The organism is Micromonospora alfalfae (assembly GCF_022230925.1).
GTDB classification, from domain to species: Bacteria; Actinomycetota; Actinomycetes; order Mycobacteriales; family Micromonosporaceae; genus Micromonospora; species Micromonospora alfalfae.
In genome coordinates this window covers 1-55,618 of record NZ_JAKKFH010000042.1, presented here as the reverse complement: position 1 = coordinate 55,618, position 55,618 = coordinate 1, and the positions used below count along the sequence as shown (strand labels likewise).

49 protein-coding genes, 1 tRNA gene and 1 pseudogene are annotated in these 55,618 nt (G+C 70.9%); 32 read left to right on the top strand and 19 right to left on the bottom strand.

The features are described 5' to 3' along the window. Positions 1–86: 86 nt before the first annotated feature. Complete coding sequence (locus tag MED01_RS29010) at positions 87–1,526, bottom strand: pyridoxal-dependent decarboxylase (protein WP_238671666.1); 1,440 nt, start codon at positions 1,524–1,526, stop codon at positions 87–89. A gap of 247 nt (positions 1,527–1,773) precedes the next feature. Between MED01_RS29010 and MED01_RS29000 the strand changes: the two genes are divergently transcribed. After that, complete coding sequence (locus MED01_RS29000) at positions 1,774–4,050, top strand: rhamnogalacturonan lyase family protein (RefSeq protein WP_274526428.1); 2,277 nt, start codon at positions 1,774–1,776, stop codon at positions 4,048–4,050. Positions 4,051–4,250: 200 nt separating this feature from the next. Here MED01_RS29000 and MED01_RS28995 read toward each other — a convergent pair whose 3' ends face one another. Together MED01_RS28995 and MED01_RS28990 are read right to left on the bottom strand one after the other, a co-directional pair. Then, on the bottom strand, positions 4,251–5,261 hold the full coding sequence (locus MED01_RS28995) for an LLM class flavin-dependent oxidoreductase (RefSeq protein ID WP_238671665.1): 1,011 nt from the start codon (positions 5,259–5,261) through the stop codon (positions 4,251–4,253). 72 nt (positions 5,262–5,333) lie between these two features. Then, positions 5,334–5,813, bottom strand: a complete 480-nt coding sequence (locus MED01_RS28990; RefSeq protein WP_238671664.1) for an Lrp/AsnC family transcriptional regulator — start codon at positions 5,811–5,813, stop codon at positions 5,334–5,336. Positions 5,814–5,896: 83 nt separating this feature from the next. On the opposite strand from MED01_RS28990, the gene MED01_RS28985 reads away from it, so the two are divergent. After that, the gene (locus MED01_RS28985; RefSeq protein WP_238671663.1) at positions 5,897–7,075 is read left to right on the top strand and encodes a trans-sulfuration enzyme family protein; all 1,179 of its coding nucleotides are present in this window, start codon (positions 5,897–5,899) and stop codon (positions 7,073–7,075) included. A gap of 3 nt (positions 7,076–7,078) precedes the next feature. On the opposite strand, the gene MED01_RS28980 is transcribed toward MED01_RS28985, so the two are convergent. The 3 genes from MED01_RS28980 to MED01_RS28970 all read right to left on the bottom strand — a co-directional run bounded on the left by MED01_RS28980 (position 7,079) and on the right by MED01_RS28970 (position 8,684). Next, on the bottom strand, positions 7,079–7,729 hold the full coding sequence (locus MED01_RS28980) for an NAD-dependent epimerase/dehydratase family protein (RefSeq protein ID WP_238671662.1): 651 nt from the start codon (positions 7,727–7,729) through the stop codon (positions 7,079–7,081). Between the two features lie 91 nt (positions 7,730–7,820). Further along, positions 7,821–8,303 carry a hypothetical protein gene (locus tag MED01_RS28975; RefSeq protein WP_238671661.1) on the bottom strand — a complete coding sequence of 161 codons (483 nt, stop codon included), beginning with the start codon at positions 8,301–8,303 and terminating at the stop codon, positions 7,821–7,823. Positions 8,304–8,601: 298 nt separating this feature from the next. After that, positions 8,602–8,684, bottom strand: a tRNA-Leu gene (locus MED01_RS28970). Positions 8,685–8,767: 83 nt separating this feature from the next. Here MED01_RS28970 and MED01_RS28965 point away from each other — a divergent pair. The 11 genes from MED01_RS28965 (at position 8,768) to polA (ending at position 21,220) form a co-directional block, all read left to right on the top strand. Next, positions 8,768–9,388: an ANTAR domain-containing response regulator gene (locus MED01_RS28965; RefSeq protein ID WP_091408093.1), complete on the top strand. Its 621-nt coding sequence runs from the start codon at positions 8,768–8,770 to the stop codon at positions 9,386–9,388. 13 nt (positions 9,389–9,401) lie between these two features. Continuing rightward, a complete protein-coding gene (locus MED01_RS28960) occupies positions 9,402–10,571 on the top strand; it encodes a hypothetical protein (protein ID WP_238671660.1) in 1,170 nt (389 codons plus the stop codon). A gap of 258 nt (positions 10,572–10,829) precedes the next feature. Beyond that, on the top strand, positions 10,830–11,990 hold the full coding sequence (locus MED01_RS28955; protein ID WP_238671659.1) for a branched-chain amino acid ABC transporter substrate-binding protein: 1,161 nt from the start codon (positions 10,830–10,832) through the stop codon (positions 11,988–11,990). Between the two features lie 109 nt (positions 11,991–12,099). After that, a complete protein-coding gene (locus tag MED01_RS28950; RefSeq protein ID WP_124853572.1) occupies positions 12,100–13,050 on the top strand; it encodes a branched-chain amino acid ABC transporter permease in 951 nt (316 codons plus the stop codon). Then, positions 13,047–14,156 carry a branched-chain amino acid ABC transporter permease gene (locus MED01_RS28945; protein ID WP_091407909.1) on the top strand — a complete coding sequence of 370 codons (1,110 nt, stop codon included), beginning with the start codon at positions 13,047–13,049 and terminating at the stop codon, positions 14,154–14,156. The genes MED01_RS28950 and MED01_RS28945 overlap by 4 nt, the downstream gene beginning before the upstream one ends. A gap of 46 nt (positions 14,157–14,202) precedes the next feature. Continuing rightward, positions 14,203–14,994 carry an ABC transporter ATP-binding protein gene (locus MED01_RS28940; RefSeq protein ID WP_238671670.1) on the top strand — a complete coding sequence of 264 codons (792 nt, stop codon included), beginning with the start codon at positions 14,203–14,205 and terminating at the stop codon, positions 14,992–14,994. Continuing rightward, on the top strand, positions 14,984–15,694 hold the full coding sequence (locus MED01_RS28935; protein ID WP_238671658.1) for an ABC transporter ATP-binding protein: 711 nt from the start codon (positions 14,984–14,986) through the stop codon (positions 15,692–15,694). The genes MED01_RS28940 and MED01_RS28935 overlap by 11 nt, the downstream gene beginning before the upstream one ends. Before the next feature lie 37 nt (positions 15,695–15,731). Continuing rightward, positions 15,732–16,643 (top strand): ABC transporter substrate-binding protein, encoded by a 912-nt coding sequence (locus MED01_RS28930; protein ID WP_238671657.1) that lies wholly within the window; start codon positions 15,732–15,734, stop codon positions 16,641–16,643. A gap of 3 nt (positions 16,644–16,646) precedes the next feature. Continuing rightward, entirely contained in the window at positions 16,647–17,624 is a 978-nt protein-coding gene (locus MED01_RS28925) for an amino acid ABC transporter permease (RefSeq protein ID WP_238671656.1), read from the top strand. Then, the gene (locus MED01_RS28920) at positions 17,624–18,430 is read left to right on the top strand and encodes an amino acid ABC transporter ATP-binding protein (protein WP_274526426.1); all 807 of its coding nucleotides are present in this window, start codon (positions 17,624–17,626) and stop codon (positions 18,428–18,430) included. Before MED01_RS28925 ends, MED01_RS28920 begins: the two co-directional genes overlap by 1 nt. Before the next feature lie 90 nt (positions 18,431–18,520). Continuing rightward, positions 18,521–21,220, top strand: a complete 2,700-nt coding sequence (polA, locus tag MED01_RS28915) for a DNA polymerase I (RefSeq protein WP_238671655.1) — start codon at positions 18,521–18,523, stop codon at positions 21,218–21,220. A gap of 168 nt (positions 21,221–21,388) precedes the next feature. Here polA and MED01_RS28910 read toward each other — a convergent pair. The 4 genes and pseudogenes from MED01_RS28910 to MED01_RS28895 form a co-directional block, all read right to left on the bottom strand. Further along, positions 21,389–21,733: pseudogene (locus tag MED01_RS28910) on the bottom strand (DUF3140 domain-containing protein); the annotation flags it as partial. Then, positions 21,720–21,938 (bottom strand): hypervirulence associated TUDOR domain-containing protein, encoded by a 219-nt coding sequence (locus tag MED01_RS28905; protein WP_238671654.1) that lies wholly within the window; start codon positions 21,936–21,938, stop codon positions 21,720–21,722. The gene MED01_RS28905 and the pseudogene MED01_RS28910, both read right to left, overlap by 14 nt. 36 nt (positions 21,939–21,974) lie before the next feature. Then, the gene (locus MED01_RS28900; RefSeq protein WP_238671653.1) at positions 21,975–22,577 is read right to left on the bottom strand and encodes a Uma2 family endonuclease; all 603 of its coding nucleotides are present in this window, start codon (positions 22,575–22,577) and stop codon (positions 21,975–21,977) included. Positions 22,578–22,634: 57 nt separating this feature from the next. After that, a complete protein-coding gene (locus MED01_RS28895) occupies positions 22,635–23,441 on the bottom strand; it encodes a class I SAM-dependent methyltransferase (RefSeq protein ID WP_238671652.1) in 807 nt (268 codons plus the stop codon). Positions 23,442–23,838: 397 nt separating this feature from the next. On the opposite strand from MED01_RS28895, the gene rpsA reads away from it, so the two are divergent. Both rpsA and coaE read left to right on the top strand, forming a co-directional pair. Continuing rightward, positions 23,839–25,350, top strand: a complete 1,512-nt coding sequence (rpsA, locus tag MED01_RS28890) for a 30S ribosomal protein S1 (protein WP_112582670.1) — start codon at positions 23,839–23,841, stop codon at positions 25,348–25,350. A 363-nt stretch (positions 25,351–25,713) separates the two neighbouring features. Further along, positions 25,714–26,895 carry a dephospho-CoA kinase gene (gene coaE / locus MED01_RS28885; protein ID WP_238671668.1) on the top strand — a complete coding sequence of 394 codons (1,182 nt, stop codon included), beginning with the start codon at positions 25,714–25,716 and terminating at the stop codon, positions 26,893–26,895. Positions 26,896–26,899: 4 nt separating this feature from the next. Here coaE and MED01_RS28880 read toward each other — a convergent pair whose 3' ends face one another. After that, complete coding sequence (locus MED01_RS28880; protein WP_238671651.1) at positions 26,900–28,837, bottom strand: hypothetical protein; 1,938 nt, start codon at positions 28,835–28,837, stop codon at positions 26,900–26,902. Positions 28,838–29,043: 206 nt separating this feature from the next. Here MED01_RS28880 and uvrB point away from each other — a divergent pair, with 206 nt between their 5' ends. From uvrB to MED01_RS28860, 4 genes are all read left to right on the top strand, one after another. After that, positions 29,044–31,152, top strand: a complete 2,109-nt coding sequence (gene uvrB / locus MED01_RS28875; RefSeq protein WP_238671650.1) for an excinuclease ABC subunit UvrB — start codon at positions 29,044–29,046, stop codon at positions 31,150–31,152. Between the two features lie 82 nt (positions 31,153–31,234). After that, positions 31,235–32,044, top strand: a complete 810-nt coding sequence (locus MED01_RS28870) for an AraC family transcriptional regulator (RefSeq protein ID WP_238671667.1) — start codon at positions 31,235–31,237, stop codon at positions 32,042–32,044. A gap of 120 nt (positions 32,045–32,164) precedes the next feature. Beyond that, a complete protein-coding gene (locus MED01_RS28865) occupies positions 32,165–32,533 on the top strand; it encodes a VOC family protein (protein WP_238671649.1) in 369 nt (122 codons plus the stop codon). Between the two features lie 196 nt (positions 32,534–32,729). Then, complete coding sequence (locus MED01_RS28860) at positions 32,730–33,587, top strand: helix-turn-helix domain-containing protein (protein ID WP_238671648.1); 858 nt, start codon at positions 32,730–32,732, stop codon at positions 33,585–33,587. Between the two features lie 122 nt (positions 33,588–33,709). Here the strand turns inward: MED01_RS28860 and MED01_RS28855 are convergent, their stop codons facing one another. Further along, a complete protein-coding gene (locus MED01_RS28855; protein ID WP_210785904.1) occupies positions 33,710–34,003 on the bottom strand; it encodes an antibiotic biosynthesis monooxygenase family protein in 294 nt (97 codons plus the stop codon). Between the two features lie 83 nt (positions 34,004–34,086). On the opposite strand from MED01_RS28855, the gene pnuC reads away from it, so the two are divergent. The 3 genes from pnuC to MED01_RS28840 all read left to right on the top strand — a co-directional run bounded on the left by pnuC (position 34,087) and on the right by MED01_RS28840 (position 37,175). Further along, positions 34,087–34,743 (top strand): nicotinamide riboside transporter PnuC, encoded by a 657-nt coding sequence (gene pnuC / locus MED01_RS28850; protein WP_238671647.1) that lies wholly within the window; start codon positions 34,087–34,089, stop codon positions 34,741–34,743. Continuing rightward, positions 34,740–35,864, top strand: a complete 1,125-nt coding sequence (locus tag MED01_RS28845) for an AAA family ATPase (RefSeq protein WP_238671646.1) — start codon at positions 34,740–34,742, stop codon at positions 35,862–35,864. The genes pnuC and MED01_RS28845 overlap by 4 nt, the downstream gene beginning before the upstream one ends. A 312-nt stretch (positions 35,865–36,176) precedes the next feature. After that, positions 36,177–37,175, top strand: a complete 999-nt coding sequence (locus MED01_RS28840) for a TerC family protein (protein WP_238671645.1) — start codon at positions 36,177–36,179, stop codon at positions 37,173–37,175. Positions 37,176–37,265: 90 nt separating this feature from the next. Here MED01_RS28840 and MED01_RS28835 read toward each other — a convergent pair whose 3' ends face one another. Together MED01_RS28835 and MED01_RS28830 are read right to left on the bottom strand one after the other, a co-directional pair. Further along, positions 37,266–38,189 carry a C40 family peptidase gene (locus tag MED01_RS28835; protein ID WP_238671644.1) on the bottom strand — a complete coding sequence of 308 codons (924 nt, stop codon included), beginning with the start codon at positions 38,187–38,189 and terminating at the stop codon, positions 37,266–37,268. A gap of 59 nt (positions 38,190–38,248) precedes the next feature. Then, entirely contained in the window at positions 38,249–39,346 is a 1,098-nt protein-coding gene (locus tag MED01_RS28830) for a mandelate racemase/muconate lactonizing enzyme family protein (RefSeq protein WP_238671643.1), read from the bottom strand. A 44-nt stretch (positions 39,347–39,390) separates the two neighbouring features. Here MED01_RS28830 and MED01_RS28825 point away from each other — a divergent pair, with 44 nt between their 5' ends. Further along, a complete protein-coding gene (locus MED01_RS28825) occupies positions 39,391–40,188 on the top strand; it encodes a tyrosine-protein phosphatase (RefSeq protein ID WP_238671642.1) in 798 nt (265 codons plus the stop codon). On the opposite strand, the gene MED01_RS28820 is transcribed toward MED01_RS28825, so the two are convergent. The 3 genes from MED01_RS28820 to typA all read right to left on the bottom strand — a co-directional run bounded on the left by MED01_RS28820 (position 40,157) and on the right by typA (position 43,767). Further along, complete coding sequence (locus tag MED01_RS28820; protein ID WP_238671641.1) at positions 40,157–40,858, bottom strand: lysoplasmalogenase; 702 nt, start codon at positions 40,856–40,858, stop codon at positions 40,157–40,159. The genes MED01_RS28825 and MED01_RS28820 overlap by 32 nt on opposite strands. Positions 40,859–40,933: 75 nt before the next feature. Further along, positions 40,934–41,785 carry a serine hydrolase gene (locus MED01_RS28815; protein WP_238671640.1) on the bottom strand — a complete coding sequence of 284 codons (852 nt, stop codon included), beginning with the start codon at positions 41,783–41,785 and terminating at the stop codon, positions 40,934–40,936. Positions 41,786–41,898: 113 nt separating this feature from the next. Next, positions 41,899–43,767 carry a translational GTPase TypA gene (gene typA, locus MED01_RS28810; protein WP_091407975.1) on the bottom strand — a complete coding sequence of 623 codons (1,869 nt, stop codon included), beginning with the start codon at positions 43,765–43,767 and terminating at the stop codon, positions 41,899–41,901. Positions 43,768–43,900: 133 nt separating this feature from the next. Between typA and MED01_RS28805 the strand changes: the two genes are divergently transcribed. Together MED01_RS28805 and MED01_RS28800 are read left to right on the top strand one after the other, a co-directional pair. Then, entirely contained in the window at positions 43,901–45,322 is a 1,422-nt protein-coding gene (locus MED01_RS28805) for a DedA family protein (protein ID WP_238671639.1), read from the top strand. Between the two features lie 34 nt (positions 45,323–45,356). Then, positions 45,357–46,232, top strand: a complete 876-nt coding sequence (locus MED01_RS28800) for a lytic transglycosylase domain-containing protein (RefSeq protein WP_238671638.1) — start codon at positions 45,357–45,359, stop codon at positions 46,230–46,232. 48 nt (positions 46,233–46,280) lie between these two features. On the opposite strand, the gene MED01_RS28795 is transcribed toward MED01_RS28800, so the two are convergent. After that, positions 46,281–48,407, bottom strand: a complete 2,127-nt coding sequence (locus MED01_RS28795) for an MMPL family transporter (RefSeq protein WP_238671637.1) — start codon at positions 48,405–48,407, stop codon at positions 46,281–46,283. 123 nt (positions 48,408–48,530) lie between these two features. Here MED01_RS28795 and MED01_RS28790 point away from each other — a divergent pair, with 123 nt between their 5' ends. The 5 genes from MED01_RS28790 (at position 48,531) to MED01_RS28770 (ending at position 53,720) form a co-directional block, all read left to right on the top strand. Next, positions 48,531–49,046, top strand: a complete 516-nt coding sequence (locus MED01_RS28790) for a MarR family winged helix-turn-helix transcriptional regulator (protein WP_238671636.1) — start codon at positions 48,531–48,533, stop codon at positions 49,044–49,046. A 3-nt stretch (positions 49,047–49,049) separates the two neighbouring features. Beyond that, entirely contained in the window at positions 49,050–50,726 is a 1,677-nt protein-coding gene (locus MED01_RS28785; protein ID WP_238671635.1) for a CocE/NonD family hydrolase, read from the top strand. Positions 50,727–50,884: 158 nt separating this feature from the next. Then, positions 50,885–51,760, top strand: a complete 876-nt coding sequence (locus tag MED01_RS28780) for a hypothetical protein (protein ID WP_238671634.1) — start codon at positions 50,885–50,887, stop codon at positions 51,758–51,760. A 107-nt stretch (positions 51,761–51,867) separates the two neighbouring features. Continuing rightward, positions 51,868–52,443 carry an ArsR/SmtB family transcription factor gene (locus tag MED01_RS28775; RefSeq protein WP_238671633.1) on the top strand — a complete coding sequence of 192 codons (576 nt, stop codon included), beginning with the start codon at positions 51,868–51,870 and terminating at the stop codon, positions 52,441–52,443. Then, a complete protein-coding gene (locus MED01_RS28770) occupies positions 52,440–53,720 on the top strand; it encodes an MFS transporter (RefSeq protein ID WP_238671632.1) in 1,281 nt (426 codons plus the stop codon). The genes MED01_RS28775 and MED01_RS28770 overlap by 4 nt, the downstream gene beginning before the upstream one ends. A 48-nt stretch (positions 53,721–53,768) precedes the next feature. On the opposite strand, the gene MED01_RS28765 is transcribed toward MED01_RS28770, so the two are convergent. Then, positions 53,769–53,972 (bottom strand): cold-shock protein, encoded by a 204-nt coding sequence (locus MED01_RS28765; RefSeq protein WP_007462771.1) that lies wholly within the window; start codon positions 53,970–53,972, stop codon positions 53,769–53,771. A 193-nt stretch (positions 53,973–54,165) separates the two neighbouring features. On the opposite strand from MED01_RS28765, the gene MED01_RS28760 reads away from it, so the two are divergent. Both MED01_RS28760 and MED01_RS28755 read left to right on the top strand, forming a co-directional pair. Further along, positions 54,166–54,849 (top strand): class I SAM-dependent methyltransferase, encoded by a 684-nt coding sequence (locus tag MED01_RS28760; RefSeq protein ID WP_308193574.1) that lies wholly within the window; start codon positions 54,166–54,168, stop codon positions 54,847–54,849. 100 nt (positions 54,850–54,949) lie between these two features. Further along, on the top strand, positions 54,950–55,558 hold the full coding sequence (locus tag MED01_RS28755; protein WP_238671630.1) for a DedA family protein: 609 nt from the start codon (positions 54,950–54,952) through the stop codon (positions 55,556–55,558). Positions 55,559–55,618 lie beyond the last annotated feature (60 nt).

Below are 55,618 nucleotides of genomic sequence, written 5' to 3'. Positions count from 1 at the left end.
CGAGGGCGCGAGGGACCCGGGGCGCGAGGGACCGGGAGCGCGGAGAAACGGGGGAACGGGGCGTGGAACGGCGGGGCGGCGGCGGGTCAGGGGGTGAGCAGTGTGGTGGCCGCATCGGAGAGCAGGGTCCAGGCTTCGTCGGTGTGCGCTTCGGTGGTCTGGGGTGATCCGACCGCCAGCCGCAGCGTGTAGCGGCCGTCGACCCGGGTGTGCGTGAGGTGCACCCGCCCGGTGGCGTTCACCGAGGCCAGCAACGCCGCGTTGGTGTCGTCGTCGGCGCGCAGTCGGAAGCAGACCAGTGAGAACGGGTGCGCCGCGGCCAACTCGAACCGGTCGTCGGCGCGGACCCGCTCGGCGAACCGTTCGGCCAGCGCCACCCCGGAGCGGATGTGCGCCCGTAGCCCTTCGGCGCCGTACCAGCGCAGCACGAACCACAGCTTGAGGGACCGGAACCGCCGGCCCAGTGGCACCTGCCAGTCCCGGTAGTCGATCACCGCACCGGATTCGGAGGCCGCGTTGCGCAGGAACTCCGGCAGTACGGTCAGCGCCTCGATCAGTTCGGCCCGGTCGGCCACCCAGAACGCGTCGCAGTCGAAGCCGGTGAGCAGCCACTTGTGCGGGTCGAAGCAGTAGGAGTCGGCGTACTCCAGGCCGGCGTGCGTCCACCGGAGTTCGGGGCAGACGGCGGCGGAGCCCGCGTACGCGGCGTCCACGTGCAGCCAGATCCCGTACTCGGCGCAGATGGCCCCGATCTCCGGCAGCGGGTCGACGGCGGTGGTGGAGGTGGTGCCGATGGTTGCCACCACGATGGCCGGCACGTCACCGGCGGCCAGGTCGGCCTCGATGGCGGCCCGCAGGGCGTCCGGCAGCATCGCCTGGGTGTCCGGGTCCACCTCGATCGACCGGATTCCGTCGCTGCCCAGCCCGGCGATCCGTACCGCCTTCTCGATGGACGAGTGCCCGTGCACGGAGGTGTAGGCGCGGTAACGCCGGTCGATGCCGGTGTGCCGCCAGCGGCCGCCGCTGGCCCGTTGCAGTGCGGTCAGGGTGGCCACGAGCGTCGCCGAGGAGGCCGAGTCCTGGATGACCCCACCGCCGGTGCTGGTCGAGCGGAACCGCGGTGGCAGGTCCAGCAGGTGGGCCAGCCAGTCCATCATCACCGTCTCCAGCTCGGTGCAGGCGGGGCTGGAGGCCCAGAGCATGCCCTGGACGCCGAGCCCGGAGCTGACCAGGTCGCCGAGCACGCTCGGGCCGGAGGTGTTGCCGGGGAAGTAGCCGAAGAAGCCCGGGTGCTGCCAGTGGGTCAGCCCCGGTACGACGATCGAGTCCAGGTCGGCGAGGATCGCCTCGACCGGTTCGCCGCCGGTGGTGGGGGGTTCGCTGGGCAGGGCGGCGGCCACCGTGCCCGGGGGGTCGGCCGGGGCGACCGGGCGTTGCTCCACTGTCGCCCAGTAGTCGGCGATCCAGTCGACGACGGCGTGGCCGGCGCGACGGAATTCGGTGGGGTCCATGTGGTGAGCGCTCATCTGAACGAGTTGATCAGGCATCGATCACCGAGGCAAGGGTGGTACCCGCAGTCAAGCGATGATGGTCGATGTTGCGGACCGGAAAGCGCTTGCCTTACGATGCGCGGTGAGTCGGATCCGTGAGTTCCAGGGCGTTTCACCCCGATCAGATCGCCGTCCACCGCCGTCGCGGTGGGGTCGGTCCACTGTGCTTCCCGGGCAGGGCCGGTGGGTCGTAGCGATCATCACCGGATCCCGGAGGCAGTGCATGCACCCGTCCAGACATCGGCTGATCCTGCTCGCCGCCACGACGGCGGCCACAGTCGTGGCCGGCACCCTCGGCACGGTCGTCGCCTCGGCCGCCGCCGTCGGCTGCCGGATCGACTATCAGATCACCAACCAGTGGCAGGGCGGCTTCGGCGCCAACGTCACAGTCACCAACCTCGGCGACCCGGTCAACGGGTGGGCCGTCACCTGGTCGTACGCCGCGGGCCAGCAGGTCACCCAGGCGTGGAACGCCGCCGTCACCCAGTCCGGCGCCCAGGTGACAGCGCGCAACGTCGACCACAACACCGCCATCGCCACGAACGGCAGCGCCTCGTTCGGCTTCAACGGTTCGTGGACCGGCAGCAACCCGGTGCCGGCCAGCTTCGCGCTCAACGGCACCACCTGCACCGGCGCCCCACCCACCGACGAGCCGACGACCCCACCGCCGACGACCCCACCCCCGACGACCCCACCCCCGACCACCCCACCGCCGACCACCCCACCCCCGACCACGCCTCCGCCGTCGGCCGGGGTGTTGCAGATGGAGAAGCTGGACCGGGGGCTGGTCAGCGTCCGCTCCGGCAGTGGCAACCTGGTCTCCTGGCGGCTGCTCGGCACTGAGACCTCAGGGGTGTCGTTCAACCTCTACCGGGGTTCCACCAAGGTCAACGCCAGTCCGATCACCGGTGCCACCAACTACCTCGACAGCGGCGCGGCGGCCGGCTCGGCGTACACCGTGCGGGCCGTGGTGGGCGGCGCCGAGCAGGCGGCGTCACCGCCGGCGTTGCAGTTCGGCGCGGGTTACCTGGACGTGCCGTTGCAGGTCCCTGCCGGGGGCAGCACCCCGAGTGGCGAGAGCTACTCGTACAGCGCGAGCGACGCCTCGGTCGGTGACCTCAACGGCGACGGCAGCTACGAGATCGTGCTCAAGTGGGAGCCGTCGAACGCCAAGGACAACTCCCAGTCCGGCTACACCGGCAACGTCTACGTCGACGCCTACACACTCACCGGCACCCGGTTGTGGCGGATCGACCTGGGCCGCAACATCCGGGCCGGCGCCCACTACACCCAGTTCCAGGTGTACGACTACGACGGCGACGGCCGCGCCGAGGTGGCCATGAAGACCGCCGACGGCACCCGCTCCGGCACCGGTCAGCTGATCGGCTCGTCGTCGGCGGACTACCGCAACTCCAGCGGCTACGTGCTGTCCGGTCCGGAGTACCTGACCATGTTCAACGGGCAGACCGGTGCGATCGCCTCCACAGTCAACTACGACCCGCCGCGCGGCACCGTGTCGTCCTGGGGTGACTCGTACGGCAACCGGGTGGACCGGTTCCTCGCCGGCACCGCGTACCTGGACGGACAACGCCCCTCGCTGATCATGGCCCGGGGTTACTACACCCGCGCGGTGATCGCGGCCTGGGACTTCCGCAACGGCACGCTGACCAAGCGCTGGACGTTCGACTCGAACTCCTCCGGCAACGGCGCCGCCGCTGGTCAGGGCAACCACCAGCTCTCCGTCGCCGACGTCGACGCCGACGGTCGCCAGGAGATCGTGTACGGGGCCGCCACCATCGACGACAACGGCCGGCTGCTGCACTCGACCGGCAACGGCCACGGCGACGCCATGCACGTCGGGGACCTGGACCCGGGCCGCGCCGGCCTGGAGGTGTTCAAGGTCGACGAGGACGGCAGCAAGCCCAGCTCCTATTTCGCCGACGCCCGGACCGGCCAGGTCCTCTGGTCCACGCCGGCGTCCGGCGACAACGGCCGGGGCGTCTCCGCGGACATCTGGGCGGGCAGCCCTGGCGCGGAGTCGTGGTCGTCAGCGGTCGCCGGACTGGCGAACACCAGGGGGCAGAACGTCGGACGCAAGCCGTCCTCGGCCAACTTCCTCGCCTGGTGGGACGGCGACCCGCTGCGGGAACTGCTCGACGGCACGAAGATCGACAAGTACGGCACCGGTGGTGAGACCCGGCTGCTCGACGGCAGCGGTGTGGCGTCCAACAACGGCACCAAGTCGACGCCGGCGCTCTCCGGCGACTTCCTGGGCGACTGGCGCGAGGAGGTGATCTGGCGGACCACCGACAGTCGGGCGCTGCGCATCTACAGCACACCCACGCCGACCAGCACCCGGATCTACACCCTGATGCACGATCCGCAGTATCGGGTGGCGATCGCGTGGCAGAACACCGCCTACAACCAGCCGCCGCACCCGGGGTTCTTCATCGGCAACGGAATGGGCACCCCACCGACGCCGGACATCTACCTACGTTGATGCAACCCCTGGCGGTCCCGAGCGGGGTCGCCTAGGGTGGCAGGCACCGGGCCGCAGCCGCGGAATCCGCTCAGCTCCGGCCCGGTGCGCCACACCGCGGCATTCCCAACCCGTCCCGACCGGGAATGCCGTACCACCACCGGAACCAACATTAGGCACCGTCCGGGTCGGCGGGGTGACGCTGACGTGAAGATCGTGTTTCACGCGCTCCGGCGCAGACCGCCCGCCACCTGCTCGGCGATCAATTCGTACGACCGCACCCGGTCCTGCACGTCGTACACCAGCGTGGTCAGCATCAGCTCGTCCGCGCCGGTGCGCTCCACCAGCTCGGTCAGCTGCCGACGCACCGTCTCCGGCGAGCCCATCGCCTGACCGTCGCGGCGCGCCACGACGAACTCCCGCTCGATCTCCGAGTACGGGTAGGCCGCCGCCTCGTCGGGCGTGGACAGCGGCTCCGGCCGCCCGGAACGCAACTTCAGGAACGACAGCGCGCTCGGCCCGGCCAGCCACTCGGCCCGCTCGTCGGTCTCCGCGCACACCGCGTTGACCGCCACCATCGCGTACGGCTTGTCCAGCCACTGCGACGGGCGGAAGTTCTGCCGGTACAGGGCCAACGCCGGCAGGGTGTTCTGCGAGCTGAAGTGGTGCGCGAAGGAGAACGGCAGACCGAGCAGGCCGGCGAGCTGGGCGCTGAAACCGCTGGAGCCCAACAGCCACACGGCCGGCTGCTCACCGCGGCCCGGCGTGGCGATGATCTGCCCCGGCTTCTCCCCGCTGAAGTAGTTCATCAGGTCCGTCAGCTCGCGCGGGAAACCCTCCGCCGACAGGCCCTCCATTGTGCGCCGCAACGCCAGCGCGGTCACCTGGTCGGTGCCCGGCGCCCGCCCGATGCCCAGGTCGATCCGACCGGGGTGCAGCGCCTCCAGGGTGCCGAACTGCTCGGCCACCACCAGCGGCGCGTGGTTGGGCAGCATCACCCCGCCCGACCCCAGCCGGATCGTCGAGGTGTTCGCCGCCAGGTGCGCCAGCAGCACCGCGGGGGCGGAGCTGGCGATCGCTGGCATGTTGTGGTGCTCGGCCACCCAGAACCGGTGGTAGCCCAACTCCTCGGTGCGGCGTGCCAACTCGGTGGTGGCCTGCAACGCCGCGCCAGCGGTGGTGCCCTTGGCGACCGGGGCAAGATCAAGAACAGACAACGGTACGGTGATCACACGGTCAGCCAACCCGTCACCGACCGGCTTTGTTCCAGCATGCGGGTTTTCGTCGGCCACCTCACCCGGCGCTCAGCCCATCCCACGCGCCTGTTCGAAGATCAGACTGGTCTGCGTGTGCTGCACGACCGGGTCCACCGCCAGGTGGTCCAGCACGAAGTCCCGCAACGAGTCGCCGGACGCCGCCCGCACATGCAGCACGTAGTCCTCGGCGCCGGCCACGTGGAACACCGACACCACCCCCGGCAGCCGCACCGACCGGGCCCGGAACGCGTCCACCGCCGCCCGCTCGTGCGCTGTCAACCGCACCGACACCAACGCCTGCAACGGCAGGCCTAGCGCCGCCGGATCCACCTCAGCGTGAAAACCACGGATCGCGCCGCGCTCGCGCAGCGCCCGGGTACGCGTCAGACACGTCGACGGCGCCACACCCACCCGCTCGGCGAGCGCATTGTTGGGCAACCGGCCGTCCGCCGCCAGCTCGGTCAGGATCGCGCGGTCCACCTCATCCAGGGCCTGGTACGGCCGCAGATCATTCGGCTCAGGGGGCATTGCGCCATCCTCGCCCGAACGCAACACGGAAACCAACTCATTTTGCAGAATCATCTGCCGAACCGTTGCCCGACAGCCGCCAGATGTTCGACCCTACCGCCATGACAACGATGGACACCCGGGCCGTACACGCCGGTCGCGACGACCTCCGCACCCTCGGCGTGCACGTACCACCCATCGACCTGTCGACCACCAACCCGCTGCCCTCAGTCGACGACGGCGGTGCCGCGTACGAGCAACTCGCCACCGGCGGAACCCTGCCCGCCGACGGCAGCGCCGTCTACCAACGGCTCTGGAACCCCACCGTCGCCCGCTTCGAAACCGCCCTCGCCGAGTTGGAAGGCACCGCCCAGGCCGTCGCCTTCGCCAGCGGAATGGCCGCCCTCACCGCCACCCTGCTCGCCGCCGCCCGCGCCGACCGCAGACACGTCGTCGCTGTCCGACCCCTCTACGGCGGCACCGACCACGTCCTCGCCACCGGCCTGCTCGGCACCACAGTCACCTGGACGCGCCCCGACGAGGTCGCCGCCGCCATCCGCCCCGACACCGCCCTGGTCATCGTCGAGACACCCGCCAACCCCACAGTCGACCTGGTCGACATCGCCGCCCTCGCCGCCGCTGCCGGCGACATCCCACTGCTTGTCGACAACACCGTCGCCACCCCCGTACTGCAACAACCCGCCCGGCACGGCGCCACCCTCGTCCTGCACAGCGCCACCAAGAGCATCGGCGGTCACGGCGACGTCCTCGCCGGTGTCGTCGCCTGCGACGACACCTGGGCCGTACGCCTACGCCAGGTCCGCGCGGTCACCGGCGCGATCCTGCACCCCCTCGGCGGCTACCTGCTGCACCGCGGCCTGCAAACCCTGCCGCTGCGGGTCCGCGCCCAACAGGCCAGCGCCGAGAAACTCGCCGGTTGGCTCGCCGACCACCCCGCCGTACAGCGGGTGCACCACCCCTCGGTGCACGACCCGGCGGCGCTGGTCGGGCGGCAGATGTCCGGACCCGGCAGCCTGCTCGCCTTCGAGGTACGCGGCGGCGCGCCAGCCGCGGCCGCCGTCGCCGGCGCCTGCCGCCTCATCACCCACGCGGTGTCCCTCGGCGGCGTGGACACCCTCATCCAGCACCCCGCCTCACTCACCCACCGGCCGGTCGAGGGCGACGCCAAACCCGCAGCCGCACTGCTGCGCCTCTCGGTCGGCCTCGAAGACCCCGAAGACCTGCGCGCCGACCTGGCCCACGCCCTCGACGTGATCGCCTGAGCCTCAGCGCAGCTCGCGGTTGCCCAGCACCCGCACCGGCGAACCCTGCCGAGCCACCCGCAGCATGGCCCGACCGATCCCGTCGGTGGTGGTGACCTGATTCGGCAGCAACCGACGCAGCACCGGAAACAGCGGACTGGTGACCGCGTAGCCGAACCGGTACCACCGCGTCTTCGACACCGCCCCGTACGTCGGCTGGATGAAACCCGGCCGCGCCGCGTAACCGTTGGGCAGCAGATCCATGATCGCGTTCTCGGCGCGACCCTTGACCCGCGCCCACATCACCCGACCCCGACCCGACGAGTCGGTCCCCTGACCCGAGACGTAGACGAAAGTGAGCTGCGGGCTCACCTGCGCGAACAACCGCGCCGCGGCGAGGGGGTAGTCGTAGCTGACCCGGGTGTACGCGGCCTCGTCCAGACCCAGCGAGGACACCCCCAGGCAGTAGAAACACGCGTCGACACCGGTCAACTCGGCCCGCACCGCTTCCAACTCGCCCACGTCCGCGACGGTCAGCTCCCGCAGCTTCGGATCCTGCCGGCCGGTCGGCCGACGACCGACGGTGAGCACCTCCCGCACATCCTCGGCGAGCAAGCACTCGCGCAACACACCCTGGCCGACCATGCCCGTCGCACCGAAGACAACCACCCGCATCAGATCGCACCCCTGTCGCCGCCACTGCCACCGGCCATCCGGCCGCGCGTCAGTCAGGCTGCCACGGTCGGCGTGATCCGCGCGGTACCGCTCAGGACTTGGGGCCGACGTGCCGGTCCAGTGTGGCGACGGCGTCGCGTCGCGCCACCGACAGCGAGTTGCGTCGGTTCATCCGCCAGGTGACGCCGAGCAGGTCGAGGCTCCACTGGCAGAGCCGCATGATGTCGGCCGACTCGTTGACGAACATGTACCGCGGGTAGACGTAAGCCTTGCCGCGCACCGTCACCCGGTTGGCGAACCGACAGCCGTCGGAGTGGAACAGTCCACGCAGGAAGTCGCCCGGGTGTCGTTCGAGGATCGGTCGCTGCCAGTCGGCCAGGACGATCGGTCGCTCGTGCTTCTTACCTGGGCCGTGCTGCGGCAACAGGCACGGCCAGTGCGCCCCGCTGCTCTCGACCGAGATGCAGCCCTGCTTGGGGATCCGCTGCACACGCGCGGCGAGCACGGCGAGCATGGCGGCCTCGCACGCGCCGGTGAGATCCGGATAGGTGGCCGTGCAAGCGATTCGGAGCACCGGGACCTTTGGTGACATGGCCAGATGGCCGTCACCCAGGTAGAGACCAAGCAGGTAGGCGTAGGCAGCGGGGTCGGTCGGATTCTCGACATCCGACCGGCACCGGAAGCACCGAAGCTCCGTGCCGCGCTTCACCGGTTCCGGTCGATCGACGCACCAGTGCCAGACCGTCGCGTACGGCAGGGAGAGTGTGCGCGCTACTGCGTGGATGTTGTGTCCGCGAGCGCGGAGGGCGCGGGCCTGTGCCCGCATCTGCGGTGGATGCACGCCCACATCGTCGAACACGTGTATGACAAAGTGCCGGGAGCGGGATTCGAACCCGCAAGCCCTTTCGGGCAGAAGTGTTTGAGACTTCCGTGTATGCCGTTCCACCATCCCGGCGGGTGGCGCCTACTGTACCCGACTACTCTCATGCGGGAGCATGGGTGGTAGCCGTGCAGTGATCGATGGTGGGGGTAGGGCTGGTGGCTGAGACGCCGACGGATGCCGAGCGTAGGCGCGTACTGATCGCCGAGGACGAGGCGCTGATCCGGCTGGACCTCGCCGAGATGCTCGTCGAAGAGGGTTACGAGGTGGTGGGGGAGGCCGGTGACGGCGAGACAGCCGTACGCCTCGCCGAGGAGCTGAAGCCCGACCTCGTCATCCTCGACATCAAGATGCCGATCATGGACGGGCTGGCCGCCGCCGAGCGCATCGCCGGTGCCCGGATCGCCCCGGTGATCATTCTGACCGCGTTCAGCCAGCGTGATCTGGTGGAGCGGGCGCGGGCGGCTGGCGCGATGGCGTACCTGGTGAAGCCCTTCCAGAAGAGCGACCTGGTCCCGGCGGTGGAGATCGCGCTGTCGCGTTACTCGGAGGTCGCGGCCCTGGAGGCGGAGGTCGCGAGCCTGACCGACCGGCTGGAGATCCGTAAGTCGGTGGAGCGCGCCAAGGGCGCGTTGATGACCACGTACGGCATGACCGAGCCGCAGGCGTTCAAGTGGATCCAACGCACGGCGATGGACCACCGGATGACCATGAAAGAGGTTGCCGAGCGGATCCTCGCGGAGACCGCCGGTGGCGAGGTGACCCTGCCGGCACCCTGACCGGCATCGATCCATGCGGCGGCGGGTGGGGGCAGTGCTCGGCGTTCTCGCCGTGCTGGTGGCCGCCTGTGAGGTCTCGGCCTGTCCCGACTGTGCGGAGCCGCTACCGGTCCGGCCGGCCTGGCAGTCGGTGGTCCTGCCGGACACGCCGGGTGTGCCGGGTCGACCGGTGCTGCGCGACGCCACCGCCTGTGCCGACCGGTGGTACGTGGTCGGCGGCGTGGTCGATCCGGCCGGGGGGACCCGCCCGGCCGCCTGGAGCAGCACGGACGCCAATTCCTGGGTGCCGCTGCCGACGGAGCCAGTGACGTTCTACGGGCAGCAGCACGTGCTCTCCGCGGCGGCCTGCAGGGAGGGACGGCTGGCGGCGGTCGGGGCGAAGAGCGGGGGCGTGCACGGCAATCCCCGCACCGGCACCTGGAGGCAGGCGTCGGACGGCGCGCTGCACGAGGTGGACGCGCCCTTCGAGCGGTATGCCGGGCCGCGCGCAGTCAACGTGGCCGGGCTGGCGGCGGGGCCGCGGGGCTGGTTGATCGCCGGTAGTCGGATCGACGGTGCGGCGGTCTGGATCTCCCCGGATGCGGCCGGGTTCGCGCTGGTGGAGGGCGCACCAGAGCTGGCCGGTGACGAGCGGGGGCGGACGGCGGCGTACGACGCGGTCGCCGTGCCGTCGGGCTGGCTGATGGTGGGTGCGCTGCTGCCGCCCGGGGGTACCGCGCTGGTGCCGCTGGCCTGGTCCTCGGCGGACGGCCGGAGCTGGCGGCGGTCCGCCCTGCCGGTGGTGGACGGGCGGGGGCAGGCGCAGCGGGTGGCGGTGCTTGGCGACGTGTCGGTGGCGGTCGGGCCGGTGCGGGCTGGATTCGGCAGTTGGCGGCTGACCGCGCAGGGCTGGCGGCCGGCGGGCAGGTTCGGGGCGGCCGGACCGGGTGTGGCGTCGGCGGCGGGGCTGGTGGCCGTCGGGCAGAGGTTGGTGGCGGTGACGAGGGACGGGGACCGTCACGCACTGTGGCTCTCGGTCGATGCGGGCGAGTCGTGGCGGGCGATGACCATGCCGCAGCCGGTACCGGACAGCGGAGACACTGCGGTCGCGGTGACCTCGACGGGAGATCGACTGCTGTTGGTGGCGGACGATGGAAAAACGTCGCGTGCCTGGTGGGCGGGGGTTTCAGACCTCGATCGGTAGCTGACGGAGGCCCACTCGCCGGCCCCGAAGAAACGAAGGTGAAAAAGCTTCACGACCGAAGGTTCTTACAGGGATCGTTTCCAATCCGCCACGGCGTGTAACGGTTCGGTCAACCCGCTCGCTTGGGTCTTACGTCACAGCTCCACGGTGGGATAACGTCCGGCCCCAGACCGGCGACGACGGTCTGGTTCGTCCGCCCCCCGCAAGGGCCAATAGCCAGCGGGTGGTTCGGACCATGGGACGAGGAGGGTTCGGGCCTTGAGGCAAAAGCTCGCGCGCGTTATCGGTGGGGTCGCCATGGTGGCGCTCGTCGCCGGCGGAACCGCATGCTCCAGTGGCGACGATGCGGCAGGCGGGGGCGGTGACGCCTGCGGCAGCAAGATCGCATTCTTCGGCGCGCTGACCGGCAGCTCGGCCGCGCTCGGCATCAACGAGAACAACGGTGTCAAGCTCGCCGTCGACAAGTACAACAAGGAAAACGCCGACTGCAAGGTCGAGCTGGCCTCCCTGGACTCGCAGGGCAGCCCGGACCAGGCGCCTGGTCTGGCACAGAAGGCGATCGACGACACCAAGATCCTTGGCGTTGTCGGCCCGGCCTACTCGGGTGAGTCCGAGGCTGCCGGCCCGCTGTTCAACGAGGCCGGCCTGGTGACCATCACCCCGTCCGCCACCCGGCCGAGCCTGGCCGAGCAGAAGTGGAAGACCTTCTTCCGCGCGGTCGGCAACGACTTCAGCCAGGGCCCGGCGGCCGGCAACTACATGAAGAACGTGATGAAGGCCGACAAGGTCTACGTCATCGACGACCAGTCCGCGTACGGTGCCGGCCTGGCCGACGAGGTCAAGAAGCTGCTCGGCTCGGCGGTTGTCGGCTCGGACAAGGTCCAGGGCGAGGGCAAGCAGACCGAGTTCTCCGGCGTGGTCACCAAGGTCAAGGCCGCCAACGTGAAGGCGATCTTCTACGGCGGTTACTACCAGGAGGCTGGCCTGATCCGTAAGCAGCTCACCGCTGCCGGGGTCACCGCGCCGCTGGTCGCTGGCGACGGCGTCAACGACGGCGCGTACATCACCTCCGCTGGTCAGGCGGCGGCCGAGGGCACCATCCTCACCTGCCCGTGCCAGCCGGCCGCTGAGGCCCGGGGCACCTTCGTGCAGGAGTTCAAGGCGCTCAACGGCACCGACCCGGGCACCTACAGCGACACCGCCTACGACGCGGCGAACATCCTGCTGGCCGGTATCAAGGCTGGCAAGACCACCCGTGAGGGCCTGCTGGAGTTCGTGAAGGGCTACAGCGGCGAGGGTGTCGCGGCGAGCTACAAGTTCACCGAGACCGGCGAGCTGGACCCGGCTCAGGTCAAGGTGTGGGCCTTCAAGGTCACCGGCGGCAAGGTTGTCCCGGACCAGGAGATCCCGAAGTCCTGATGTTGGTCGCTGCTTCGGCGATTGAGTTGTGATCGCGGGTGCGGCCGGGAGCTGCTCGCTCCCGGCCGCACCCCAATTTTCTCTCCAGACGTGATGGAGCGTCCCTCCCTTGGACTTCAATGGACTGTTCTCCAACTTCGGGGAACTCACCACGACCGGCCTGACGCAGGGCGCGATCTACGCCCTTGTCGCGCTCGGCTACACGCTGGTCTACGGCGTGCTGAGACTCATCAACTTCGCTCACTCCGAGGTCTTCATCGCCGGCGCGTTCGCGGCGATCTGGACTTGGAACGGCTTTGGACTCGACCAGAACTCACAGGTCAGCGGGGTTGGATCGATCCTGTTCTACCTGCTGGTGGCGATGATCGTCGCCGCCATCGCTTCGGCGGGCACGGCGACGGTGATCGAGCGGGTGGCGTACCGGCCGTTGCGTAAGCGCAACGCCCCGCCGCTGGCCTTCCTGATCACCGCGATCGGCGCCTCTATCGCGATCTCCGAGGCCTTCGGCATCTGGACCCGCCGACTGCCCGAGGGCGCGCCCAGTCTGGTGAGCAGCAAGCCGCTGTTCCACCTCTTCGGTGTGCCGATCGACTCGGTGCAGCTGCTGACGATTGGCGCGGCGCTGCTGATGATGGTCCTGCTGGACCTCTTCATCAACCGCAGCCGTACCGGCCGGGGCATCCGGGCCGTGGCCCAGGACGCCAACACCGCCGCGCTGATGGGCGTGAACAAGGACCGGATCATCCTGATGGTCTTCATCACCGGTGGTTCCATGGCCGGCGTAGCCGGTCTGCTCTACGACGTGCGGATCCAGACCCTGACCTACAGCGTCGGCTTCCTGCTGGGGCTCAAGGCCTTCACCGCCGCGGTGCTGGGTGGTATCGGCAACCTGCGCGGCGCGCTGATCGGTGGCCTGCTGCTGGGCGTGGTGGAGAACTACGCCGCCGGTCTGTTCGGCAGTCAGTGGAAGGACTTCGCTGCCTTCGCGGTGTTGGTGGTGCTGCTGATGTTCCGGCCTACCGGTCTGCTGGGCGAATCGCTGGGGAGGGCACGGGCATGACGACCGTCCTGGAGAGGGTGCGCTCCGGCCGCGAGGCGGCCGGAGAACGGTGGCGCGGGGCGCCGCGCTGGGTGCGTTGGGCGCTGCTGGTCGCGGTGATCGCGTTCTTCTACGCGCTGCCGAACAGGGAGTTCTACCAGTATCTCGGGCCGATCCCGACCCCTGGTGCGAACTTCACACAGGTGCTGTTCACCGTCTCGATCTACGTGCTGCTGGCCGTCGGGTTGAACATCGTGGTCGGTTTCGCCGGCCTGCTCGACCTGGGCTACTTCGGCTTCTTCGCCGTCGGCGCGTACACCGTCGCGGTGCTGACCTCGCCGAGCAGCAACCTCAAGACGCTCTGGCCGTGGCTGCTCGTGGTGCCGCTGGCGATCGGGCTGACAATGCTCTCGGGTGTGATGCTCGGTACGCCGACGCTGCGTCTGCGCGGTGACTACCTGGCGATCGTGACGCTCGGCTTCGCCGAGATGATCCGGATCGCCGCGGTCAGCTCGGAGTTCCTCAAGGGCCAGCGGGGTTTCAACCAGATCCCGCACCCGCCCGGCAAGTACGCCGACGGCAAGCCGTTCTTCGGCGTGCTGGACGCCCGGCCGTACTACTGGCTGGTGCTCACGCTGATCATCCTGGTGGTGATCGGTGTGCGGAACCTGACGCACAGTCGGGTCGGTCGGGCCTGGATCTCGATCCGGGAGGACGAGGACGCCGCGCAGCTGATGGGTGTGCCGACGTTCAAGTTCAAGCTCTGGGCGTTCGCCTCGGGTGCCGCGATCGCCGGTCTGGCCGGCGCGCTCTTCGCCGGTAAGCAGAACTTCGTCAACTCGCAGAACTTCGAGCTGCTCAACTCGATCATCATCCTGGCGGCGGTGATCTTCGGTGGTTCGGGGAACATCGTCGGCGCGATCGTCGGTGGTGGCCTGGTGGCGTACATGATCGAGCGGTTCCGCGGCATCGAGCTGTTCGGCGTGGAGCTGTACGAGTACCGGTTCCTGATCTTCGGTCTGGTCCTCGTGGTGATGATGATCTTCCGGCCGGAAGGCCTGATTCCGAACCGACGACGGGCGGCGGAGTTCAAAGACCGTCGCAAGGAGGTGATCGTCGGTGAGTGACACCGATCAGACGCCGGCTGTTCCGGCGCAGGCCGGCGCGCCCGCGATGGAGGCGGTCCCCAGCCGGGAGCCGCTGCTGGAGGTCGACGGCGTCACGCTGCGCTTCGGCGGCGTGGTCGCGCTCGACAACGTCAACTTCACCCTCTACAAGGGGGAGATCCTCGGGCTGATCGGCCCGAACGGCGCTGGCAAGACCACCTGCTTCAACGCGATGACCGGCATCTACCAGCCCACCAAGGGTGAGATCCGGTTCCGTGGCGGCAAGATCAGCGGGAAGAAGCGCCACCAGATCACCCAACTGGGTATGGCCCGGACGTTCCAGAACATCCGCCTGTTCCCGGAGATGACCGCCCTGGAGAACGTCCAGGTCGGCGCGGACGCGCACCACAAGACCAGTGTGCTGTCCGCCCTGTTCCGGTTGCCCCGGCACCGGCGCGAGGAGCGCGAGGGTCGGGAGAAGGCCGAGCGGCTGCTGGAGTTCGTCGGCATCCGGCACCGGCTGCACGAGTTCGCCCGCAACCTCTCCTACGGGGAGCAGCGGCGGTTGGAGATCGCCCGGGCGCTGGCCACCGATCCGGTGCTGCTCTGCCTGGACGAGCCGGCCGCTGGCTTCAACCCGGCGGAGAAGGAGGAACTGCTCCAGCTCATCCGGCAGGTCCGGGACACCGGCGTGACAGTGCTGCTGATCGAGCACGACATGCGCCTGGTCATGGGCGTCACTGACCGGATCGTCGTGCTGGAGTTCGGAAAGAAGATCGCCGAGGGGCTGCCCGCCGAGGTGCGGGACAACCCGAAGGTGGTCGCGGCGTACCTGGGGGTGCCGGACGATGTTGCTTGAGATCGACGATGTGAGCCTGCTCTACGGGCGGATCCAGGCGTTGCACGGCATCAGCCTGACCGTGGCCGAGGGTGAGATCGTCGCGCTGATCGGCGCCAACGGCGCCGGGAAGTCGACCACCATGCGGGCGATCTCCGGGATTCGGCCGATCGCCACCGGCAGCATCCGTTTCGACGGTGAGGACATCTCGAAGCTCCGGGCGGACCTGCGGGTCCGGCGGGGGCTCTGCCAGGCGCCCGAGGGCCGGGGGATCTTCCCCGGCATGTCGGTGCTCGAGAATCTGGACATGGGGGCGTACACCCGGCGCGACCGCGCCGGCATCGCCGAGGACCTGGCCCGGGTGCTCGATCTCTTCCCCAGGCTGGCGGAGCGACGTAAGCAGGCCGGAGGTACCCTTTCCGGCGGCGAGCAGCAGATGCTGGCGGTCGGTAGGGCGTTGATGAGCCGGCCCAAGCTGCTGCTGCTCGACGAGCCCTCGATGGGGTTGGCGCCGATGCTGATCCAACAGATCTTCGACATCATCAAGGAGATCAACGAGCAGGGCACCACCGTCCTGCTGGTGGAGCAGAACGCGCAGCAGGCGCTTGCCCGAGCGCACCGGGCGTACGTGCTAGAGACCGGCAAGATCGTCAAGACCGGAACCGGCGCCGAGCTGCTGCACGACCCGGCGGTCAAAGAGGCATACCTCGGCGTGGCCTGAGCGGCCGTCACACCCCTCACGCAAGGAGTGCAGAGACATGTTCAATACCAACGGTGCCCGCCGGGCGGCGCTCGGTGCCGCCAGTGCGGCGCTGATCGCCCTCTCGCTGACGGCGTGTGGGGAGAAGGAGAACAGCGGCTCGCCCGGCGCCGGTCCGACCGTCACGGCGGCGGCCGACTCGGCGTTGGCCGGGAAGGTGCCCGACGCGATCAAGGCCGACGGTGTGATCAAGGTCGGCACCGACTCGACGTACGCCCCGGCGGAGTTCCTCGACGCCGACGGCAAGACGGTGGTCGGCTTCGACGTCGAGCTGTTCAACGCGGTGGCGCAGAAGCTCGGTCTCAAGGCCGAGTACGAGTCGTCGCCCTTCGACGCGATCCTGCCCGGTGTCGACTCGGGCAAGTACGAGATCGGTGTCTCGTCGTTCACGATCAACGCCGAGCGGCTCAAGAGCGTCAACATGGTGAGCTACTTCTCCGCCGGTACCCAGTGGGCGACCAAGGCCGGCAACGCGGCCAAGATCGACATTGAGAACGCCTGCGGCAAGAAGATCGCCGTGCAGACCGGCACCGTGCAGTTCGACGACATCACCGCCCGGTCGAAGAAGTGCACCACCGGCGGCAAGCCGGCGATCACCATCGACCAGTACCAGGCGCAGAGCGACGCCACGGCCGCGGTCTTCAGCGGCAAGAACGACGCCATGCTGGCCGACTCGCCGGTCGGGGCGTACGCGGTGAAGCAGAGCAACGGCGCGCTGGAGCTGGTCGGCGACATCTACGAGTCCGCCCCGTACGGCTACGCCGTCAAGAAGGACCAGACCGCCTTCGCCGAGGTGCTCAAGGAGGCCGTCCAGGCGGTCATCGCTGACGGCTCGTACCAGACCGCGTTGAAGAAGTGGGGCGTCGAGGGCGGCGCCATCACCTCCTCGGCGCTGAACCCCGCCAGCTGACGCATGTCGTCGGAAACGGACACAACCGAACGGGCACGGCCGGAACCCATCCAGGCCGTGCCCGTCCGGCATCCCGGACGTTGGGTCGCGGTCGCCGTGATCGGGGTGCTGGTGGCCATGTTCGTCCACCTGTTGGTGACGAACAAGGCGTTCAACTGGGCGTTCATGGTCGACGAGATGTTCCGGCCGCCGATCATGGAGGGTCTGCGCGGTACCCTCGCGCTGACAGTGCTCGCGATGGTGATCGGGGTCAGTCTCGGCGTTGTCGTCGCCATCATGCGGTTGTCGGAGAACCCGATCCTGCGGGGCGTCTCCTGGGCGTACACCTGGTTCTTCCGGGCGGTGCCCCGGCTGGTGCTGGCGATCCTCTTCGGCAACCTCGGCATCCTCTGGGCCCGGATCGAGTTCGGGCTCCCGTTCGATCGGCAGATCGGCGCGCTCTTCGGAGTCGACGACTTCGAAGCACGCCTGTTCGGCTTCTCCGCGCTGGAGATCCTCACCGGATTCGTCGCCGGCATGCTGGCCCTCGGGCTCTCCGAGGCGGCGTACATGGCCGAGATCGTTCGGGCCGGGATCCAGTCGGTGGATGAGGGGCAGACCGAGGCGGCGCAGGCGCTGGGCCTGAGCCGTACCCAGATCCTGCGCCGCATCGTGCTGCCGCAGGCGATGCGGGTGATCATCCCGCCGACCGGCAACGAGACCATCGCGATGCTCAAGGACACCTCGCTGGTGGCCTTCGTGCCGGTCTCCACCGAGCTGTTCTTCCAGCTCAAGGCCGTGGGTAACCGGACCTTCCAGGTCTTCCCGATGTACGTGGCGGCCTGCCTGTGGTACTTGCTGCTGACCAGCGTCCTGCTCGTCGGGCAGTACTACCTGGAGCGGCACTTCTCCAAGGGGTTCGGCCGGAGCGCCCAGGCGAAGATCAGACTGCGCGGGATCACCGCGGAGGCCGGCGGTAGCACGAGCGAGGCGGGTCGGTGATGACGCAGGTGACGACACCGGCGGAGGCCGAGGGAACTGCGGGCGACGGCGTGATGGTCCGTGCTGAGCAGGTGCACAAGTCGTTCGGGTCGGTGGAGGTGCTCAAGGGCATCGACCTGGAGGTCCGCAGCGGCGAGGTCTGTTGTCTGCTCGGGCCCTCCGGCTCGGGCAAGTCGACGTTCCTGCGCTGCATCAACCACCTGGAGAAGATCAACGCCGGCCGGATCCGGGTGGACGGCGACCTGATCGGCTACCGGGAGCGCGGCGGCAAGCTGCACGAGATGCGGGAAAAGGAGATCGCCACCCAGCGCCGCGCGATCGGCATGGTGTTCCAGCGGTTCAACCTCTTTCCGCACATGACCGCCCTGCAGAACGTCGCCGAGGCGCCGGTGCTGTTGGGCCGGGAGCGCAAGGCCGCCGCCCGGGACCGGGCCGCCGCGCTGCTCCAGCGGGTCGGGCTCGGCGACAAGCTGGGCAACTACCCCGGTCAGCTCTCCGGCGGGCAGCAGCAGCGGGTGGCCATCGCCCGGGCCCTGGCCATGCAACCGAAGCTGATGCTCTTCGACGAGCCCACCAGCGCGCTCGACCCGGAACTGGTCGGCGAGGTGCTCGACGTGATGAAGGACCTGGCCCGCGACGGCATGACGATGATCGTGGTGACCCATGAGATCGGCTTCGCCCGGGAGGTCGGCGACTCGCTGGTCTTCATGGACGACGGTGTGGTGGTGGAGTCCGGCGCGCCGCGCGAGGTGATCGCCAACCCCCGGCACGACCGGACGAAGGCGTTCCTGGCCAAGGTGCTCTGAGCCGGTACCCGGCGCGGCCGATCTGTTCGGCCGCGCCGGGCGTCGTGCCAGTGTCCCGTCCTGTCGTAGCGGCGGGCTAGAGTCGCTGCCGTGACAGCTACGACACCGCGCCTGCTCCTCGTTGACGGACATTCCATGGCATACCGGGCGTTCTTCGCCCTGCCTGTGGAAAACTTCTCCACCACGACGGGGCAGCCGACCAACGCGGTGTACGGCTTCACCTCGATGCTGATCAACGTGCTGCGCGACGAGCAGCCCACCCACATCGTCGTGGCCTTCGACGTCTCCCGCCACTCCTTCCGCACCGACAAATACGCGGAGTACAAGGCCGGCCGCAGCGAGACCCCGACCGACTTCAAGGGCCAGGTCAGCCTGGTCAAGGAGGTCCTGGCCGCGCTGCAGATCCCGGTGGTCGAGAAAGAGGGCTTCGAGGCCGACGACGTCATCGCCACGCTCGCCTCCCAGGCCCGCGACCAGGGCATGTCGGTGCTGATCAGCAGCGGTGACCGCGACGCGTTCCAACTGGTCGACGATCAGATCACCGTCCTCTACCCGCGTAAGGGCGTCTCCGACCTGGCCCGGATGGACCCGGCGGCGATCGAGGCGAAGTACGGCGTTCCGCCACAGCAGTACCGGGACCTCGCCGCGCTGGTCGGCGAGACCAGTGACAACCTGCCCGGCATCCCGGGCGTCGGCCCGAAGACCGCGGCCAAGTGGATCACCACGTACGGCGGGGTGGAGGGCGTGATCGCCCGGGCCGACGAGATCAAGGGCAAGGCCGGCGACAGCCTGCGGGAGCGGCTCGCCGACGTGATCCGCAACTACGAGATCAACTGTCTCGTCTCCGACCTGGAGCTGCCGCTGCGCCCGGAGGACAGCCGCTGGACGGGTTGGGACCGGGAGGCGGTGCACCAGGTCTTCGACACCCTGGAGTTCCGCATCCTGCGCGACCGTCTCTACCAATACCTGGAGGCGGTCGAGCCGGAGGCCGAGTCCGGCTTCGACCTCACCGGCGAGGTGCTCACCGAGCCCGGCGCGCTGGCCGGGTGGCTGACCACGCACGTTCCGAGCGGCACCCCGGTCGGCTTGGCGGTCAAACTCGACACCGGCCCCAACCGCCGGCACACCGCCTCGATCACCGGTCTCGCGCTGGCCACCGCCGGTGGCGCGGCGGCCTGGGTCGACCCGGCAAGGCTCGACCCGACCGACGAGGGCGCCCTGGCTGCCTGGTTGGCCGACGAGCAGCGCCCCAAGGTGCTGCACGACAGCAAGCCGGCCGTGCTGGCCTGCGCCGCGCACGGCTGGCAGCTCGCCGGCATCGTCCGGGACACCCAGATCGCCGCGTACCTGGCCCGCCCCGATCAGCGGTCCTACGACCTGACCGACCTGGCGCTGCGCTACCTGCACCGGGAGCTGCGGGTGGACGTCCCGGAGTCCGGCCAGCTCACGCTCGACGGCCTCGGCGACGAGGGGGTGGTCGAGCAGAACCTGATGCTCCAGGCCCGTGCCACCCTCGACCTGGCCGACGCTATCGACGCCGAGCTGTCCCGCGACGGAGAGCAGTCCGCCCGGCTGATGGCCGGCGTGGAACTGCCGTTGATGCGGGTGCTGGCCACCATGGAGAGCACCGGCATCGCCGCCGACACCCACTATCTCTCGGAGCTGGAGGCCCACTTCGCCGCCGAGGTGAAGGCCGCCGCGCAGGGCGCGTACGAGGCGGTGGGTCGGGAGTTCAACCTCGGCTCGCCCAAGCAGTTGCAGGAGATCCTCTTCACCGAGCTGGGTCTGCCGAAGACCAAGAAGATCAAGACGGGCTACACCACCGACGCCGACGCCCTGCAGTGGCTCTACGCGCAGCAGCCACACGCGGTGCTTGCCCACCTGCTGCGTCACCGGGACGTTGCCAAGCTGAAGTCGACAGTCGACGGGCTGCTGAAGTCGGTCTCCGACGACGGCCGGATCCACACCACCTTCAACCAGACAGTGGCGGCCACCGGTCGGCTCTCCTCCACCGAGCCCAACCTGCAGAACATCCCGATCCGCACCGAGGAGGGCCGTCGGATCCGTCGGGCCTTCGTGGTGGGAGACGGCTACGAGTGTCTGCTCACCGCCGACTACAGCCAGATCGAGATGCGCATCATGGCGCACCTCAGCTCGGACGACGCGCTGATCGACGCGTTCAACTCCGGCGCCGACTTCCACGCCGCCACCGCCTCGTCGGTCTTCGGGGTGCCGCTCGGCGATGTCACCCCCGACCAGCGCCGCAAGATCAAGGCCATGAACTACGGCCTCGCGTACGGCCTGAGCGCCTTCGGCCTGTCCCAACAGCTCAGCATCAGCACCGAAGAGGCACGCGGGCTGATGGAGAACTACTTCGCCGGCTTCGGTGGGGTGCGCGACTACCTCCAGCAGGTGGTCGCCCGGGCCCGCCAGGACGGCTACACCTCCACCATCCTCGGCCGACGCCGTTATCTGCCCGACCTGGTCAGCGACAACCGGCAGCGCCGGGACATCGCGGAGCGGATGGCGCTCAACGCCCCCATCCAGGGCTCCGCCGCCGACATCATCAAGGTGGCGATGCTGCACGTCGACACCGCGCTCCGCGAGGCTGGGCTGGGCTCACGGATGCTGTTGCAGGTGCACGACGAACTGGTCTTCGAGGTCGCGCCCGGTGAGCGGGAGTCGTTGGAGGCCCTGGTCCGCCAGGAGATGGGCGGGGCGTACCCGTTGTCGGTGCCGCTGGAGGTGTCCGTCGGTCTGGGTCGGGACTGGAACAGCGCCGACCACTGATGTGGTTGCGGTGTGGGGGTTCCGGGGCAGCCCGACCCACTCCGTGCGGTCAGGCTTGACCCCTGCGTGGGTCGGGCTGCCCCGGAACCCCTGACCGGGTCGCCCTGGTCGCGGCCGTGACATGTCGAATCAGGGTGGTAGTGCTGGTCCTGCTGGACCAGCCGGTTACTTCAGGGGGTCGTGGCCCCAGTTCATGAGCGACCAACGCCACTTGGTGTCGCGAACGTTGCCAGCGGGGCGCTGCGCCATGTGCCGGCGCACGTAGCCGACGACCTTGCGCATGTGCTTGTAGTCGCCGTCGGACAGGTCACCGCGTTTGCGGCGGAGCAGATTGATGATCTTCCGCCCGGATTCGTGTCCGACGGACTCGCCGCCACCAGCACGACCACCCTTGTGCCAGCCGACCTGCTTCGACTCGTCGGTCTCCAGCCATGTGGACAGCTCACCGGGCTTCATGTTCACCGCTTCGGTGAACTCCCGGTAGGTGTCCCGGCCGTCGTCACCTCTGCTCATGGCGCAGCGCCTCGGGCCGGTGGGCCACGTCGCGGCCCGTGCCGTCACTGCGGACCCGGTACTGCGGGTCGTCGGCGGCCGCGTTCACGGCCCGCCCGCGGATCCGCGTCCGCTCGGTGATCGTCCCTTGCACCACGCCGTACGCGCGGCTGCCGTGGGCCGACCAGGAGACATGGTCGCCCTTGTGAAATCTCGGTTCGGCCATGGCCCTCGGCTACCCGGGGCGGCCAGGCCGAAACGACTACGGCGTGATCTCGGCGACCGGCAGCTTGATGTCGAACGGCTCGGTCAGCTCGATCACGTCGGCGCCGTCGGCGACCAGCTCGTACTGCCGCTCACCGCCCGGCCCCACCCGATCGCCGATCCGGTACGCGTACACGTGCACCGGGTCCTGCTCGATCCGCCAGTAGAACGGGATGCCGGCGGCGGCGTACTCACCCGGCTTCGCGAACCGGTCGATCCGTCGCGTGCCCGGCGAAACGATCTCGACGGCGAGAACGACGTCGGCGGGCCGCAGGATGGAGTGAGCGGACGCCACGTCGGCCCGGTGTAACAGCACGTCGGGCTGTCGGCTCGTGTTGTGGCTGAGCTTGACACCGATGGCCTGGGCAGCGCCGAGGTGCTGCGGCGCGTGGTTGTGCAGCCAGAGCCACAGCAGGCTGGAAATGTTCTGGTGGCCCAGGGTGGGGGAGGGTGTCACCTGGATAACTCCGTCGACGAGTTCGACGCGGGGGGCGTCGTCCGGCAGAGCGAGCAGGTCCTCCAGCGTGTAGTCGGCACGCTGCTGCCGCATCGGGTCCGGACACCAGGGGCCAGGTGATGTCGGGATGGGCTCGGCGCTCATGGGGCCGAGCCTACCGGCGATCGATGGCTCGCACCTCGGACAACGGGTGCGGCGCGCTCACCCGGCGGGCTTCTCGGTGACGAAGATGGCGGTGCCGGGGAAGAGTCGTCCGCGCAGCGGGCTCCACTGCCCCCAGATCCCCTCGTGTCCCTGCGGCCACTCCGGCTCCACCAGGTCCAGCAGCCGGAACCCGGCGCCGACCAGCTCGCGGATCCGGTCGCCGAGGGTGCGGTGCTGCTCGACGTAGGTGGCCACGCCGCTCTCGTCCTGCTCCACGTACGGGGAGCGGTCGAAGTACGAGTGCACTGCCGTCAGGCCGCCCTCGCCGGGGTCGTCGAGGAAGATCCACCGCATCGGGTGGGTCACCGAGAACACCCATCGGCCGCCGGGGCGTAGCACCCGGTGCACCTCGGCGAGCAGCGCCGCCGAGTCGTCCACGAACGGGATCGCGCCGAACGCGGTGCAGGCGACGTCGAACGACCGGTCGGCGAACGGCAGGGCGAGCGCGTCGGCCTGCACCAGCGGTACGCGTACCCCGGTGCGGTCGGCGGCCTCGGCGGCGTGCCGCAACATGCCGGCGGACAGGTCGAAGGCGACCGGCCGGGCACCCTGGGTGGCGAGCCAGCGGGCGGCGGCCGCGGCGCCGGCGCCCACCTCCAGCACCCGCCGCCCCGACACGTCGCCGAGCAACCGGGCGTCGGCCTCGCGCAGGCCCTCGGGGCACCACACGAAGTCCACGTCGCCGAGGAACGCGCCGTGTTCGGCCTGGTAGTCGTCGGCGTCGGTGTCCCACCAGCCGCGGTTGGCGCGCCGGGCCTCGGCGTCACCCACCCGGCGCCGGGTAACCCGGCTGTCGTCATCCACGCGCTCACGCTAGGCCCCTCCCACCCCATCGGGTACGGCGGCGCGTCCACGATCCACGCGACTCCTCGCGGGCGGGCTCGGCCGGCGGGGCCGGAGGGGCCGTTGTGACGCAGGAGACAGCAGGGGTCTTTTCCGGGCGATTGTTCGGCTTTCGCAGGTCATCGCACGAAGAGAAGCCGGGAGGGCTTGCACGCTGTGGTAATGCGCACGGTAGGCTAGACGATGCGCTCGCGGATCGCGTTGCCTCGGCAGGGAGCAGGTGCGCGGTCGACGGAGCCACATCATGATCTCACTAGGCGATCGTTCGGTGTGCCCGGCGACGGATCCGCTGGCGCGAACAGGTCACTGCGACACACCAGCCTGCTGTGACAACCCACCGACCGGAGCAACCGCCCACATGACGAGCAGCATCGAGGCCCCCTCGAGCGCCACCCGGGTCACCCACGACGATCTCGGTTCCGAGGAGGCATTCCTCGCCGCGATCGACGAGACCATCAAGTACTTCAACGACGGCGACATTGTCGAAGGCACCGTCGTCAAGGTCGATCGGGACGAGGTCCTGCTCGACATCGGCTACAAGACCGAGGGTGTCATCCCCTCTCGGGAGTTGTCGATCAAGCACGACGTGGACCCCGCCGAGGTTGTGACGGTTGGCGACCACATCGAGGCCCTGGTCCTCCAGAAGGAGGACAAGGAGGGTCGTCTGATCCTCTCCAAGAAGCGGGCACAGTACGAGCGGGCCTGGGGCACGATCGAGAAGATCAAGGACGAGGACGGCGTCGTCCGCGGTTCGGTCATCGAGGTGGTCAAGGGCGGCCTCATCCTCGACATCGGGCTGCGCGGCTTCCTGCCCGCGTCCCTGGTCGAGATGCGTCGTGTGCGCGACCTGCAGCCGTACGTCGGGCGGGAGCTCGAAGCCAAGATCATCGAGCTGGACAAGAACCGCAACAACGTGGTCCTGTCCCGCCGGGCCTGGCTGGAGCAGACGCAGTCCGAGGTGCGCACCGAGTTCCTCAACAAGCTGCAGAAGGGCCAGGTCCGCAAGGGCGTCGTGTCCTCGATCGTCAACTTCGGCGCCTTCGTGGACCTGGGCGGCGTCGACGGTCTGGTGCACGTCTCCGAGCTGTCCTGGAAGCACATCGACCACCCGTCCGAGGTCGTCGAGGTGGGCCAGGAGGTCGAGGTCGAGGTCCTGGACGTCGACCTGGACCGCGAGCGGGTCTCGCTGTCGCTGAAGGCGACCCAGGAAGACCCGTGGCGGCAGTTCGCCCGCACCCACGCGATCCAGCAGATCGTGCCGGGCAAGGTCACCAAGCTGGTTCCGTTCGGTGCGTTCGTCCGCGTGGACGACGGCATCGAGGGCCTGGTCCACATCTCCGAGCTGGCCGAGCGCCACGTGGAGATCCCGGAGCAGGTCGTCCAGGTTGGCTCCGAGGTCATGGTCAAGGTCATCGACATCGACCTTGAGCGTCGCCGGATCTCGCTGTCGCTCAAGCAGGCCAACGAGGGCTTCGTCGAGGGCGAGGAGCACTTCGACCCGACCCTCTACGGCATGGCCGCGACGTACGACACCGAGGGCAACTACATCTACCCCGAGGGCTTCGACCCGGAGACGGGCGAGTGGCTCGAGGGGTACGACAAGCAGCGCGAGACCTGGGAGAACCAGTACGCCGAGGCTCGTCTGCGCTGGGAGGCCCACACCAAGCAGGTGCAGACCTCTCGGGCCGCCGACGCCGAGGCTGCCGCCAACCCGACCCCGGCCGTTCCGGCCGCTGGCGGTGGCGGTGGCGGTGGCACCACCTCCTCGTCCAGCCCGGCCCCCAGCCGGCAGGCCGAGGAGCCGGCCGGCACGCTGGCCACCGACGAGGCGCTCGCCGCACTGCGGGAGAAGCTCGCCGGCGGTAAGTGACCCGCTGAACGACGACGGGCCCCGTCCCCGCGATCTCCGGATCGCTGGGGGCGGGGCCTTCGCCGTACCCGCGGTCCGCCCTCGGGTGGCGAGGTGCGCCCCGCGTTGAGCCGCGGCGGGTGCGGCGCACCAGGCGGCCGGCCGGTGGCCCGTACGGACGGCCAAGATCGCGCTCGATCCATGTTGCAGTGGCATCCCGGCCACCGCACACCACTACATCCTGGTTCGAGCACGATCATGCCGGCGTGGGCGTGGGCGTGGGCGTGGGCGTGGGCGTGGGCGTGGGTGTGGGTGTGGGCGTGAACGTGCGCGTGAACGTGGGCGGGTTTGGCGGCGGGAACGTCGATCCGGTTGACTGTTCGGGTGCTGAAGGTGGGGTTGACCGGCGGGATCGGGTCAGGCAAGAGCGCGGTGGCCGCGCGGCTCGTCGAGCGGGGCGCGGTGCTGATCGACGCCGACCGGGTGGCCCGGGAGGTGGTGGCACCGGGGACGGACGGGCTGGCCGAGATCGTCGCAGCCTTCTCCGACGCGGTGGTGGACGCCGACGGGGCACTGGACCGTGCCGCACTGGGAGCTGTGGTGTTCGCCGACGAGACCGCCCGCCGTCGGCTGGAGGCGATCACCCACCCCCGGGTCCGGGCCCGCACAGCGGAGCTGACCGCTGCGGCGGCACCCGAAGCGATAGTCGTCAACGACGTACCGCTGCTGGTCGAGGTGGGTCTCGCGCCGACGTACCACCTGGTGGTCGTGGTGCAGACGGCCGTGTCGACGCGACTGGAGCGGCTGGCGCGCGACCGGGGGATGGGTCGTGCGGAGGCCGAGCGGAGGATCGCCGCGCAGGCCGACGACGCCCGCCGCCGGGCGGCCGCGGACGTGGTGCTGACCAACGACGGGAGCCTGACGGCGCTGCACGACGCCGTCGACAGGCTCTGGAAGCAGCGGCTGGTGCCCTACGAGGACAACCTGCGCCAGCGGCGGGTGGTCCCGCCGGACGCGGCCGAGCGGGCCGGGGCCGACGCGAGCTGGCCGCAGCAGTACGCGCGGCTGGCCGCCCGGATCCAGCACGCGCTCGGCTCGGATGCCCTCCGGATCGATCACATTGGTTCGACGGCGGTGCCCGGCCTGGCCGCCCAGAACGTCATCGACGTGCAGGTGGCGGTCGCCAGCCTCGCCGACGCGGACGGGCCGTTGGCCGATCGGCTGGCGAGCGCCGGGTTTCCGCGGGTGCCGGGGCACTGGTGGGACGACCCGCGCCCGGCCGGCCGGGGCCGGTGGGAGAAGCGGCTGCACGGCAGTGCGGACCCGGCCCGCCCGGTTCGTCTGCACGTGCGGGTGGCCGATTCACCGGGTTGGCGGTACGCGTTGCTGATGCGTGATCACCTGCGTGCCGATCCGGATCAGCGGGCCACGTACCTGCTGCTCAAGCGGGATCTGGTCGACGCGGCACCGGAGGCCGGCGATTCCGGCACGGCCCGCAACCCGTGGTTCGACGAGGAGTACCTGCGGGCCGAGCAGTGGGCCGCGCAGACCGGCTGGCACCCCTGAGGCATCAGCGGGCACCCGGCCGAGGGGTCGGAGACCGAGGGGAGGGCGGCCGAGGGTTGGCAGCCAGTCGGGGCACGACGGCGGGCCAGAGATCCAGGTGTGCCCACGCGCCGCCGTCGGTCTGCAACTCGAGCCGGCGCAGCGACCCGTCCCGGTCGAGCCAGTAACGCAGCCGCGCGCCGGCCGGACCCGACTCGATGACGTCCACGGCGCGTCCGGCGGCAACGTCCTCACGTACCCGCACGGCCGCGCCGCGCTGCCCGACCGACCCGGCGGCGATTGCGGCGTCGACCAGCACACTCAGGTCGTCTCGGGCGGACCGGGAGACCCGCCATCCCCCGGCCGGGGGCGGCAGCGGCGGCCGGGCCGGCGCCTCCGCGGTGCCGCCACCGGCATCGGCCGCCGGCAGGTCCGCCCGGGCCAGACCGGCGGCGTCGCGGCGCAGGAGGGTCCGGCGATCTGGTACGCCCAGGTCGGCGACCGAGAGGTACGCGGTGCCCGCGGTCCAGCTCAGCCAGCCGGCGCCCCGCAGGTTCGTGTCCGTGCCCACCGGTGCGGTCAGCGTCACAGTGGCACCGCCGTGGGCGCGGAGCCGGGCCGGCAGCCGGTCGAGCCGACGTTGCTCGGCGTCGGTCAGCGCGCGGGGGAGACCGGGGCGGCCGCCGAGCGCGTCCACCGGTCGTAGTGTCGGCCGGTCCGCGCGGTTGAAGATCATCGTGACCGGACCCGCGCCGGGCAGCCGGGTCACCAGCTTGTGCAGCCGGGCATCCTGATCGAGCCAGTACCGGGTCTGCCCGTCCGGGGCGGGCATCGCGGCGCTGGGTGTGCCGATGGCCGTGCTGGCGGCCGGCGCGCCGGTGGGCAGTGGTGCCTGTATGACGTCCAGTGGGCCGGCCGGCACTGTCTCCCGGGCGATCCAGCGCGCCCCGTCGGACGGCGCCGTCCGGGTCGTGGTGTCCGGCCGGTCGGCGGCAAGATCGAGGAGCAGGTCGAGCACCGGTGCCAGGTGCGCCCCGGGTGCCAGTCGGTGCAGCCGCCACCGGTCCGCCGGGGGCATCAGTGGTGGGGAGGCGGGAGTCGGCACCGCCGCCGGATCGGGCCGGATCACCAGCACCGGACCGCTCTTCTGCAACAGCCCGCGCTCGGCGCCCGCTCCCGGCCCGCCCACGTCGAGGTAGAGCAGTGACCGGGACCAGTCCACCCAGCCCACCAGTTCGATTCGGGCGGCGTCGGTGCCGGCCGTGACCCGTACGCCGGCGCGCAGGTCCCGCAGGTTGGTGACCCGCACGGCGGCCAGCCGCTCGCCTTCCGTCACTGTCAGCGGCCGGGCCGCCTCGGGCGGGTCGGGCGCCCAGCTCAACAGCCCGAGCACCAGCGCCGTCGCGGACGTCACCGCCGTCAGGCCGAGCAACAGCAGCACCGTACGTCGACGACGGCCGGCCCTGGGCGGCCCGGCGGTGTCGCTGGTGTCGACGGTGTCCGGGGTGTCGTCGCGTCCTGTGGTGTCGCGGTTCTCCGCGAGGCTTCGCTCGGCGGCGGCCCGCCGCGTTTCGGCGGTCTTGCGGCCGGCGGTGGCTCGCCGCGCGCCGCCGGCGGACCGGCCGGCTGTGGACCTGTTCCCGGTGTCGTTGGTTCGGCCGGTCGTGGACATGTTCCCGGTGTCGTTGGTTCGGCCGGCCTTGGACATGTTCTTGATGTCGTTGGTTCGGCCGGACGCCGAGGCGCCAACGGTCGAGCCGGTGCGGTGCCGCCCGCTGCCGTTGGCCGGGCCACTGCCGGGGCTGCCGGCCTCCGGTCGGGGCGTCACGGTGCGGGCGGCGTCGGGCGCCGGGGTCGGAGAGGTGTCCACGGAGATGAAACGGGCGGGGAGGCATCGGGGTGACGAGCAGGGGCGCTCGCGGCGGCCGGTCTGCGCCTCGAGCGCGACCACACGGGTGCGCACGCCGGACGAGCCGGGTGCTGCGACCGCAGTGCCGGGGGCGACCGGCCGTGATGTTGGCCTGGCCACCGGCCCGGTCGGCCGCCGCGAGCGGCCTACATGAAGAGGGTAGTCCCGGTGACATGGGCCACACAATGGGAATATTGAAGCCGATCACGTACCTGGCGTGACGGCCGTTCCTGTCGGACCTCCGGCGTACCGTTGACGGCATGGCGCTCGACATTCCCCGGCTGGACAGCCGCTTCCAGGTCGTCAGTGACTTTCAGCCGGCCGGCGACCAACCGGCGGCCATCGATGAGCTTGAGCGTCGGGTGCGACGCGGCGACCGCAACACGGTGCTGCTCGGCGCGACCGGCACCGGCAAGAGCGCCACCACCGCGTGGCTGATCGAGCGGCTGCAACGCCCCACCCTGGTGCTCGCCCCGAACAAGACGCTCTGCGCGCAGTTGGCCAAGGAGTTCAGCGAGCTGCTGCCGCACAACGCCGTCGAATACTTCGTCTCGTACTACGACTACTACCAGCCCGAGGCGTACATCCCGCAGACCGACACGTACATCGAGAAGGACTCCTCGATCAACGAGGAGGTGGAGCGGCTGCGGCACTCGGCGACGATGTCGCTGCTCACCCGCCGCGACGTGATCGTGGTGGCCACCGTCTCGGCGATCTACGGCCTGGGCACCCCGGAGGAGTACCTCAACCGGGCGGTGAAGATGCAGGTCGGGCAGGAGCTCGACCGCGACCAATTGCTGCGCCGGCTGGTCGACATCCAGTACACCCGCAACGACATGGCCTTCCAGCGGGGCACCTTCCGGGTCCGCGGCGACACGCTGGAGATCATCCCGGCGTACGAGGAGCTGGCGATCCGGATCGAGCTGTTCGGTGACGAGGTGGAGAAGCTCTACTACCTCAACCCGTTGACCGGTGACGTGGTCCGCGAGGTCGACCAGCTGGTGATCTTCCCGGCCACCCACTACGCGGCCGGTCCGGAGCGGATGGAACGGGCGATCCGTGACATCGAGGTGGAGCTGGCCGAGCGTCTCGCCGAACTGGAGCGGCAGGGCAAGCTGCTGGAGGCGCAGCGGCTGCGGATGCGCACCACCTACGACATCGAGATGATGCGGCAGGTGGGCTTCTGCTCCGGCATCGAGAACTACTCGATGCACATGGACGGGCGGCTGCCCGGCAGCCCGCCGCACGCCCTGCTCGACTACTTCCCCGACGACTTCCTCACAGTGGTCGACGAGTCGCACGTGACCATCCCGCAGATCGGCGGCATGTACGAGGGCGACGCGTCCCGCAAGCGGATGCTCATCGACCACGGCTTCCGGCTGCCCAGCGCGGCCGACAACCGGCCGCTGCGCTTCGACGAGTTCCTGGAGCGGGTCGGCCAGATGGTCTACCTCTCCGCGACCCCCGGCACGTGGGAGATGGAGCAGGCCCAGGGCGAGTTCGTCGAGCAGGTGATCCGCCCCACCGGGCTGGTCGACCCGGAGGTCGTGATCAAGCCGACCAAGGGTCAGATCGACGACCTGATGCACGAGATCAAGCTGCGGACCGACCGGGACGAGCGGGTGCTGGTCACCACACTCACCAAGAAGATGGCCGAGGACCTGTCCGACTACCTCCTGGAGAACGGCATCCGGGTGCGCTACCTGCACTCGGAGGTCGACACGTTGCGCCGGGTGGAGCTGCTGCGTGAGCTGCGCAAGGGCGACTACGACGTGCTCGTCGGCATCAACCTGCTCCGGGAAGGTCTGGACCTGCCCGAGGTGTCGCTGGTGGCGATTCTCGACGCCGACAAGGAGGGCTTCCTGCGCAGCGGCCGGTCGCTGATCCAGACCATCGGGCGGGCCGCCCGTAACGTCTCCGGTCAGGTGCACATGTACGCCGACAAGATCACCCCGTCGATGGCGGCGGCGATCGACGAGACCGATCGGCGTCGGGCCAAGCAGATCGCGCACAACGAGGCGAACGGCATCAGCCCGGAGCCGCTGCGTAAGAAGATCCACGACATCCTCGACGACATCTACCGCGAGGCGGAGGACACCGAGAACTCCCGGGTCGGCGGCGCGGTGCGTCAGCTCTCCCGAGGCAAGGCGCCGGTCAAGGAGACCCGCAGCCGGAGCCGGTCCGCCGCGACCACCACCTCACGGGAGGGGATGGCCCGCGCCGACCTCGCCCAGCTCATCCAGGAGCTCAACGACCAGATGTTGGCCGCCGCCCGCGAGCTCCAGTTCGAGTTGGCGGCCCGGATCCGCGACGAGGTCTCCGACCTGAAGAAGGAGCTGCGCGGCATGGACGCCGCCGGCGTGAAGTGACGGCCACCCGGTCGGCCCCCCGCAGCGCACCGCTCGGGCCCGGCCGACCGGGGCACGCGAAGGGCGGGCACTGTTGACGGCGGTGGCGCCGATCGGCGAGATGGTCCTCGGGCTGCCCGACGCCAGCCTGCGTCCGTTCATCGACAGGTACGTGGGCTATCGGGAACGGGCGGACGTGCCACTGGTCCGCCGGGAGTCCGCGGGCGTCTTCGTGGTGCTGATCCTGGGCTGGGGCGCTCCGCTGGACGTGACCGACCCGCGCAGCGCGTCGCGTGGCGTCACCGCCGTCGACTCGTTCGTGGCCGGCACCTTCGACAGTTGGTGCACCACGCGCACCGTGGGTGTGGGGGAGGGCGTCGAGTTGGTGCTCGCCCCGCTGACCGCCCGCCGGCTCCTCGGTCTGCCCCTGAGTGAGTTGACCAATCGGGCTGTCGGCGTCGGGCAGCTCCCGGGCCGTTGGCTGGATCGGCTGCGCGGCCGGCTCGCCGAGGCCCCCGGCTGGCCGGAACGGTTCGACCTGCTCGACCGGGTGCTCGCCGCCCGGCTGGCGGCGTCCCCGCCGGTGGACCCGCGGCTCGACTGGGCGTGGCGGTGGCTGACCGCCAGCGGTGGGCGGGGGAGCGTCGGTGTGCTCGCCGACGAGTTGGGCTGGAGCCGCCGGCACCTCGCGTCCCGGTTCCGGCGGGAGGTCGGGCTGCCGCCCAAGATGGCGGCCCGGCTGCTGCGTTTTCAGCAGGCTCACGCCGCGTCGAGCCAGGCCGGCGGGGCCGGGCGGGGAGTCGACTGGGCCGCCGTGGCTGCGGGCTGCGGCTACTACGACCAGTCCCACCTGATCCGGGACTTCCACGAGTTCGCGGGGGCCACACCGGCCGCGCTGCTCGCCGGCCCCTGACGACCGCCGGCCGCCCGGAGCCGGGTCGGCGACCCGCTGAGCCGACCGGAGCCGGGTCGGTGACCCGCCGAGGTCACATTCGTCCAATCCGGATCCGCGCCGCCGCGCACAGAATGGGTCATGCGAACCATCTATCCGATCTTCCGCTATCCCGATCCGCGCGTCGCGATCGACTGGCTCGGTGCCGCCTTCGGCTTCCGGGTGCATGCCGTGCACGAGGCGCCGGACGGTACCGTCGCGCACGCCGAGCTGGTCCTCGACACCGGCATGATCATGCTCGGTGGGCGGGCCGACGCCCGGCCCCGGCCGGCCGACGACGACTGGTCGGTCTACGTGGCGGTCCCGGACGTCGACGCCCACTGCGCCCAGGCCCGCGCCGCCGGCGCCGAGATCATCCGCGAGCCGTTCGACACCGACTACGGCTCCCGGGACTACGCAGCCCGCGATCTGGCCGGCAACGTCTGGTCCTTCGGCACCTACCGACCCTGAGCCCGGCCACGCCGACCCGGGACGGGTGGCCCGCCGGGATCAGCCTCAGCGGCTCTGGACCGCATTGACCTGCGGAAATGGTGTGCTCGGGCTGGCCCGGCCGGCCGGCGGCGACGAATGCCCTGATTGCGGTGTGCGAGCGAGCTATTGCACTGGGTGATCGTCCTGCGTAGTCTCCCTCGGTGGGGAGGCCGGGATGCCGCTGCCAACAAGTCCTGTCATTCGACGTGCACGTCTCGGCGCAGAGCTGCGCCAACTCCGTCGGCGCGAGTCGCTGACCCTGGAGCAGGTCTGCGAACGGCTGGGCTGGGCCTCGACGTCGAAGCTGTCCCGCATCGAGCTGGGTCAGAGTCGCCCGGACCTCGCCGACGTGCTCGATCTGCTGGATGTCTACAAGGTGCCCACGCCCGCCCGGGAGGCGCTGATCGTCATCGCCCGGGACGCGGCGACCAGTCGAGGCTGGTGGAAGACGCTGGGCGAGATGAGCGAACGGCAGCGCACCTACGCCGAGTTGGAGGCGGGCGCCGCCGACATCGTCGAGTACCAGCCGTCGGTGGTTCCGGGGCTGCTCCAGACGCCCGCGTACGCCCGGGTGTTGGTCGCGGCCGGCGCCCAGCTCACGCCGGAGGTCGATGTGGAGGCCGAGGTGCGCGCACGGGCACTGCGGCAGGAGGTGCTTCGGCGGGCCTACCCGCCGCGCTACACGGCCGTACTCGCCGAGGCCGTCTGCGACCCGGGTGACCTGCCGGTGGCGGTCTGGCGTGAACAGCTGCGTCATCTGGTCGCGGTGACCGGCCTGTCCCACGTCACGGTGCGGCTGTTGCCACGCGGGGCGGCCGGTGGCGGGCTGCATCCGCTCACGCCGTATTCCTGCTACGCCTTTCCCGACCCGGCGGACCCGCGCACCGTCATGCTCGAGGCGCTGACCACCGACGTCCGGTTGGCCACCGTGCTCGACGTGGACCGCTACGAGCGGATGACGGCGGCGCTGCTGGCCGCGGCGCTGTCACCGGAGGAGACGGTGACCGTGCTGGCCCGCCGCGTCGGTGAGTAACGGTTGAGGGGTGCCGACGGTGACGCGCCGCGCGGCCACCGGGCCCGGCGCCCCCGAGCCCGTCGGGACCGGCGGCCGGCGCGTGCGTCCGGCACGATAACCGTGGGGTACGACAGCTCGGCTCAGGCCGGTACGTCGAGGAAGTGTTCGACAACGGGCGGTCCCGCGAAGTGCGGCCCGATCAGCGCCCGCCACTTGTCGAACCGTTCGGTGGCCCGGAAGTTCTTCTCGTGCGCCTCGACCGAGTCCCATTCCACCAGCAGCACGAAGCGGGTCGGCGACTCGATTCCTCGGGTCATCCGCACCGACCGGCAGCCGGTCGCCCCGGCGAGCACCGGGTGACCCTCGGCGTACGCGGCGGCGAACGCGTCCTCGTGTCCGGGTAGTACGTCGATCAGCGCGACCTCAAGCACCATGTCGGACAGCCTCCCACGGCTGTCGGGGCAGTCGGCGTCGCGGGGTCTGTTCCGATGTCGGCGACACCCCTAGGGTCTGTGTCGTGATCATCGATTGGCTCACCGGCACCGCGTTTCGGGTGGCCGGTACGGGCACCACCTGGGCGGAGCTGCTGGGGTTCGTGACCGGTGTGCTCAACGTGTGGTTGGTGGCCCGACAGAAGATCGCCAACTGGCCGATCGGCATCGCCAACGTGCTGCTGCTCATGGTGCTGTTCTGGACAGCCGGGTTGTACGCCGACGCGGGGCTCCAGGTCGTCTACGTCGCGCTCGGCTGCTACGGCTGGTGGCACTGGCTGTTCGGGGGCGAGCGGCGTACCCGGCTCACGGTCAGCCGGACGGGGCGGCGGGAGTGGCTGGTGCTGGCCGCCGCCGGGCTGCTGCTCACCGGCGCGCTCTGGGTGCTGCTGGACCGGGCCACCGACTCGACGGTGCCGCTGCCGGACGCGGTGACAACGGCCCTGTCCCTGCTGGCCACGTACGGGCAGACCCGCAAGCGGGTGGAGAGTTGGTGGCTCTGGATCGCCGCCGACCTGATCTACATCCCGCTGTACGCGTACAAGGGGCTGCACCTGACGGCCGTGCTCTACCTGGTCTTCCTCGCCCTGTGCGTACTCGGGTTGCGGGCCTGGCGCGCCGATCTGCGTCGGGCCGCCCGGCCGGCCGCGGTCCCGCCCGGCCCGGCCCCGGTCGCCGTGTGAACGCCGAGACATCCGGCCGTGCGCCGGCGCCACGCGGGCCGGCGCGTCCGGCCGCCGCGGAGTTCGGGCACGGGATGGTGGTGGGCAAGTTCTATCCACCGCATGCCGGGCACCACGCGCTGATCCGGGCCGCCGCCGCCCGCTGCGCCGAGGTGACAGTCGTCGTGGCGCCCTCGCGTCGGGAGTCCATTGCGCTCCCGCTGCGCCTCGACTGGCTGCGGGAGGTGCACGCGGACACGCCGTGGGTCCGTTTCGTCGGCCGGTACGACGACCACCCGGTGGACTACGCCGATCCGACGGTCTGGGACGCGCACTGCGCCGTGTTCCGCGAGGCGGTCGGGTCCGCGTCGGTGGACGCGGTCTTCTCCTCCGAGGCGTACGGCGCGGAGTTGGCGCGCCGCTTCCACGCCGTACCCGTGTCGGTGGATCCGGACCGGCGGACAGTGCCGGTGTCCGGGACTGCGGTGCGCGCGGACCCGGCGGGTCACTGGCGGTGGCTGAGCCCGCCGGTGCGGGCGTGGTTCGTCCGGCGGGTGGTGGTGGTCGGGGCCGAGTCGACAGGGACCACGACGATGGCGGCGGCGCTCGCCCGGCACTACGGCACGTCCTGGGTGCCGGAGTACGGCCGGGAGTTGACGGCTCGCAAGTTGGCCCGGTTGCGGGAACGCACGCCGGGGGCGACAGTCTTCGACGTCGCCTGGGACCCTGACGACTTCCGCGCCGTGGTGCGCGAGCAGCAGGCGGCCGAGGACGCGGCGGCCCGGTCGAGTGGGCCGCTGCTGGTCTGCGACACCGACGCGCGGGCGACCGCGGTGTGGGAGGAGCGCTACCTGGGCAGCGCGTCGGAGGAGGTGCGGGCGGCGGCACGCCGTCCGGCGCTGTATCTGCTGACGGATCACCGGAGGGTGCCGTTCACCGATGACGGGCTGCGCGACGGTGAGCACCTGCGGGCCTGGATGACCGAGCGCTTCCGGGCCGAGCTGGCCGGGTGCGGGGTGCCGGTGGTGGAGTTGGCCGGGTCGCACGCCGATCGGTTGGCCCGAGCGGTGCGGGCCTGCGACGACCTGCTCGCCGGCGGCTGGTCGCTCGCCGACCCGATCGCCGCACCAGACGTGCACTAGCCTCCTAGGAAGCCCTAGCCGGTGTGACGCGTCGGGCGGTGTCCAGCGCCACCGGACGCCCGGGGTGTGATCACGGGGCGTGGTGGGCAAGAATGGTCACCGAGGAGGGGAGTATTCCCCCGCAACGGAGTCGTCAGCACGGTCGATCGCCGGAACCACGGTGCCCGACCCGGCCCCGTAGGTCGCCGCCCCTGTCCGGGGCGACGGCGGAAGAGACCTCCGACAGTCACCAGAGTGAGCGACAGCGGCACGCCGGCTCCCGCAGGGGCGTACGGTGTGCCCGACGCCGCGTGTCTGCCGGAGGAATGAACGTTGGACGTGTCCGGATTGGTGTGGGCGGGGACGCTTGTCGCACTGACTGCGGTCCTGCTCGTCGACCTGTTGATCATCGGTCGACGCCCGCACGAGCCGAGTGTGCGGGAGTCGAGCCTCTGGGTCGCCTTCTACGTCGGTCTCGCCCTGCTCTTCGGCGCGGGTGTCTGGTTGGCCTCCGGGGCCAGCGCGGCCGGCCAGTTCTACACCGGCTGGCTCACCGAGTACAGCCTCTCGGTGGACAACCTCTTCGTCTTCGTGATCATCATGGCTCGCTTCGGTGTGCCTCGGCAGTACCAGCAGAAGGTGCTGCTCGTCGGCATAGTGCTGGCGCTGGTGATGCGCGGCGGGTTCATCGCCGCGGGCGCGGCGCTGATCACGCAGTTCTCCTGGGTCTTCTACATCTTCGGCGCGTTCCTGATCTACACCGCGGTGAACCTGGCCCGGCAGGGTGAGCCGGACGAGGACGAGTTCTCCGAGAACGTGCTGATCCGGTGGAGCCGTAAGGCGCTGCCGATCTCGAAGGACTACGACGGCGCGAAGCTCACCACCCACGCGGCCGGGCGGCGGCTGTTCACCCCGATGCTGATCGTGATGATCGCGATCGGCACGACCGACCTGATCTTCGCGTTGGACTCGATCCCGGCGATCTTCGGCATCACCCAGGAGCCGTACCTGGTCTTCACCGCCAACGTCTTCGCGCTGATGGGCCTCCGGCAGCTCTACTTCCTGCTCGGTGGCCTGCTGGACCGGCTGATCTACCTGAGCTACGGTTTGGCCGTCGTGCTCGGGTTCATCGGGGTCAAGCTGGTGCTGGAGGCGCTGGCCGACAACAACCTGCCGTTCATCAACGGTGGCGAGCACGTCGGCTGGGCGCCGCACATCCCGATCTGGTTGTCGCTGCTGGTCATCATCGGCACCCTGGGCATCGCCACCGCCGCCAGCCTGATCAAGTCCTCCCGGGACCGGCGTCGCGAGTTGACCGACGCCCGACGCTGACCGGTCACCGGCCGGGTGCGGACACGCGCCCGGCCGGTGCGGGGCGTGCTCCGGAAGTGCTGCCGGCTCGACAGACACTTCCGATCTGCGCTAGACCCGGTGCGCGCCCACCAGCGTGGCGGTGCGGTCGGCCGGCAGTTCCTCTTCGATGACCCGCCGCCGCCGGTAGCAGGCGTGCAGCATCCGGCGCTGGCCGCCCTCGCCGGGGGCGGCGGTGACGATGCCGATGTGGTGGATCTTGCGGCCGGGTCGGGCGAAGAAGTAGAGATCGCCGGGGCGTTCCGCGCCCAACGACAGCCGAGTGGTGGCCACGGCCTGATCGTCGGCGTCGCGCGGCAGCAGCACCCCGAACCGCCGCCAGGCCAGATGAACGAGCCCCGAGCAGTCGATGCCGTGCGCGGAGAGACCGCCCCAGATGTAGACCACGTTCAGCAGGCGCTGTGCCACCGCGAGCGCCTGCGCGGCGGCCGGCGATGCGGCCGCCGACGGCACCAGGTGGCGGTCGGGCAGCCAGAGCGGGGTGGCCCGACCGGGGACGTGCACCGGCCGCCAGTCGTCGAGCGCGGGGCCGGCCGGAACGAGCCGGGTGCCGACGACGACGCCGGGCAGCGCCACCGGCCCGTTCGGGGTGGCGTGCAGCCCGGTGACAGTGGCGTCCACCACCAGCGGGTGGTCGGTGCTGGTGTGGGTCGGGTCGAGAACGGCCAGCTGCTCGGCGGGGAGCCAGCCCGGATAGCCGCGGGGGTCAAGCTTGGCGGCTGGTTGTTCGACGGCGACGACCCGGGCCCAGCCGTCCGGGCGCAGCTCGCTGACGAGGACCCGCTCGCCGAGCAGGAGCTGGCTCAGCACACAGTCGCCGACCTGCTGGTCGGTGTCCAGGCCCGAGACCCAGGTCGGAATGTCGGCGCCGGCGGTCAGCGCCGGACGGTCGACCGGGCGGACTGCCTCGGGGGAGGTCCACAGCGTCGCCACGGCGACCCGGACGACGGCCTCGCGGCCCGGTTGCAGCTCCACGTCAACCCCCAGATCGTGTCGGCTGTCCTGGGGAACCCTATGAAAGAAACCGACGGCCATCAACCACGAGCCTGCACTTTTGCTTCATCGATGCCGGAGATGCCCAGGCCAGGGGAGTCCGGCAGCACCACTGTCGCCCCGTCGTAGCGGATGCCACCCTGCACCGGTGACCAGGCCAGCCACCAGGCCGCGTCCAGGTCGGGGATCGCTGTGGTGCCGTACGCGGCGACCAGGCTCGCGGCCGCCCCGATGCCTACCTGACTCTCCATCATCGAGCCGACCACAGTGCCGAGCCCGTGCGCGGTGGCCAGGTCGAGGAGGGTACGGGCCGGGTGCAGTCCACCGCACTTGGCCAGTTTGACGTTGACCAGGTCGGCGGCTCGGCGGCGGATCACCTCCACCAGGTCCCGGACCCCGAAGACCGCCTCGTCGGCCAGGATCGGCACTGACACCCGGTCGCTGACCCAGGCCAGCCCGTCCAGGTCCCAGCGGGCCACCGGCTGCTCGACCAGCTCCACGTCGAGCCCGGCGTCCTCGATGCCGCGGATCACCCGGACCGCCTCCCGGGGCGTCCAGCCCTGGTTGGCGTCCAGCCGGATCCGGGTGCCGGGGCCGACGGCCGCCCGTACCGCGCGCACCCGGTCCAGGTCACCGGCCGCGTCGGTGCCGACCTTCAACTTGAGCACGCCGAAGCCGTCGGCCTGCCGCTGTCGTGCCGCTGTCGCCAGGTCCACCGCATCGCCTGCCGCCAGCGTGACGTCCGTCGGAACCCGCAGCGTGGTGCCCCCGAGCAACCGCACCAGGGGTACGCCCAGTCGCCGCGCGGCGAGGTCGTGCAGGGCGACGTCCACCGCCGCCTTCGCCGCCTCGTTGCCGACCACGGCGCGCTGCACCTCGGCGCAACGGGTCACCAGGTCGTCCGGGTCACGGCCGACCAGCTGTGGGCCGAGCAGCTCGCGGACGCACGCCTGCGCGCCGGCGACCGACGCGCCGGTGACCTGCCAGACCTGCGGCGCCTCACCGAAACCGGACCGACCGTCGCTGTCGACGAGCTCGACGACAAGAGTATCCACTGTGGTGGTACGACGCAGCGCGGTGACGAACGGGGTGTGTAAGGGGGCGGAAACCCGGTGGGTGCGTACCGCCGAGATCGTCATGTGAGGCACCCTATACGGAGGTTCACGGTGGGAGGGGAGACCGGATGACCGGGCAGGGCTGGGAGCTGGTGGGTGCACCGAACGCGCGTGACCTGGGCGGGCTCGTCGGCGCGGACGGGCGGCGGGTCCGGGTCGGCCAGTTGATCCGCACCCCGGCGCTGGGACGGCTGACCGACGAGGACCTACCGGTGCTGGCGAAGCTGGGGCCGGCGTGCGTGGTGGATCTGCGTGACGGCTCGGAGATCGCGGTCGCGCCGGAGGACAGGTTCGCCGGTGAGCCACGGGTGGTGCGCCTGCCGGTGCACGACGCCGAGCACCCGGTCTTCACGTACGTCTCGGCGGTGCTGCTCGGTCACGACCTGAACGCGTACGCGGAGCTGGCCCGGCAGGGCACGGCGGGGGCGATGGCGGCGATCTACCGCTGGTTCGTCACCGGTGAGTCGGCGCGGGTCGGTTTCGCCGAGGCGGTGCGGCTGGCGTCCCGGCCGGAAAATCTGCCGCTGATCTACCACTGCTCCGCCGGCAAGGACCGCACCGGGTGGCTGACCGTCATCCTGCTGACGGCGCTCGGGGTCGACGAGGCGGCCATTCGCGCCGACTACCTGCGCAACAACGAACTGACCGACAGCCTGCGAGCGGTGATCGTCGAGGCGATGCGCCGGCGGAACCCCGAGGTGGACGTCGACGCGGTGTTGCCGGTGCTGGAGGTCCGTGCCGAGTACCTCGACGCCGGTTACGCCGAGGTGCGTCGGGTGCACGGCTCGTTCGACGCGTACCTGCGCGACGGGTTGGGGCTCACCGACGTCGACCTCAGGGAGTTGCGGGCGCAGTTGCTGGAGTGACAGGTGCGTCGGTGGGTGTGCTGGTGCGGGCGGCCCGACCGGTGACGATCAGCGCCTGGCCGGCGGCGTAGGTCGCCATGACCAGCACCGGCGCGCCGGGTGGCTGGGCCACCTCTGCCACCCCGGCGGCGATCAGCAGGTCGGAGCCGAGGAAGAGCGCGGCGCCGAGACCGACCCGCCAGCCCTGGGTGGTGGCGGTGCTGGCCATGGCGGCCAGCGCGATCGCGTAGCCGGCCACCGGTACGGCCAGCCCGGCGTCGGTGAGCCCGTTCCACATCCAGGTGAGGGCGATGACGGTCAGCATCGCGTACCCCAGGGGGACGGCGACCAGCGGCGTGCGGCGCAGCGCGGTAGCCGCGCCGTGTCGGGTGAAGGCCGCGAGGTAGCAGAGGTGCGTGCCGAGGAAGCAGGCCATGCCGGCGAGGAACCAGTAGGTGCCGTCGATCATCAGGGCGACGTCGCCGCCGGTGGCGAATGCCAGCGCGGCGAGCAGCAGCCGGTCCGGTCGGGCCGCGCGTTCGGCGCTGACCCGCCACAGGTACGCGGCCAGCAGCGGCATCAGCAGCGGCTTGGTGAGCAGGAAGGCCAGGCCGCCGCCGGTGGCGTTGGCCAGCAGGTTCGCCGCCGTCACGACGAGGAAGGCGATCAGCGCTGTGCGACTGCGGGGCATCGGCGGCTCCGGGGTGGGGGTGCGAGCAGCGTAGCCGCAGTCTGCGGCGCTGTCCTCGCCGCCGAGGCTGTCGGGTCAGAGCTGGTGGCGGGCCGCCCAGACCTGCGCCGAGATGTGCGCGAGCAGCAGGCAGGCGTCGTCCTCGACCTGGTCGTCGCCCCCGGCCAGTTCGGTGGTGGTGCAGACGGCGATCAGGTACGGCGGGGCGTCGTCGGGCAGCACCAGGCCGGCGCCGTGGCGGACGCCGTGTACCCAACCGTTCTTGTGCGCGATGCGGGTGCCCGCAGGCAGTCCGGCGGCGAGGTCCTCGCGGTGTTCCTGAGCGAGCAGGACGTCCAGCATGGTGGCGCAGGCGGCCGGTGAGGCGAGTGGGCCGGGGGTGTCGGCCCCGGTGGCCAGGGCACCGAGCAGGGCGGCCAGATCGGCGGCGGTGACCGTGTTGGTGATGCCGGCCTCACGGGCGGCGAAGTCCTCGATGCCGCGGCCGGTGACGCTGTTGCGGGCGCCGGCGAGCGCCCAGATTTCGGCTACCGCGGGCAGCCCGACGTGGCCGAGGACGAGGTTGGTGGCGAGGTTGCTGGAGCGCACGATCATCCGGTCGGCCAGCCAGCGCAGCGACGCGGTGCCGCCGATGCGGTCCCAGACCGCGTCGTCGTTGTCGTAGGGCTTCGCGTTGGCGAACCGAGGTGCGCCGGGCTGGGCGGAGTCGAAGTCGTTGACGACCGGGACCGGGGCGTCCAGGTCCAGGGTTCCTGCCTCGGCGGCGCGGTGCAGCGCGGCGAGCACCGCCACCTTCATGGTGCTCGCGGCGTAGTGGCCGGCGTCCGCGTGACGGGTCCAGGTCGGCGGCGCGTCGGGCCGCCCCACGTACGCGGAGACGGTGCCGGGCACCTGGTCCAGGTGGGCGTCGAGATCATCCCAGGTCATGCCGGTGACCGTAGCGGATCAAGCGGGGGCGGGCTCGCGTACCCGTCGGGGGAAAGACGACGGGCGCGCCGGCCGCAAGCGGCCGACGCGCCCGGTGTCGGGTGCTGGTGAGATCAGCCGGCGTGCTTGCGGCGGGCGGTGGCCCGGCCCCGCAGCTGCTGGTCGAGCACCACCTTGCGGATGCGCACAGTGGCCGGGGTGACCTCGACGCACTCGTCCTCGCGGCAGAACTCCAGGGCCTGCTCCAGGGTGAGCTTGCGCGGCGGGACCAGCTTCTCGGTCTCGTCAGAGGTCGACTGCCGCATGTTGGTGAGCTTCTTCTCCTTGGTGATGTTGACGTCCATGTCGTCGGAGCGGGAGTTCTCCCCGACGATCATGCCCTCGTACACCTCGGTGGTGGGCTCGACGAAGAGCTGACCGCGCTCCTGAAGGTTGGTCATCGCGAAGGCGGTGACCGCGCCGGCCCGGTCGGCGACCAGCGAACCGTTGTTACGGGTGCGCAGCTCGCCGAACCACGGCTCGTACGACTCGAAGACGTGGTGCAGGATGCCGGTGCCCCGGGTGTCGGTGAGGAACTCGGTGCGGAAGCCGATCAGGCCGCGCGCCGGCACCAGCCACTCCATCCGGATCCAGCCGGTGCCGTGGTTGACCAGCTGCTCCATCCGGCCCTTGCGGGTGGCGAGGAGCTGCGTGATCGCGCCCAGGTATTCCTCCGGGGCGTCGATGGTCAGCCGCTCGACCGGCTCGCAGGTCTTGCCGTCGATCACCCGGGTGACCACCTGCGGCTTGCCGACGGTCAGCTCGTAGCTCTCCCGGCGCATCTGCTCGACCAGGATGGCCAGCGCCAGCTCGCCGCGGCCCTGCACCTCCCAGGCGTCCGGCCGCTCGGTGGGCAGGACCCGCAGGGACACGTTGCCGATCAGCTCCTTGTCGAGCCGGTCCTTGACCATCCGCGCGGTGACCTTGGAGCCCTTGAGCCGGCCGACAAGCGGCGAGGTGTTGGTGCCGATGGTCATCGAGATGGCCGGCTCGTCAACGGTGATCAGCGGCAGCGCGACCGGGTTCTCGACGTCGGCGAGGGTCTCACCGATCATGATCTCGGGGATGCCGGCGACGGCGATGATGTCGCCCGGGCCGGCGGTCTCGGCCGACGTGCGCTCCAAGCCCTCGGTCATCAGCATCTCGGAGATGCGGACCCGCTGGGTGCTGCCGTCGGTGCGGCACCAGGCCACCGTCTGACCCTTGTTGATGGTGCCCTGGCGGACCCGGCACAGCGCGAGCCGGCCGAGGAACGGCGAGGCGTCCAGGTTGGTGACGTGGGCCTGCAACGGCGCGCCCTCCTCGTACGAGGGTGCCGGGATGGTGTCCAGCAGGGTGCGGAACAGCGGCTCCAGTGAGGTGCTGTCGTCGGGCACCGAGCCGTCGGCGGGCTGGGTCAGCGAGGCGATGCCGTCGCGGGCGCAGGCGTAGACGATCGGGAAGTCAATCTGCTCCTCGTCGGCGTCCAGGTCGAGGAAGAGCTCGTAGGTGTCGTCCACGACCTCCTTGATCCGGGCGTCCGGACGGTCCACCTTGTTGATCACCAGGATGATCGGCATCCGGGCCCGCAGCGCCTTACGCAGCACGAAGCGGGTCTGCGGCAGCGGGCCCTCGCTGGCGTCGACGAGCAGCACCACGCCGTCGACCATGGTCAGGCCGCGCTCCACCTCGCCACCGAAGTCGGCGTGGCCGGGGGTGTCGATGATGTTGATGGTGACCGGGTCGGAGCCGTCCGCCGGCAGGTAACGCACACCGGTGTTCTTGGCCAGGATCGTGATGCCCTTTTCCCGCTCCAGGTCACCGGAGTCCATCACCCGCTCGGTGTTCTCGCCGCGTGCGCCGTACGCGCCGGCCTGCCGCAACATGGCGTCGACCAGGGTGGTCTTGCCGTGGTCGACGTGAGCGATGATGGCGACGTTGCGGAGGTCGGTGCGAAGCTGCATACCCTCTATCCTTCCGCCTGCGCTCGCGCAGGCTGCGTCGGGGTCACCCCCAGGTGCCCCTGATCTATGGTGAAACGGCTGTGCCGGTGGTTCCCCCGGCTGGCATGCTGGCACCCGTGTCCCGGGGGCCTGAGTGCACGACCTGCTGACCTGGGTGCAGGGTCTGCCCACCCTGTGGATCTACCTGGTCGCCGCGCTGATCGTGGCGGGCGAGACCGCGGTGATCTTCGGCCTGCTCGTGCCGGGTGAGGCTACCCTGCTGCTGGTCGGTTTCCTCACCTACAACGGTACCTTGCGGCTCGGGCCGGCGTTGCTCGCGATGATCGTCGCGGCGGTCCTCGGCGATGGCCTGGCCTTTCGGGCCGGACGGCGGTACGGCTCCCGGCTGCGCGCCGGGCTGGGGCACCGGGTCGGGCCGCAGCGGTGGGCCCGGGCCGACGCCATGCTCGCCCGCCTCGGTGGGCGGGGGGTGTTCGCCGCCCGATGGGTGGCTTTCGCCCGGACCCTGGTGCCTCGGCTGGCCGGTGCGGCCGGCATGCCGTACCGGCGGTTCGCCCTGTGGAACCTGGCCGGGGTGGTGACCTGGGTGGGCGGCTCGGTGCTACTCGGTCACCTCGCCGGTGAGTCGTACGACACTGTCTCCCGCCTTCTCGGCCGGGCCACCGGGGTGGCGTTCCTGCTGCTGGCCGGCCTGGTGGGTGTGGTGCTCGTGGGTCGGTGGCTGGGCCGTAACCCCGACCCGGTGCGCGCGCTGCTGTCCCGGGCCGGCGCGCTGCCTCCGGTGCGGTGGCTCACTGCCCGCTACGGGGTGCTGTTCTTCCTGGTGGCCATGCGGATCGGCCCGGCCTGGACGCTGCTGCTCAATCTGGCCGCCGGGTTGCTGCTGCTGTTCGCCGCCGGGCTCGCCATCGCCGGTCTGCTCGCGGTGGCGGTCCGCAACAGTGGGCTGGCCGCGCTGGACGGCGCCATCGCCGGGTGGTTCGCGGCTCGGCGTACCCCGGACGCCGCCGACGCCACACTGGTGGTGGTGTCGGTGGTACGCGGGTCGGTGCTGATTCTGTTGGTGGCGCTGGTGGCGGCGGTGCTGGCGTGGCGGAACCGACCCTGGCGGGCGGACCTGCTCAGCGTGGTCGGCACGGTGGGCGCGTTCGTGCCGCTGGTGGTGCTGGCGGTGGTGGCCGAACTGACCGGCCCGAACGGGACCGCCCCGGGCGGCGGTGAGGCGGCTGCGCTCTCGACCCAGAACGCTGTGGTCGCGGCGAGCTTCTGCACCCTGGCCTGGCTGGTGTCGCGCAGCGCCCGCTGGCCGGTGGCGGTGGCCGCCTGGACCGCCGCGGCGGCGGGGGTGCTCGGGATCGGCGGCGCGCGGCTCTACCTCGGACTGGACACGGCGAGCGGGACGGCCGCGGCGGTGCTGCTCGGGGTGCTGTGGACTGTGGTGTTCATGGTCGCCTGGGCGACCCGGGACCGGGCGGTGGACAATGGTCAGCCCCCGGTGGACCAGGCCCCCCGGCGGCCGTCGCAGGGGCAACGCCGCCCGGTCGAACCTTGTTAGGGTGCGGCGACAGTCACACGGGGGAGGCAACGGCATGGTTCGACGCATCGATCGGCTGGGCGCTGCGGCGCTCGCCGGGCTTCTGCTGGCGGGCGCGCTGGTCGGCTGCGCCGCCAAGGGGGAGACCCCATCGGGCCTGGCCGCGCCGGTCGCCGTCACCGACGGGCCGACGGATGCCCCGTCCGACGAGGTCGACGGGGAGCCGAGCCCGTCGGTGAGTGCTGTGGAATCGATGGGTTCCGCGCCGAGTCGTAGCGCGACCCCGAAGCCGAAGCCGACGAAGAAGCCGACCCGGGCGGCGCCGAAGCCGCGCACGGTGCCGAAGCCGCCCACCGAGACCGAGGTTCCGCCGGCGCCGCCGAAGCCGGCGCCGAGCTCCTGCAAGCCGACCTACAAGGGCAACCAGGCGAGCCGGTCCGAGGTGAAGGCGGCGCTGACCGATGCCGCCAACCGCACCTACTGGCCGGTGTCGGCACCGGACATCAAGATCCCGCTCAATCTGCTCAAGGCCACCGCGTGGCAGGAGAGCGGCTGGCAGTCCAACATCTACGCCTGCGACGGCGGGGTCGGGCTGTTGCAGGTGATGCCGGAGACCGCGACCTGGATGAACCAGCGGTTCGAGAAGAGCTACGAGATCGACGCCTACCAGGACAACGCCTACCTCGGCGCCACCTACCTGGCCTGGGCGACGAAGTACATCGGCGACATGTACTTCGAGTCCGACTTCCGGCTCGACCCGGCACTGTGCACCAGCGAGCTGAACTCCTGCCTGCTCAACGCCGTCATCGCCGCGTACAACTTCGGGCACGGTGCGGTGGCTCAGGAGGGGAAGCCGTTGGCCATCCCCAACCCGTCGTACGTGCGCAACGTGCGGGCGCTGATGAGCGAGTGCGTCTGTCTGGCGTACTGACCTCGACGGGGGCCGTGGCGAGATTCACCACGGCCCCCGTCGGGTCGGTCAGTCGCGCGCGGCGACCGGCTCGGGCGCGCTCGGGGTGGCCTGCACCGGGTCGCGCGTGATGCGGCCGGGCCACCAGAAGCGGTCACCGAGCAGGAACGCCAGCGCCGGCACCAGGACCGTACGGACCAGCAGGGTGTCGAGCAGGACGCCGATGCAGACGATGATCCCGATCTGGGTCAGGGTGATCAGCGGCAGCACACCGAGCACGGCGAAGACCGCGGCGAGCAGCACCCCGGCGCTGGTGATCACCCCGCCGGTGACCCGTAGGGCGGAGAGCATCCCGGCGCGGGTGCCGGCGCTGCGGGCGTCCTCCCGGGCCCGGGTGACCAGGAAGATGTTGTAGTCCACCCCGAGCGCCACCAGGAACACGAAGGCGAGCAGCAGCACACCGCTGTCCAGGGCCGGGAAGCCCAGCACGTGGTCGAAGAGCAGCCAGGCCGCGCCGAGGCTGGCGAAGTAGGACGCGATCACGGTGAGCACCAGCAGCAGCGGCGCGAGCAGACCGCGTAGCAGCAGCACGAGCACGGCGCCGACCAGCAGCAGGATGATCGGCAGGATGAGTCGCAGATCCCGGTCGTTGGCCTCGTCGGAGTCGTAGGTGGCGGCCACGGAGCCACCGACGATCGCCCCGGACGGGGCGTCGGCGCCGGCGGCGGCCGGCGGCGCGGAGTCGGGAACGGCGGCGACCGCCGCGCGCAGCGCCTCGATCGCGCGGTCCGAGGCGGTGGTGCCGGGTTCGGCGTCGAGGACCACGTCGACCTGGGCGACGGCGGTGCCGGCGTCGCCGGGGCGCGCCGAGGCGACACCGGGTACCGCGGTGGCGGCGTCGGTGACCGCCCGCACCGCCGCCGGGGTGGTGATCACGGCGACGGGTTGGGTGCTGCCGGCGGGGAATGCCCTGGCCAGGGTCTGTGCCCCGGTCACCGCCTCGGGCTCGGCCCGGAACTGTTCGGTCTCGGACAGGCCGGTACGGATGCCGAGCCCACCCAGTGCCAGGCCCCCGAGCAGCACTGTGGCCAGCGTCGCGACCACCACCGGGCGGCGTTGCACGGCAGCGCCGAGTCGACCCCAGAGCCGACCCTCGCGCACCGGGCCGCCGACGCGGGGTACGAACGGCCAGAACAGGCCGCGACCGAAGAGCACCAGCACGGCGGGGAGCACGAACAGGGCCGAGAGCATGGCGAAGACCACACCGGTGGCGCAGGCCACGGCCAGCGCGCGGTTGGTCTCCTGCTCACTGAGCAGCAGTGTCAGCACGCCGAGCACGACGGTGCCACCACTGGCGAGGATCGGCTCCGCGGTGCGGCGCAACGCGGCGCGCATCGCCGCGAACCGGTCCTCCTCGCGGCGCAGCTCCTCCCGGTAGCGGGCGATGAGCAGCAGCGCGTAGTCGGTGGCGGCGCCGAAGACCAGCACGCTGGCGATGCCGGTGACCTGACCCTGCTGGAGGTTGATGCCGACGCCCGGCACGATGACGTCCACCGCGCGCAGGGTGAGCTGCTCGGTGGCGGCGACCACGACCAGCGGCACGATCCACAGGAACGGGCTGCGGTAGGTGATCAGCAGGAGCAGCGCGACCACCGCGGCGGTCACCACGAGCAGTGTGACGTCGGCGCCGTCGAACACCGAGGAGAGGTCGGCGGTGAAAGCCGGGGCGCCGGTCACCTCGGCGGTCAGCCCGTCGGGCAGGTCGGCGAGGGTGGCGCGCAGCTGGGTCACCGCGTCGGTGACGACCTCCTGCCCGCCGGCGGTGTCCAGCGGCACGACGACCAGGGCCACCGCGCCGTCCGGGGAGACCTGGGCGGGGCTGACCTGCCCACCCACCGCGAAGCGGCGCAGACCCTCGGCGCGAGCGCCGACCGTCGCCCGGTCGGTCGCGCTCAGCGCGCCGCCGTCGCCACGACTGATCACCACGATGGCCGGCTGCACGTCGCTGGAGGGCAGTTGATCCTGGAGACGTTGCACCTGGGTCGACTGCCACTGCACCGACAGGCCGGTGGCGGAGACCGGCGCCGGATTGTCCGGCTGGGGTGTCCCGAAGACGGCAGCGCCCACGACGATCGCGGCGGCCACGGTGAGCCAGGCGGCCAGCCGGCCACGAGCGACTCTGGTGAACACAGACATCAGGTGACCTCAAGGTCCTTCGAAAGACAAGTATCTTGATAACCGAGATTATCCGGGGCTGTTCTATGCTGCAACCCGGGGGACCGACGACGAGAAGAGCGGCGCGAGGTGGCGACTCACGGCATGTACCGACGGCGCGACACGCGCCGCGAGCAGCTGGTCGCGGAGATCACCAACAACCTCCGGCGGTACGCGGTGGACGCCCAGCAGGTCGGCCACGCCTTCGCCAACCTGCACGGTCTCAACCCGACCGACCTGCAGGCGCTGATCGCGGTGATGGACGCCGAGCTGCTCGGTGACCCGATCACCCCCGGCCGTCTCGGCGAGCAGCTGAACCTCTCCTCCGGCTCGGTCACGGCCCTCATCGACCGGCTGGAACGGGCCGGGCACATCCGCCGCGACCGGGACACCGTCGACCGGCGCAAGGTGCTGCTGCACTACGCCGACCAGGGCGCCGCCCTGGCCATGGAGTTCTTCCGGCCGCTGGGCGCCCGTACCGACACGGTGATGGCCCGCTTCAGCGAGGACGAGCTGGAGGTGGTGCGGCGGTTCATGGCGGAGATGAGCGAGTCGCTGCGGGGGCACCGCGACGCGGTGCGCGCCGCCCGGCCGGAGTCACCGCGCCGCCCCACGGGCTGACCGGTGCCGGACCTCGTCACCCGCCTCGCCAGCGCCGCGCTGCGCCTGCCACCGAGCCGCCCCGGCCCGGTGCGGGTCAGCCGCGGCCTCCCGGTGCGGGCCCGCGACGGTGTGGTGCTGCGCACCGACCACTACGCCCCGGCCGTCCGCGGCGCGCCGACCGTGCTGATCCGCACCCCCTACGGACGCGGTGGACCGCTGCGGCTGCTCGGTCGGCTGCTCGCCGCCCGGGGTCGACACGCGGTGATCCAGTCGTGCCGGGGCACCGGCGGCTCCGGTGGAACGTTCGCCCCGCTGGTGCACGAGCGCGACGACGGCGCTGACACACTGGACTGGCTGCGCCGCCAGCCCTGGTGGTCCGGGCAACTCGGCATGTTCGGTGTCAGCTACCAGGGCTTCGCCCAGTGGGCACTGGCCGCCGACGCCGGCGAGGAGCTGCGCGCGATGGTCGCCGTGGTGACCGCCTCGGCCACCCGCGACTCGACGTACGCGGGGGAGTCCTTCGCCCTGGACACCGTGCTGACCTGGGCGGAGCTGCTGCACGCGCAGACAGTGCCGTGGCTGGCCCGGCAGTGGGAACTCAAGCGCGGGCAACCCCGGCTGGCCGCCGCGCTGGAACACCTCCCCCTGGCCGAGGCCGACCGGGTGGCCACCGGCGTGACCATCCCGTTCTTCCAGGAGTGGCTGCGCCACCACACACCGCAGGCCGCGTACTGGCGGACCCGGGTCTTCGCCGACCAGGTCGCGAAGGTGCGGGCGCCGGTGGTCATGGTCACCGGGTGGCACGACATCTTCCTGCCCGCCCAGCTCGACGACCACGCCGTGCTGCGCGCCGCCGGCACACCGCCGCGCCTGGTGATCGGTCCGTGGACGCACGGCAGCCCCGGACTGTTCGTGGCCGCGCTGCGCGAGGGGCTGGCCTGGCTCGACGAGCATCTGCCGGCCGCGCCGCGATCGCCCGTCCCGGCGGGACCAGCACGGCCGCCCGTACGCATCTACGTCAGCGGCGCCGGTGGCGGCTGGCGGGACCTGCCGGACTGGCCACCCCCGGCGGTCGAGACCGCCTGGCACCTGCAACCCGGTGGCGAACTGGCGGCACGCCCACCTGTCACGTCGACACCGGACGCACTCCGCTACGACCCCGCCGACCCCACCCCGTCGCTGGGCGGTCCGCTGCTCGTCGCCCAACGGGCCGGCCCGGTCGACAACCGGCGTGTCGAGGCCCGCCCCGACGTGCTGACCTACACCAGCGCCCCACTGACCGCGCCGGTCGAGGTGATCGGCCCGGTCCGCGCCGAGATCCACCTCCGCAGCGACCTGCCGTACCTGGACGTCTTCGTTCGTCTGTGCGACGTGGACCGCCGGGGTCGCTCGTGGAACGTGTGCGACGGCCTGGTGCGGGTCACGCCCGAGCGCTTCCCGGCCGACCCTTGCGGGGCGCTGCGGATTCCGGTGCCGCTCTGGCCGACCGCGTACCGTTTCGCCGCCGGGCACCGACTGCGGGTGCAGGTCTCCGGCGGCGCCCATCCACGGTGGGCCCGCAACCCGGGCACCGGGGAGCCGCTCGGCACGGCGGTGACGCTGCGTGCCGGTTGGCGGCAGGTTCTGCACGATCCGACGCACCCTTCGGCGCTGCTGCTGCCGATCGTCCACTCTGCCCCGCCACCACGTCCAATCTGAACAGACCCATCCTGAGCTGGGCGTTTGTCGAAAACGCGGGCTATGGTTGAGTCAACGCCCGGCGCCGTGCACCAGTAGGCCGGGCTCGCCCGAAGCCCAGCACCGCGTACGCGGTGTGACGTCGTGCCCGGTCCCCGCCTCTCGGAAAGGGGGACCCCATGACCCGGGCCCCGGCTAATCTTCTCGCCGTCCGAAGCCTGCTCCTCACTCACCTCGACAACGCCCCCGGGCCGGACGACCTGGATCCGGGCGAGGTCGGCATCGTCGGCGACTCAGCCCACCGGGGTGGCTACCACTGCGGATCGGATCGGGTGGTCCGCAACGACTACTCGGTGGTCGAGTCCCCCCGCGACCGGGCCGGACTGACCCTCGACGCGGCGGCACTCGACGTCGGGCAGTTCAATGTCCGCTCCGGCGGTCGGGCCAACACGCTGCCCAGCTTCTCGGTCTGGTGCGTCGCGCAGTGCGCCGCGAACGCCGCCGACACCCGGGACATCCGGGAGATCATCTACAGCCCCGACGGCACCACCGTGAGGCGGTGGGATCGCCTCGGCAAGCGCACCAGCGGCGACAGCTCCCACCGCTGGCACACCCACTTCAGCTTCTTCCGCGACGCCATCAAGGCGGGCCGCGACCAGCGGCCCCTGTTCCGCCGCTACCTCAGCTCCATCGGACTCCTGGAGGACGACGACATGACCCCCGAAGAACACAACTGGCTGGCCACCGTCCACAAGAACCTCACGATGCTGGACGGCCGCAACCCGGTCGGGCAGATCTACACCCGGATGGCGATGGGCGAGGATGCCACAGTCCCGAACTTCGTCTCGGCGCACCCGACGCTGACGTCGCTCGCCGCCCAGGTGAGCGAGTTGCAGACGGCGCTGACAGCGCTGTCCAGCCGGGACTTCACCGACGAGCCGGCGATCGTCCAGGGCGTCCTGGCCTCGCTGACGCCGGAGAAGATCGCCGCAGCCATCCCGCCCACAATGGCCAAGCAGGTCGCCGACGAGCTGGCCCGCCGGCTGGTCGCCTGAGCGAGGGGCGGCCCGAGGCCGCCGGGCCGCCCCTCTTGGCGCATTCCGCAACGACTGTTGAGCAATGATTGTTGCGCAAGAGTCGTTGCGGATGCCATTCTGTCGGCATGGACAGCTCCGACGTACGCCAGATCACCGACTCCCGGGTGCTGGCCGCCATGTCCCACCCGCTGCGCCGCCGGCTGATGGACGTGTTCAAGGTCCACGGGCCCTCCACCGTCGGGCTGCTCGCCGAGCGCACCGACCAGGCCCCGGCGAACGTCAGCCACCACCTCAAGGTCCTCGCCGCCGCCGACCTGGTCACCGAAGCCCCCGAGTTGGCCCGCGACCGGCGCGAGCGGTGGTGGCGGCTCGTCACCCGAGGGGTGCGCTGGTCCAACACCGACTTCGACGCCGACCCCGCCGCCCGGGCGGTCGCCGACGCCGCCACCTCGCTCAACCTGGACCGGCACGTCGCACTGGCCCGCGCATGGCACGCCGCCGACGAGGCCGAGCAGGCATCCTGGCAGGACGCGGCGTTCTCCACCGACCACTGGCTGCGCCTCACGCCCGAGGAACTGGCCGAGCTGAGCCGCGAGATGATCGGCGTCCTCAAGCGCTGGGCCGACCGGGAGTCACCCGACGACGACGCCGACCGCAGGCCGGTCTTCGTGTTCGTCCACGGCGTACCGGCCCGACCGTGACCGCCGCCACCCGCAGCGACCCGACCCCCGTCCGCCAGGCCGGCGGATTGCTGCGGCACCGCGATTTCCGGTTGCTCTGGACCGGCCAGACGGTCAGCAGCATCGGCAGCAACGTCACCACTGTCGCGCTTCCGCTGGTTGCCGTCGCCGTCCTCGACGCCGGCACCTTCCAGGTGGCGGTGCTCACCGCCGCGGCCTGGCTGCCCTGGCTGCTGATCGGCCTGCCTGCCGGCGCGTGGGTGGACCGGCTGCCCCGCCGACCCGTGATGGTGGCGTGCGACCTGTTCCGCGCGCTGCTCTTCCTCAGCGTGCCGCTCGCCGCCGCACTCGACCGGCTCACCGTCTGGCACCTGCTCCTGGTGGCGCTCAGCGCCGGCGTCGCCCGGGTCTTCTTCGAAACAGCCGACCAGGTGTACCTGCCGGTGCTGCTGCGGCCCGAGCAACTGCCGGAGGGCAACGCCAAGCTGCACGCCGCCCAGACCGCGAGCTATGTCGTCGGCCCCGGCGTCGCAGGTCTGATCGCCCAGGTCATCGGTGCGGTCACCGCTCTGCTGCTGGACGCGATCAGCTTCCTGGTCTCCGCGGTGTGCCTGCTGCGGATCCGTACCGTCGAACCGCGCGTTCGCCGAGTGGACCAGTCGCGGTCACTGCGCCGCGACATCGCCGAAGGGCTGCGCTTCGTCGCCCGAGACCCGTACCTGCGGGTGCTGACGGTCTTCGGCGCGGCCAGCAACATCGGGCTGACCGGCTACCAGGCCGTCCTGGTGGTCTTCCTGGTCCGTGAGTTGCGTCTCGAACCGGGCCTGGTGGGCGTGCTGATCGCCGTGATGAGCGCCGGGGGGATCATCGGCGCGCTGCTCGCCACCACCGTGGCCCGGCGCTGCGGCACCGCCCGGGCACTGCTGATCGCGGCGGCGCTCACCGGCCCGCCCGCGCTGCTCATCCCGCTCGCCGCACCCGGCGTCGGGCTGGCCTGGCCAGCCCTCGGCGGGCTGCTGATCGGTCTCGGGGTGGCCATCGGCAACGTGGTCAAGGGCGCCTTCCGGCAGACCTACACGCCGCACCACCTGCTGGGCCGGGTGACAGTGAGCATGCATCTGCTCAACTACGGCACGATCCCGCTGGCCGCCGTGCTGGCCGGTGCCATTGGCGCACGTTACGGCGTCCAGACGGCAATTGTCGCGATGACCGCCTGGTTGGCGTTCACCCCGTTGATCCTGCTGATCGGGCCAATCCGGAGGCGGCGGGACCTGCCCGCCGCCCCGGCGGCGTCTTGAGTGCGCTGCGACGGCGGCCGGAGACCGGCCGCCGTCACCGGCACGGAGCTACATCGGGCGGACGTTGTCCGCCTGCGGACCCTTCTGCCCCTGGGTCACCTCGAACTCGACCTTCTGGCCCTCGTTGAGCTCCCGGTAGCCGCTCGAAGCGATGGCGGAGTAGTGGACGAACACGTCCGGCCCTCCACCGTCCTGCTCGATGAAGCCGAAGCCCTTTTCCGAGTTGAACCACTTAACCGTGCCGGTTGCCATGCATCTCTCCCTGTTCAAAGCGGCTGACCCTCGGCCTCTGGCCGATGATCGCCCGTACCTGTTCGACAGTAACGGGCAAAACCCCGATCCGCTGGCCGAAGTGCCGTAGGTATTTGACTGAACTCGGGTGAACTCTGCGCGGCGGCATGCGAAACCCGCCCCGACCAACCGTCGCTGGGGCATGCTTGCGCCGATGAAGGATGCCCCAGCCGACGCGCTGACCGAGCTGGAACGCGAGATCCACGCACCCGGCGCCGGTCTGGACCGGCTCCGGTTGATGCCCACCCCGTTCGTCCCCGAGGTGCGGCTGCACCTGGCCGAGGACGCGATCGTCTGGTGGGCCCGGATGGAGGCAGCCGCCGGACACGCGCTGCCGGCACCGTACTGGGCGTCCGCCTGGGCCGGGGGACAGGCATTGGCCCGCCACCTCCTGGACCACCCGGAGTTGGCAGCCGGCCGCCGCGTGCTCGACCTCGCCGCCGGCTCCGGACTGGTAGCCATCGCCGCCGCGCTCGCCGGCGCCGCGGAGGTGATCGCCAACGACATCGACCCGTACGCCGTCGCCGCCGTCACCCTCAACGCGCGGGCCAACCACGTCACCGTCGACGCCACCGGAGACGACCTGCTCGACGGCACCGAAGCGAAGGTCGACCTGGTCGTCGCCGGAGACGTCTTCTACGACCGCGCGATGGCCGACCGGATGCTGCCCTTCCTGCAGCGGGCCGCAGCCGCAGGTGCCGACGTGCTGGTCGGCGACCCCGGCCGCGGACACCTGCCGACGGACCGCCTGACCGTGCTGGCCGACTACCCGGTGCCCACCACCGAACCGTCGGTCGACTCGTCGCTACGCCACGTGCAGGTGCTGCGCCCCGACTGAGGCGGACCCTGACTCAGGGGCGACCCCGAGGCGGATACCAGGGGTCACTGGGGGCTACGACCCGATGTCCGAAGTGGCGCTACGGCCATAGCGTCGACGCATGACGCAATGGCTGGCCCAGATCGGCGAACTACCGATTCTGCTGCTGATGGGTGCGCTCGGGCTCGTCATGCTCTTCGACGCCGTACCCCTGCTGGGTGTCCTGGTCCCCGGCGACGTCGCGATCCTCGCCGCCGTCGGCGTCGGCCGCCCGAGTACCGGGCTGGCGACCTTCACCGCGGTGCTGATCGGCTGCCTGGCCGGCTGGTCGCTGAGCTTCCTGGTCGGCCGTCGCTACTCCGAACGACTGCGCGACAGCCGCGTCGGCGGCTGGATCGGCGAGGCACGCTGGACAGCGGCCGAAGGAATCCTGCGTCGCGGCGGCGGCCGGATGATGGTGGTCGCGCCGTTCCTGCCGGTCTTCAACGCGCTGCTGCCACTGGCCGCCGGCGGGCTGCGGATGTCGTACCGCCGATTTCTCGGCTGCGCGACGATCGGCGCGGCCGCCTGGGCCGGTCTCTACCTAGCCCTGGGCACCGCGTCACGGTCGGTGGCCGGGCTGCTGCCGGGCGACCCCAGCCCGCTGCTGGTCACGATGGGGGTCGGGCTGGTGCTGGCTTCCGTCGCGTTGCTGGGGGCGCGGCGGCGGTTGTTCTCCGTCGTTGGCTGAGCTTTGTTCGCGCTCTGGGGGGGGGGCTTGGGGCCGGGCTGCGGTGGGTGGGGGCGGGGG

What these genes read in the sequence shown, in the direction of transcription:
- MED01_RS29010 (WP_238671666.1), bottom strand. Translation starts at nt 1,526, where the DNA reads ATGAGCGCTCACCACATGGACCCCACCGAATTCCGTCGCGCCGGCCAC.
- MED01_RS29000 (WP_274526428.1), top strand. Translation starts at nt 1,774, where the DNA reads ATGCACCCGTCCAGACATCGGCTGATCCTGCTCGCCGCCACGACGGCG.
- MED01_RS28990 (WP_238671664.1), bottom strand. Translation starts at nt 5,813, where the DNA reads ATGCCCCCTGAGCCGAATGATCTGCGGCCGTACCAGGCCCTGGATGAG.
- MED01_RS28985 (WP_238671663.1), top strand. Translation starts at nt 5,897, where the DNA reads ATGTTCGACCCTACCGCCATGACAACGATGGACACCCGGGCCGTACAC.
- MED01_RS28980 (WP_238671662.1), bottom strand. Translation starts at nt 7,729, where the DNA reads ATGCGGGTGGTTGTCTTCGGTGCGACGGGCATGGTCGGCCAGGGTGTG.
- MED01_RS28960 (WP_238671660.1), top strand. Translation starts at nt 9,402, where the DNA reads ATGCGGCGGCGGGTGGGGGCAGTGCTCGGCGTTCTCGCCGTGCTGGTG.
- MED01_RS28945 (WP_091407909.1), top strand. Translation starts at nt 13,047, where the DNA reads ATGACGACCGTCCTGGAGAGGGTGCGCTCCGGCCGCGAGGCGGCCGGA.
- MED01_RS28940 (WP_238671670.1), top strand. Translation starts at nt 14,203, where the DNA reads ATGGAGGCGGTCCCCAGCCGGGAGCCGCTGCTGGAGGTCGACGGCGTC.
- MED01_RS28935 (WP_238671658.1), top strand. Translation starts at nt 14,984, where the DNA reads ATGTTGCTTGAGATCGACGATGTGAGCCTGCTCTACGGGCGGATCCAG.
- MED01_RS28930 (WP_238671657.1), top strand. Translation starts at nt 15,732, where the DNA reads ATGTTCAATACCAACGGTGCCCGCCGGGCGGCGCTCGGTGCCGCCAGT.
- MED01_RS28925 (WP_238671656.1), top strand. Translation starts at nt 16,647, where the DNA reads ATGTCGTCGGAAACGGACACAACCGAACGGGCACGGCCGGAACCCATC.
- MED01_RS28920 (WP_274526426.1), top strand. Translation starts at nt 17,624, where the DNA reads ATGACGCAGGTGACGACACCGGCGGAGGCCGAGGGAACTGCGGGCGAC.
- MED01_RS28905 (WP_238671654.1), bottom strand. Translation starts at nt 21,938, where the DNA reads ATGGCCGAACCGAGATTTCACAAGGGCGACCATGTCTCCTGGTCGGCC.
- MED01_RS28900 (WP_238671653.1), bottom strand. Translation starts at nt 22,577, where the DNA reads ATGAGCGCCGAGCCCATCCCGACATCACCTGGCCCCTGGTGTCCGGAC.
- rpsA (WP_112582670.1), top strand. Translation starts at nt 23,839, where the DNA reads ATGACGAGCAGCATCGAGGCCCCCTCGAGCGCCACCCGGGTCACCCAC.
- uvrB (WP_238671650.1), top strand. Translation starts at nt 29,044, where the DNA reads ATGGCGCTCGACATTCCCCGGCTGGACAGCCGCTTCCAGGTCGTCAGT.
- MED01_RS28865 (WP_238671649.1), top strand. Translation starts at nt 32,165, where the DNA reads ATGCGAACCATCTATCCGATCTTCCGCTATCCCGATCCGCGCGTCGCG.
- MED01_RS28860 (WP_238671648.1), top strand. Translation starts at nt 32,730, where the DNA reads ATGCCGCTGCCAACAAGTCCTGTCATTCGACGTGCACGTCTCGGCGCA.
- MED01_RS28855 (WP_210785904.1), bottom strand. Translation starts at nt 34,003, where the DNA reads ATGGTGCTTGAGGTCGCGCTGATCGACGTACTACCCGGACACGAGGAC.
- MED01_RS28830 (WP_238671643.1), bottom strand. Translation starts at nt 39,346, where the DNA reads ATGACGATCTCGGCGGTACGCACCCACCGGGTTTCCGCCCCCTTACAC.
- MED01_RS28825 (WP_238671642.1), top strand. Translation starts at nt 39,391, where the DNA reads ATGACCGGGCAGGGCTGGGAGCTGGTGGGTGCACCGAACGCGCGTGAC.
- MED01_RS28820 (WP_238671641.1), bottom strand. Translation starts at nt 40,858, where the DNA reads ATGCCCCGCAGTCGCACAGCGCTGATCGCCTTCCTCGTCGTGACGGCG.
- MED01_RS28815 (WP_238671640.1), bottom strand. Translation starts at nt 41,785, where the DNA reads ATGACCTGGGATGATCTCGACGCCCACCTGGACCAGGTGCCCGGCACC.
- typA (WP_091407975.1), bottom strand. Translation starts at nt 43,767, where the DNA reads ATGCAGCTTCGCACCGACCTCCGCAACGTCGCCATCATCGCTCACGTC.
- MED01_RS28800 (WP_238671638.1), top strand. Translation starts at nt 45,357, where the DNA reads ATGGTTCGACGCATCGATCGGCTGGGCGCTGCGGCGCTCGCCGGGCTT.
- MED01_RS28795 (WP_238671637.1), bottom strand. Translation starts at nt 48,407, where the DNA reads ATGTCTGTGTTCACCAGAGTCGCTCGTGGCCGGCTGGCCGCCTGGCTC.
- MED01_RS28790 (WP_238671636.1), top strand. Translation starts at nt 48,531, where the DNA reads ATGTACCGACGGCGCGACACGCGCCGCGAGCAGCTGGTCGCGGAGATC.
- MED01_RS28780 (WP_238671634.1), top strand. Translation starts at nt 50,885, where the DNA reads ATGACCCGGGCCCCGGCTAATCTTCTCGCCGTCCGAAGCCTGCTCCTC.
- MED01_RS28775 (WP_238671633.1), top strand. Translation starts at nt 51,868, where the DNA reads ATGGACAGCTCCGACGTACGCCAGATCACCGACTCCCGGGTGCTGGCC.
- MED01_RS28765 (WP_007462771.1), bottom strand. Translation starts at nt 53,972, where the DNA reads ATGGCAACCGGCACGGTTAAGTGGTTCAACTCGGAAAAGGGCTTCGGC.
- MED01_RS28760 (WP_308193574.1), top strand. Translation starts at nt 54,166, where the DNA reads ATGAAGGATGCCCCAGCCGACGCGCTGACCGAGCTGGAACGCGAGATC.
- MED01_RS28755 (WP_238671630.1), top strand. Translation starts at nt 54,950, where the DNA reads ATGACGCAATGGCTGGCCCAGATCGGCGAACTACCGATTCTGCTGCTG.